Genomic DNA, 56,571 nt, shown 5'->3' on the forward strand with positions numbered 1-56,571 from the left:
CGAAGCGCAGCGCCAGGTCCGTGGTGAGCATCTTCGGACGGTGCTTCTTGGAGGAGTCGTGCGCGTCCGGCACGATCTCCGGCGCGTCCTTCGCGACCCACTGGTTGGCCCCGGCCGGGCTCTGCTCCAGCTCGTACTCGAACTCGAAGAGGTTCTTGAAGAAGCCGTTGCTCCACTGGGTGGGCGTGCTGGTCCAGGTGACCTCGAGGCCCGAGGTGATGGCGTCGCCGCCCTTGCCGGTGCCGTAGGTGCTGCGCCAGCCGAGGCCCTGCTCCTCCATGGAGGCGGCCTCGGGGTCGGCGCCGACGTTGTCGGCCGGGCCGGCGCCGTGGGTCTTGCCGAAGGTGTGGCCGCCGGCGATCAGGGCGACGGTCTCCTCGTCGTTCATCGCCATGCGGCGGAACGTCTCGCGGATGTCACGGGCCGCGGCGATCGGGTCCGGGTTGCCGTTGGGGCCCTCGGGGTTGACGTAGATGAGGCCCATCTGGACGGCGCCGAGGGGGTTCTCCAGCTCGCGGTCGCCCGAGTAGCGCTTGTCGTCGAGCCAGGTGGTCTCGGGGCCCCAGTAGACGTCCTCCTCGGGCTCCCAGACGTCCGCGCGGCCACCGGCGAAGCCGAAGGTCTCGAAGCCCATCTGCTCCAGGGCGACGTTGCCGGTGAGGATCATGAGGTCGGCCCAGGAGATGTTCTGGCCGTACTTCTTCTTCACGGGCCACAGCAGACGGCGGGCCTTGTCGAGGTTGCCGTTGTCCGGCCAGCTGTTGAGCGGGGCGAAGCGCTGCTGACCGGCGCCGGCGCCGCCGCGGCCGTCGCTGATGCGGTAGGTGCCCGCGCTGTGCCAGGCCATACGGACCATCAGGGGGCCGTAGTTGCCGAAGTCGGCGGGCCACCAGTCCTGCGAGGTGGTGAGCACCTCGGCGATGTCGCGTTTGACGGCCTCCAGGTCGAGGGCCTGGAACGCCGCCGCGTAGTCGAAGTCCTCACCGAGGGGGTTGGCCACCTCGGGGTTCTTGGCGAGGATCTTCAGGTTGAGCCGCTCGGGCCACCACTGGCGGTTGCCGCCGCCCTGGGTCGGGTGCAGGGCGCGGCCGTGCGCCACGGGGCAACCGCCTCCCGTCTCCTCCGACTTGGAGTCGGTGACGATCGCGTCGTGGTTCTCAGTCATGGAAATCCTTCCGGACGGGGTGGATCACGGTGCTCGGGGGATCACGTGCTCGGGAACGCTCGGGTGGATCACGTGCTCGGAACGCTCGGGTGGATCAGGTGTGCTCGGGAACGCTCGGGTGGGTCACGTGCTGGTGCTGCGGGCGGTGGAGCAGGCTGGGCACAGGCCCCAGTAGATGACCTCCGCCTCGTCGACGGCGAAGCCGCGGTCGTCGGAGGCGGTCAGGCAGGGGGCGTGTCCGACCGCGCAGTCGACGTCGGCGACGGCCCCGCACGACCGGCACACGAGGTGGTGGTGGTTGTCGCCGACCCGCCCCTCGTAGAGAGCCGGGCTGCCGGGTGGGTCGAGACGGCGTATGAGCCCCGCCGCCGTGAGTGCGTGCAGCCCCTCGTAGACGGCCTGGACGGAGATGTGGCCCACACGGCCGCGCACCTCGGAGGCGATCGCCTCGGCGCCGAGGTGGTCACCGACACGCACGACCTCGAGCAGCGCGACGCGGGCGGCCGTCACCCTCAGGCCGGCGCCGCGCAGCTCCTCGGCTGTGGTCGGGTTCCCGGTAGCGGTCATGCGCCCAACCTAGCCACACAAACACGAGCGGTTCAAGAAAACGAACGGTTCAATTTTGGTGTCGGGCGTGGAACCTTTGCGGGGCAGGCTCCTTGCACGCTGTGAGCTCGGTCACAGCCGTCATGATGGCGCCCCGGCGGGCTCCGGAGGACGCGCACCGGCCCGTGTCGGCCTGCCGCTCACGCGTCCGGCGTTGACGACGTCAGCCGTTCGAGCCGGGCGGCGGCCGTCGCGGCCTTGCGCCGGGCTTCGCGGGCCCGGCGCTCGGCCGTGCGCGAGCGCTCCCGGGCGGCCCGTTCGGCGAAGCGGGCCTGCTGGTGTTCGCCCCTGGCCTGTTCCAGTTCGCCGGTCAGTTCCCCGACGCGTCGCCCAAGGCCCTCCGCCCGCTGCTCCGCCTCCGCCGCCTCCTGGTTCGCGGCGGCCGCCTCGTCCTGGAGCTCCCGCAGCTCGCGCTCGGCGGCCTCGGCGGCCTCCCGCGCCTCGGCGAGCTTGCGGCGCTGCTGCTCGCTCGCCTTCTTGCCCGGGCGGGAGGGGGCGGCCGCGGGCGCGGGGTCGGGGCGCCGTGGCCGGGCACCCTCGCCGGTGGCGGGGAAGCCGACGGCCGCGCTGAGCGGCTTGGCCAGACGGCCGCTCGCCCAGGCCCGGGCGGCCTCGGGGTCGGCCAGGACGGCGTGCAGGGTGTTCTCGACCTCGCGCTGCACGCTCTCGCCGATCGGGTGGCCGGCCTCCTGGGCGAGCTGCCGGGCCTGGAGGGACAGAGCCCGGATCAGCGCGTGCTGCCGGCGGCTCAGCTCGCGCAGCTGCGCGCCGTCCAGGTCCTGGTGGGCCTGCCGCAGCCCCTCCCCCAGGCGCAGCAGCGGCTCGACCTCCCCGGGGCTGCCGCGGACCAGGAGATTGCTGACCCAGGCGGCGAGGCTGGGTTTGCGCAACGCGCGGATGCGCTCGGCGAGTTCGCGGTCTCCGGCGGTGCGGGCGGAGGCCATGGCGGAGGCCCGGGCGGCGGTGAACTCCTCCGGACGCAGGGCGTACAGCTCGTCGGCGACGGAGTCGTAGTCCATGGGCGCCCCTTTCGCATGGAAGATCCGTTTTCGATCGTCTCAAGCCCTGGCCCGCGGGGCGCGCGGAGGGACCGCGGACAGGGGACGGGAGGCACCCCAGGAGGCACCCCCTTCGAGGTCGAGGAATCGACGGTTTAACATATGAGCGCCGCCTAGCTCGAAAGATGGACTCGTGACTGTCAACGACGACTCGTTCACCAACTGGAAGATCCGCGAGGAGATCGCGGAGTCGATGATCCCGATCATCGGGAAGCTGCACCGTGAGCGGGACGTGACCGTCCTGCTGCACAGCCGCTCCCTGGTGAACAAGTCGGTGGTGAGCATCCTCAAGACCCACCGTTTCGCCCGGCAGATCGCCGGCGTGGAGCTGTCGGTCACCGACACCCTGCCGTTCCTGCAGACCCTCACCACGCTCGACCTCGGCCCCTCCCAGATCGACATCGGCCTGCTCGCCGAGGCCTACCAGGCCGACGACAGGGGCCTGTCGATCGCGGAGTTCACCGCCGAGGCCGTCGCCGGTGCGACGGGCGCCAACAAGATCGAGCGCCGTGAGGGCCGGGACGTCGTCCTCTACGGCTTCGGCCGCATCGGCCGGCTCGTGGCCCGCCTGCTCATCGAGAAGTCCGGCTCGGGCAACGGCCTGCGGCTGCGGGCCATCGTCGTGCGCGGGGGCGGTGAGCAGGACATCGTCAAGCGTGCCTCGCTGCTGCGCCGCGACTCGATCCACGGCCAGTTCCAGGGCACGATCACCGTCGACGAGGCGAACAGCACGATCGTCGCCAACGGCAACGCCATCAAGGTGATCTACGCCAACGACCCGTCCGAGGTCGACTACACGGCGTACGGCATCAAGGACGCCATCCTCATCGACAACACCGGTAAGTGGCGCGACCGGGAGGGCCTGTCGCAGCACCTGCGCCCCGGTATCGACAAGGTCGTGCTGACCGCTCCCGGCAAGGGTGACGTGCCCAACATCGTGCACGGCGTCAACCACGACACGATCAAGCCGGACGAGCAGATCCTGTCCTGCGCGTCCTGCACCACGAACGCGATCGTGCCGCCGCTGAAGGCGATGGACGACGAGTTCGGGGTCCAGCGCGGCCACGTCGAGACGGTTCACTCGTTCACCAACGACCAGAACCTGCTGGACAACTACCACAAGGCCGACCGCCGCGGCCGGTCCGCGCCGCTCAACATGGTGATCACCGAGACCGGTGCCGCCTCCGCCGTCGCCAAGGCGCTTCCCGAGCTCAAGGCGCCGATCACCGGCAGCTCGATCCGCGTCCCGGTCCCGGACGTCTCGATCGCGATCCTCAGCCTGCGGCTCGGCCGTGAGACCACCCGCGAGGAGGTCCTCGACCACCTCCGCGATGTCTCGCTGACCTCGCCGCTCAAGCGCCAGATCGACTTCACCACGGCTCCCGACGCCGTCTCCAGCGACTTCATCGGCTCGCGCCACGCCTCGATCGTCGACGCGGGCGCCACCAAGGTCGACGGCGACAACGCGATCCTCTACCTGTGGTACGACAACGAGTTCGGCTACTCGTGCCAGGTCATCCGCGTCGTGCAGCACGTCTCCGGCGTGGAGTACCCGACGTACCCGGCCCCGGCGGTCTGACCCCGGAAGACGAGAGCGCGGGGCGTGCGGGCCCCGCGCTCTCGTGTGTCACCGGCGGCTCAGCGCGATCCGGTACTCCCGTGTCCGTGAGCCGTCTTCGCTGCTCACGGTCACGATGTGCGCCCTCTCGCCACCGGCCGTGTCCCGCCGGACCGTCACCTTCGCGTAGGGGTCACGCGGGGTAGCGGTGATCTCGGCGCGGTCCGGGCGGTCGACCGCCACCCGGTAGTCCGTCCGGTCCGGTTCGAAGCCGCTCAGAGGCTTGCCGTCCACCGCGATCGACGCGGCCGCGGCGTCGGCGGAAGCGCCGGGCCCCTTGGCGAAGACCTCGATCTCCCCGAGGGTGATGTAGCCGCCTGGACGGGCCGTCATCACCACGCGCACCCCCGTGACCGGGCCGGTGGCACGCACGGGGACGTCGGCCACAGGCGTGCCCTCGGTGCCGACGGCGACCTGGTCGCTCGCGTCGGACCAGGTGCCGTCGGCGCCGCGCACCTGCACCTTGAGGGACTGCGCGAAGCTGACGTTGGTGCCGTCACGGTGGAAGTGCGTCACGACCCGGGTCAGATCGCGTGCCCGCGGCAGCGTGAAGGTGATGGTGTCGGACGGGTTCTTCGTGCCGGACCTCCAGTTCGACCAGGCCTTCTCGGAGGTGGTGCCGTTGCGCAACCCCTCGGCGGAGTAGCCGCCCTCGGTGTAGCTCGCGCCGGCCGTGACGCCCTCGTCGCGGGCCGCGTTGGTCTCCTTCGGCGCGGTGACCTGGACGCGTGCGGTCGCCGCCGCCGTTTCCCCGCCGGGTATCCGGGCCGTGCCGCGCAGGGTCACCACGCCGGGGTCGTCGAACGAGCCCTCGGGGGCGGTGTCCCAGGTGACCGGGAGGTCGGCCGTCCCGCCGTGCCGTCCTACGCCGGTGACCGTGGCGGGCAGGCCGGGCCGCCCTCCGGTGTAGGTCTTGGCGCGGGCCGGGAGGGTCGAGGCGATGGTGTCCACGGTGACGACCGCCTCGGCCGGCACGGTCCGGCCCAGGGCGTCGGTGGCCCGGCCCTTCACCCGTACGGTGCCGGGCTTGCGCCAGCGCGACTCGGAGGGCAGCGTCCACTCGACGGGGAGTGCGCCCCGGGCGCCGTCGCGGAAGACGGGCGTCACGGTGCCGGGCAGTTCGGGGGCGCGCCCGGGGACGGTGAACGCCGCCGCGGGCCGGGTGCGCAGGACGGTCTCGTCGATGACGCCCCAGCGCTGGTTGGCGTTGGACGTCGGCAGGTACGCCGAGACACGCGCGCCGTCCGCGGTCGACTGGTCGACGACGTCGAGGAGGCGGCCCGTCACGGCGTTGACGAAGGTCCAGGTGCCGTCGCCGGTGGTGGACATGATCCACTGTGCGGCCGGGGTGTCCTCGTCCTCCAGTACGGCCTCGTTGTCGCGTACGGCCAGGCGCTTGCCGTCGGCAGCGTTGACGAGGGCGTAGCGGTCGCGGTTGCCCTCGCCCCGGGTCAGCCGCTGCACGCGCCACAGCTGCGCCTCGGCGGCCGGGTCGGACGTACGGATGACGACGCCGTCGCCGTCGGTGGACGGGGTGAGGGACTTGCCGCTCTGGGCGCCCTGGAGGCGGTAGGTGTGGCCGGGCTGGACGAGCGCGGCGTCCTTCGCGGTGCCGGAGACGCCGTCGACCAGGAGGGTGGTGACCGACTTCGCCGGGACGGTCACGGTGGCCGAGCCGTCCTCGACCCTGACGGGCTTGCCGCGGACGAGTGCGCCGGTGGCGCTGGTCACGACGGGGGTCACGGTGGCGCCCGGGGCGACCCGGCGGAACTTCGACAGGTCCAGGGTCACCGCGCGCGGGGTCGTGCCGTTGTTGACGTGCACGACCGTCGCTCCGCGGCCGGACTTGCGTACGGCCGCGACGCTGGAGGGGTCGTCGGCCTTGACGAAGTGGTCGCCGGGGTGGATGTGGTGGGTGAAGTTGCGCAGGGTGTGGAACTTGGTGTTGGCCTTGACCGGGCAGGTCTCCAGGGTGTCCGTCGAGGTGCAGTTGAACGGGATGTGGATGCTGCCCCAGTTCTTGCCGGCCTGGGCCTGGGGGATGGAGTCCTCGATCGGCTGCCACAACACCCAGGCGGACGGCTCCAGTTCACGCATGTCCTCGACGATCCGGGTGGCGATACCGAGACCCGGTTCCATGCCGGTGAAGTCGGTGCCGGTCCCCCAGGTGCCCTCGACCTCGCTCATCCAGAACGGCTTGTCCGCCGCCTTGGCGCTGTCGCGGGCGCTGGTGCGCATGCCGGTGCCGTAGGTGTGCACGTTGAGCTGGTCGACGGCGTCCCGGGCGGATGGGTCGTAGGCGTTCCAGTTGCGCACGAAGGTGCTGGGGTTGGTCTCGTCCATCGCGGAGATCGTGGCGCGGGTCCGGGCCTTCTTCAGCGCGCGGTGCAGGGCCAGGACGACCTTCTGCTGGAGTTCGGGGCCGGCGTGCGCGCCCTCCTGGCGGCCGCCGGTGGGCTGTCCGTCGGGGCCGATCTGGGTGCCCCAGTAGTTGGTGTTGGGCTCGTTGAGCGGGGCGATGGTGTCGAACCTGATGCGGTGCTTCTTCTCCAGCTGATCGGTGACCTTGACCAGGTAGGTGGCGAAGTCGTCGACGCGGTCCGCCCGTATCTGGTCGGTGTTGGCGTCGAAGCCGCCGGAGACGTAGCCGCTGACGGTCTGGAACCAGGGGGGTGAGTTGCTGAAGGCCTCCCACTTGGTCACCTTGCTCTTGACGCGGTCGACCCACCAGCGCTGGCCGGCGTCGGCGGACCAGTCCCAGTGCCCGGGGTCGTCCGGGTTCCACCAGTCGGTGTCCTCCCTGGTGGTGCCCGCGGGGGCCTTCCAGAAGCCGTCCATCGTCGCGCCGGTCTTCATGTAGTCCTTGCGGACGTCGGGGGCGTTGCCGCCGCCGATGTTGTAGCGCGCGATGTTGAGGCGGAGCCCGTCCTTCCCGAACAGCATGTCGGCCAGCTTCTGCCGGATGGGTTCGGGGTAGCGGCCGGTGATGTTGGCGAACCAGACGAGGCTGGTCCCCCACCCTTCGAACTCCTGCTGCCGGTAGGACGGGTCGATCCGTACCGTCACCGCGCTCGCGGGCGGGTCGGCGGCAGCGGCGGGGGGCACGGTCACGAGGCCCGCACCGAGGACCAGGGGAGTGGTGATCGCCAGTGCCGTCCGGGCGAGGCGATGTCTGCTGGACATGGATTCCCTTCGGGAGCGAACAGAACCGCGCAGAATCAATCGAGCTTCCCGAATGTTTTAGGACGGCAATCAACACGTCAAGAGGTGGAGCGAGTTGAGAACCCCGGCGGGGACGCACAGCACGCGGGGCGGGCGGATCCGCCTGGATCCGCCCGCCCCGGTAGGGCGGTGTGCCGCGTCCCCCCACGGGACCCGGCACACCCATGTGACCTCAGTGCTTGAAGACGTCCTTGGTCTTCTCCTTGGCCTGTCGGGCGTCGCCCTTCGACTGCTCGGCCCGGCCCTCGGCCGTCAGGCGCTCGTTGCCCACCGCACGGCCGATCGTCTCCTTGGCCTTGCCCTTGGCCTGCTCGGCCTTGGCCTTGCCCTTCTGATCTCCAGCCACGGTTCGCTCACTCCACGTCGTGTCCGACTACGGGGTCACCGCACGAGTGACCGTGAAAGGGCAGCTCAAACGTGCCGCGGGGACATCCGGTGCGTGAGATCCTGTGCCCTGATCATGATCAGCGTGACGAGCCCGGAGGACGGCGCATGACCATCAATCGGCCGGGACTGCCCGGGGACCTTCCGTCGGCCGAGGTGCTGTGGGCGCGCTGGGCGCTGATCGCCGTACTGGAGGCCACCGAGAAGGGCGAGCAGCAGCGCCACCACCGCACGGGCGTCTGGGTGGACGACGAGGGGCTCCACCTCGACGACGCCGGCTGCACCTGGTGGGGCCTCGCGTCCCGGGGCGAGGGGCGGTACGTGCTCTTCGGCGAGGACGAGTCGAGCGGCGTCAAGTGGCACCGGCCGCCGGTCGACATGCTGGCCGGAGCACCGGACTGGCTCCCCCACGAGCAGCTGAAGGAACTGGTCAGCGGGTACGAACTCGGCTGCGTCTACTGGTACAAGGACGGGGCGTGGGCCCGCGCCCCCTACCCCGGCACCCTGAGGGACGACGGTCTCGACTGCGGGATGAGCCGCTTCACCGACCGGGCCGATCTGCTGCGCACCCTCGCCGACGAGGATCACGCCGCGACATCGGCCCAGGACGCGCAGGCCCTGCTGGCCCACGCGGAGAGCCGCCGCCTGACCCCGGAGCTGCTGCTGTCCCTGACCGCCGGTACCGGCGGGCGGCAGCAGGACCGGCCGGCGATGACCAGGGCGCTGGAGCGGGCGGGCCTGTACCGGCCGTGAGCCGCCGAGGTCAGGAGCAGCACCCGTCGGCAGGCTGCGGACCGGACGCGGTGTCCAGGCGGCAGTAGCAGGACGCGTGGATCGGTACGTCGGCCAGCGCGCTCGCGAGCTTGAGCCGGTGGGCCACGAGCGCCGCCTCGCCGGTCTTGCCCGTACGGAGCAGGCACTCGTGGAAGCCGTGCAGGGCCCAGACGTTGTCGGGGTGCTGGAGCGGGCGGGGCAGGGTGTCGTCGAGGCCCAGGTCGGCCCGGTAGACGGCTTCGGCCTCCGCCACGCGCCCCTGTTCCAGCAGCAGCGCGCCGTAGGCGTGACGGGTGGGCTGCATCCAGCCCCAGGGCTCGTCGTAGGGCAGGTTGTCGTCCAGCTCGATGGAGCGTTCCAGGGCGGCGAAGGCGAGGTCGTAGCGGCCCCGGCGGTACTCGAGTTCGCCGTCCAGCATGGCGGAGGCGATGGCGAGGATGTCCGCGCAGGTGTTGTTGAACAGCATCCGGGTCTCGGGCACCCGGCCCACCGCCGCGCGGAACAGCTCGCGTTCGGTCTCCGCCCGCTCGGTCTCGCCGGTCGCCGAGAGGGCGACGCCCCGGGCGTAGTGCCGCATGGCGACGGTCGTGGCGTAGAGCTCCGGGTCGGTGGGGGCGGGCAGTTGGAGGATCTCGGCCCAGCGGCCGAAGCGGATCAGGACGTGGACGCGCATGGCCAGGAACGCCTCCAGCCAGTCGGCCATCGGAGGGCTCTGGACGCGCAGCAGGTCCTCGGGGATGGTGGCTTCGAGCTGGGCGGCGGTGTCGAGGGCGACCTGGGCCTGCCCGAGGAACATGGCGCCGTAGATCTTGAAGTGGTGGTTGTGCGCCCGGTACAGGGTGTAGAAGTTCATCGCGCCGGACCGCCGGTGGTACTTCTCGTCGGCGGCGATCGCGTCGCTGTTGGCGGAGACCACCTGGCGGTAGTCGCCGCACAGGACGTCCAGATGTGACGGCATGTGCAGCAGGTGCCCGGCGTCGGGCACGAGCCGCCGCAGCCGGTCGGCGACGGGGAGGGCCTGCTCCGGCGTCGGGGACATCTCCATCAGATGGATGTACAGGTGCAGGATCCCCGGGTGACGCACACCGGCCTCGGTGGCGAGGGCGCCCTCCAGCACGGCCCTGGCCTCGGTGGTCCGGGCCCCCTCGGCCGGCTGCCCGGTCTTGAGGTCCCACAGCTGCCAGGGGGTGAGGTTCATCGCGGCGTCGGCGTGAAGGGTGGCGATGTCCGGGTCGTCGGGCGCCAGTTCGTAGACGGCGCGCATGGCGTCCGCGTAGGGCTCGTTCCACACCGAGCAGTCCTCGACGGCCCGCGACTGCGGGTAGCGGGCCCGCAGGGCGCCGATCAGGGCCCGCTCGACCGGGGTGGCGCGGGCGGCCTTCTCATGGGCCTGTTCGACGGCTGCGTGCGTGCGGGCGACGGTTTCCGCCAGTTCCTCGCCGTCGAAGAATTCCCAGGGCTTGTTGTAGTTCGGGCCGAGCGCGTAGGCGAGGCCCCAATAGGCCATCGCGCACTCGGGATCGACCTCGGCCGCCTTCTCGAAACAGGCGACCGCTTCCTCGTGGTGAAAGGCGTACGTCCACATCAGAGCGCGGTCGAACCAGAGTTGAGCCTCGGCGGAGGAGGTGGTGACGGGACGGCTGTAGGTGCCGAGATCGTAATAGTCGCCCATGATCTTCTCCCGGGACAAGCGGCCGGAGCCGCGAGAACAGCGGTTGCGGACATTCCCTCGCTTTCCGGCTGATTCTCGCATTTCCAGGTCGGCGGCTCACGCGGTGTCGAGGAGCGTGGTGGGCATGGTTGAGTGCATGACTGACTTTCCGAGTTTTCCGCCCGGCTTCGTGTTCGGGGCCGCGACCGCCTCGTACCAGATCGAGGGGGCGGTGCGTGAGGACGGGCGCGGGCCGTCCATCTGGGACACCTACAGCCATACCCCGGGGCGGGTGGCGAACGGGGACACCGGTGACGTCGCCTGCGACCACTACCACCGGTATCCGCAGGACGTGGCGCTGCTGCGCGAGCTGGGCGTGGACTCGTACCGGTTCTCGATCGCCTGGCCACGGATCGTGCCGGACGGTTCCGGCCCGGTGAACGTCAAAGGGCTGGACTTCTACTCGCGGTTGGTCGACGAGTTGCTCGCGGCCGGGATCGAGCCCGCCGCCACCCTCTACCACTGGGATCTTCCGCAGGCCCTGGAGGACGGCGGCGGCTGGCGGGTGCGGGAGACCGCGGAGCGGTTCGGCGCGTACGCGGCCGTCGTCGCGGAGCACCTGGGTGACCGGGTGCCGCGCTGGATCACCCTCAACGAGCCGTGGTGCAGTGCCTTCCTCGGCTACTCCGTCGGCCGGCACGCCCCCGGCGCCCGCGAGGGCCAGGGCGCGCTGGCGGCCGCCCATCACCTGCTGGTCGGGCACGGCCTGGCCGTACGGGCGCTGCGGGCGGCCGGGGTGCGCGAGGTGGGCATCACCCTCAACCTCGACCACCACCTCCCCGCCACCCGCTCCCCCGCCGACGAAGCGGCCGTGACCCGGGCCGACACCCTGCACAACCTCGTATGGACCGAGCCGATCCTCCGGGGGCGCTATCCGGCCACGGAGGAGGAGACCTGGGGTCCGTTGATCACCGGTCAGCGCTTCCGCCGGGACGGCGACCTGGAACTGGCCTCCCAGCCGCTCGACTTCCTCGGCATCAACTACTACCGGCCGATCGTGGTGGCCGACGCCCCGTATCGCGAGAGCGACCTGGCGCGGCGCGTCGCGACGGACAACCGGTACGAGGAGGTACCCCTGCCCGATGCGCGGCGCACCGCCATGGGCTGGGCCGTCGCCCCGCACACCCTCACCGACCTGCTCGTGGAACTGAGGGAGCAGTACGGCGACGCCCTGCCGCCCGTCCACATCACCGAGAACGGCTCGGCGGAGGACGACGAGGTGAGCCCCGACGGGGCCGTCCACGACGCCGACCGGGTGGCCTACCTGCGCGACCACCTCACCGCGCTGCGGGCGGCGATGGAGGCCGGTGTGGACGTGCGCGGCTACTACGTGTGGTCACTGCTGGACAACTTCGAGTGGGCGTTCGGCTACGGCAAGCGCTTCGGAATCGTCCGCGTCGACTACGCCACACAGCGGCGGACGCCCAAGGACAGCTACCACTGGTACCGGTCCCTGATCGCCGCGCGGCGACGGTGACGCACCCGATCAGACACCGGCCAGGAGCTGCGGGGCCAGGATCTTGATCATCGTGTTGGTCCAGCGGAGCTGGCGGAGCGTCTGTGGGTGACAGTCGCCGGCCAGCGCCAGTAGCCGCTCGTCCCGGGTGGCCTGTGCCACCTGGGCGAGCATCTCCCAGTGGAGCGAGTTGCGTGCGGCCTCCAGGTGCAGGTCGCGCAGGTCGTGCAGCAGGAGCAGCCCGGCCTCGGGGCGCCGGCCGAGGGCTTCCGAGGCCTTCTGCCGGGGCGCGGCGAGCGCTCCGGGCGAGGGGTGGTCGCGGGGGCCGGACAGGTCGAGGCCGTGGTCGCGCCCCGCGTCGGCGAGCCGGAGGGCGTGTTCGCGGGACCAGCGGGCGATGTCCAGGGCGACGTGGTGGAACTCGTGGTCGGCGCGGTGCCGTGCGGCTGCGGCCAGCAGGTCCTGTTCCAGGTCGCGTTCGCCGTCGTGGAGGAGGCGCAGGGTGATGCCGGTACCGGTCATGAGCCGCTCCTCGCCGTGTCGGGCCGTGCCGCGCCGCCGTCGGCGCGGCGGGCGACGAGGGTGACGCGGGCCGCGCCGGCCTTGAACAGGGGCTGCTTGGACACCGGGTCCCAGTCGGTCACGGTGATCTCGTTGGCCGCGCGGCCCGGGCCACCGTCGGGTGGGCGGTGACCGGCCGGGGTGTCCCAGTAGCCGTAGTGGAAGGGCAGGAACACCATGCCGTCACGGATGGCGGTGGTGCGCAGCCGGGCCCGGACCGTCCCGCGCGCGGTGGTGATCCGCACCAGGTCGCCGTCGGCGAGTCCCTGGGCCGCCGCCTCGGCGGGTGAGATCTCCGCCCAGACCTCCGGCGCCGCGGCGTTCAGCTCCGGGGCGCGGGCGGTCTTCGTCCGGGTGTGGAAGTGGTACACCGTGCGCCCGGTGATCAGCTGGAGGGGGAACTCGGCGGAGGTGTCCTCGTGGGGCGGCAGATACTCGGCTGCCTTGATGACCGCCCTGCCGTCCGGGTTGAGGGACCGGTACTCGACGGGCTCCACGCTCGCCCCGGTGATCATGTCCCGGCCGTAGCTCTCGCAGACGTCGGGATGGGCGAAGTCGATGCCCTCGGTGTAGAGGCGCGCGGTGCCGTCGGGGGTCTCGTCGGTGCAGGGCCACTGGATGCCACTGCCGCCGCGCAGCCGCTCGTAGCTCAGACCCGTGTAGTCGCAGGGGCGTCCGGCGCTGCACCGCTGCCAGGCGGCGAACGCCGACTCGGGGTCGGTCCAGGTGATCAGCGGTCCGTCGTCCTGGTCGCGGAAGTCCATGCGGGCGGCGAAGTCGAGGAGGATGTCAAGGTCGGGGCGGGCTTCGCCGGGCGGTTGTACGGCCTTCTCCGACAGGTGCACGGTGCGGTCGGCGTTGGTGAGCGTGCCGGTCTTCTCGCCCCAGGTCGCGGCGGGCAGCACCACGTCGGCGAGCTGCGCGGTCTCGGTGAGGAACAGGTCCTGGGCGATGACGAAGAGACGCTCCTGGGCGAGGATCGACCGGATGCGGGACAGCTCGGGCAGGGACACGGCCGGGTTGGTGCCGGTGATCCACAGCATCCCGATCGAGCCCTGCTCGGCGTACCGGAAAATCTGCATCGCGTGGGTGGGCGGGGCGTAGTGCGGGATGGACTGCGGGGTCACGTTCCACACGGCGGCCAGGTCGGCCACGTGCTCCTCGTTCTGCCAGTTCCGGAAGCCCGGCAGGTCGCCGTCCGCACCGCATTCACGGGTGTTCTCGGCGCTGGGCTGGCCGTTCATCTGGAGCAGTCCGCAGCCGGGGCGGCCCAGCATGCCGCGGATCAGATGCAGGTTGTTGACCTGGACGGCGGCCGCGGTGGCCTGGTGGGACTGGTAGACGCCCTGGAGGACGGTGGACAGCAGCCGCTCGGCGCTGCCGAGGATCTCGGCCGCCCGCTCGATCTGGGCGGCCGGCACGTCGCAGATCCCGGCCGCCCACCGGGGCGTGCACTTCTCGACCATGGCCGCGAGCTCGTCGAAGCCGACGGTGTGCGCGTCGACGTAGGACCGGTCGACGCGGCCGGTGCGGACGATCTCGTGCAGCAGCGCGTTGAGCAGCGCGACGTTGGTGCCCGCCCGGGGAGCGAGGTGGACGTCGGCCCGCCGGGCCACGTGAGTGTGGCGCGGGTCCACGCACACCAGGCGGGGCGGCTCGCCGCCCTCCAGGCGGTCCAGCAGGCGCATCCACAGGACCGTCTGCGTCTCCGCCATGTTGTGCCCGAACAAGGCGACGGTGTCGGCGTGGTCGATGTCCTCGTAGGAGCCGGGCTGCCCGTCGCAGCCGAAGGTCTCCTTCAGCGCCTCGGCGGCCGTCGCGGTGCAGAGCCGGGTGTTGCCGTCCAGGTGGTTGGTGCCGATGCCGGCGCGGGCGAGGACGGCCAGGGTGTAGTACTCCTCCAGGAAGAGCTGCCCGGTGGTGTGGAAGGCGATCGAGCCCGGGCCCTTGTCGTCCAGCAGCCGGCGGGTCCGGGAGGTGATCCGGTCCATGGCGGTGTCCCAGTCGCACTCCACCAGCCGGCCGGCCTCGCGGATCAGCGGCCGGGTGAGCCGGTCCGGGGACGCGTTGGCCTGCCAGCCGTAGAGGTCCTTGGGACCGAGGCGTCCGCGGTTCACCCGGTCCGCGGCCCGGCCGCGCACCCCGACGATGCGGCCCTCGCGCACCGCGATGTCCATCGCGTCGCCGTTGGAGTGCAGCAGCGAGGCGGCCTGCACCCATCGCTCCACGTCCTGCTCGCCGAGCCCCGCCGCCAGGTGGGTGTCGGTCCGGGACGGCCAGGACGTACCGGGCTCGTAGGGGGTGCGCGAGCCCCAGACGTCCGCGATCCGGTCAGCCGGGGTGTCCACGGCCCCACCTCCCACACAGGACGACACTGCCGTCTGCGGGTACCCGCCCGTACGCGGGTGACACAAAGGTTATGAATGGTTGTACACGGTATATAAGCGGCGGGGCGGGCTGTCATCTTGTCGTTCGATCGTGGGCAGCTTCGCCAGTGGGCTGGCACCCTCCAACTCCCGCTCCCTAGGATGTACTTCCTGTCCAGCCAGTCCGTTGACGCGGCACCTTGCAGGGGGAACGATGCACTCCGAGAAGCAGCTGTCCACCGAGATCGACGCGAACGTGCCGACGGCAGCACGCATGTACGACCACTACCTGGGCGGCAAGGACAACTACGCGGCCGACCGCGCCGCGTGTGAGGAACTCGACAAGGTCGCGCCCAGCACGCGCCGCCTCGCCCTGAACAACCGGCGCTTCCTCCAGCGCGTCGTGAAGACCCTCTCCGAGGACTACGGCATCCGGCAGTACCTGGACCACGGATCCGGCCTGCCCACGCAGGACAACGTGCACCAGGTCGCCCAGCGCATCGACCCCACGACCCACGTGGTCTACGTGGACAACGACCCCATGGTGCTGGTCCACGGCCGCGCGCTGCTGGAGCAGGACGAGCGCACCACCGTGATCCACGCCGACATGCGCGAGACCGACCTGATCTTCGGGCACGCCGACACCAAGCGGCTGATCGACTTCTCCGAGCCGGTGTGCGTGCTGTTCAACTCGGTCTTCCACTGCATCCCGGACAGCGACACGGACGGACCGCTCGCGGTGGCCCGCCGCGTGCGGGAACGACTGGCGCCCGGCAGCTTCATGGTGATGTGCCAGCTGGTCAGCGAGGACCCGGAGGTCCGGGCCTTCGTCACCGACTTCATGGACCAGGCGACCCAGGGCCACTGGGGCCGGGTGCGCGAACCGAAGGACGTGGAGACGTACTTCGAGGGGCTGGAGATCCTGGAGCCGGGGCTGGTGGAGGTGTCCACCTGGCGCCCGGACACCGAGGTGGCGCCCCGTCAGCTCACGCACGAATGGATCGAGTTCGGCGGCGTCGGGCGGATCCCCCTGGAGAAGTGACCGCTTCGATGCCTCGCGCGGGACGACTTCCGTGCCGCGCGAGGCATCCGTGCGTCACGGGTAGCGCTGCTCCATCGTCCGGCGCAGCAGCTCCATCGAGTCACGGGGCTTGAGCGCCTCGTCCGCGAGCCGGTCCAACGCGATCCGGTACTCCTCGGTCTCGTCGCGGTCCTCGAGGAAGTTCGCGCTCTTGATGTGCTCCAGGTAGACCACGTCGGGAAGGTCGAGGCCGCCGAAGCGCAGATACGTGATCGGAATGGCCGGTGCCGAGGCGTTGGTGACGTTCAACGGCACGATCTGCAGGGTCACGTTGGAGAGGCCGGCCATCTCGACGAGGTGCGCGAGCTGCTCCCGCATGACCTCGGTGCTGCCCAGGACGCGCAGCAGCACGGACTCGTCGATGATCGCCCACAGCTGCGGGGCGTCGGCCCGCGACAGCAAACGGGCCCGGTGCCTGCGCAGTTCGACCCGCCGCTCCACCTCACCGGCCGGCGCGTTGGGCAGGCCGCGCTCCACCACCGCCTTGGTGTAGGCGGGGGTCTGCAACAGGCCGGGTACGTACTGGATCTCGAAGGTACGGATGGTGGCGGCGGCTTCCTGCAGTCCGACCAGCCGGTCGAACCACTCGGGCATCAGCCGCTTGTCGTACCGCTGCCACCAGCCCGGCTCCCCGGCCCGCTGCAGCAGCTTGAGCAGCACGGAGGCCTCGTACTCGTCGGTGCCGTACAGCTCCAGCAGGGCGCGGACGTCGCTCTCCGTCGGCGGGCGGCGGCCCTTGCCCGACTCGATGCGGGACAACTTCGCGGCGCTGAATCCGACAGCGCGCGCCGCCTGGTCCTGGGCGAGCCGGGCGTCCCCGCGGAAGCCGGCGAGCTGCACACCGACCAGCATCTTCAGCAGAGTCGGCGCGGGCTCGGGCCTGTCCAGGTAGGGTTCCAGACGGGAGATGCGATGCGACGCGGCGGACATCCTGACTCCCAGCAGACCGGCACAAGGGCGACTAACACTATCGCACTTCACCGGGCCTTCACGCATCCGCCCGCAGCGCCCCCGCAGAAGTGGGGAGTTGGGCTCCGCTTCGCCCTCAGGGCGCGGACAGCACCCTCACAGCAGGTGGTCGAACTCGCCGTCCTTCGCCCCGGCCAGGAAGGCCGCGATCTCCGCCGATGTGTAGACCAGGGCGGGGCCGTCGGGGTCGCGGGAGTTGCGCATCGCGATCCCGCCGTCGACGAGGGAGGCGACTTCGACGCAGTTGCCCTCGGCGTTGCTGTGCCGACTCTTCATCCAGCAGGCTTCCAGCGAGCTTGCCTGCACTCCGTTCCGCACTGATGGCACCGCAGTCTCCTTGCTGTTCTCGTTCCCCGCCGCGCAGGTTGCGCCGGCCGGCTCTCCGGGCACGGCCGCGTCCCTTCGACCGAACTCGTCCCGGCTTGCGTACCCACAACGGCTGGATTCTCACGCAATTTCTCGTGCAATTGCACGCGAGCGCCTTCAGCGTGGATAATAGCCGTGGCGTCAACCCCCGGGCGGACGCCGCGTCCTGACGTCGCATCGGGGAGATGCCGTGTCATCACCTGCGCAGCACGTGCTCCGGCCGCCGAGTGGGGCTGCGGCACACACAGGCGCTCCCGCGGCGGACCGGCCCTCACCGGCCGACCCGTACCCGGCTCCGTCGTACGGCAGCCCACCCTCGGTGCCGGCGACACCGCCACAGTTCGCGGGAGCCCTGTCCGCCTCGACCGTCCTGCGCGTCGAGTGCAGCCGGGAGGGGTTCGCACGAGCCCGGACCTTCACCCGCGACACCCTGCACGGCTGGTCCCTCGACCACCGCTGCGACGACGCCACGCTCGTCATCACCGAACTCGCCGCCAACGCCGCGACGCACGCGGCGCGAAGATGCCCTGGTGTGCCGGAGATCCGGCTCGGCTTCCTCCTGGATCCGACGCACCTGCTGGTCACCGTCGCCGACGCCGACGACCACCCGCCCGTGCACACCCCGGCCGGCGTTTCGCTGGACGAGCACGGCCGGGGGCTCTGCATCGTCGACGCCCTGTCCGAGGAGTGGGGCTGGGCCCCTACTCCCCCTGCGGGCAAGACGGTCTGGGCCAGGTTGTCGACCCGGCCCGCCACACCCTGCCCACCCATCTGACCCGACTCCCGCGGAAAGGCCCCTCGCCATGCGCAGCGCTTCGACGGAACACCCGAGCAGCGAGCGCCCCGACGCCCTGCCCGGAGCGGCCCGCGAGACGCCCCTTCCGGCACTGGACCGCGTGCCGTGGGGCGAGATCCAGGACTCCACCGGCTCGGCGGCGGCCATCCCCCATCTGCTCGACGGCATCGCCCGGGGCGACGCCGACACCGCCCGCTCCGCCCTCGACGACCTGCGGAAACGGATCTGCCAGTTCGGTTTCGTCGTGGAACAGGCCACCGCGGCCACGGTTCCGTTCCTGTGGGAGCTGGCGCAGCAGCCCCAGGTGACCTGCCGGGCCCAGATCATCGGGCTGCTCAAGAGCATCGCCGACGCCCGGCAGTGGGAGAGCACCGCGGCCGTCTATCCGAAGCTGCTCAACCACCGGGAGAATCCCGTGGTGTGGGAGCGTGCGGCGCGCCAGGCGGTGCGGGCCCGGCGCGACGAGCTCGGCCGGCTGATGGCCGACGAGGACGGCGAGATCGCCCGGGCCACGACCGAACTGGCACGCTCACTGGGCGCCTGAGCCGGTCGCGCCCTTCTGTCGTCCGTGTGCGTCGCGCCCTTCTGTCGTCCGTATGCGGTGGGCGGGGAGCCCGGTGACGCCCGCAGACGTGACGAAACGGTGAGAACCCCCTGCCACCATGGGTGATGCCCCTCGCCTCGCGGGGCCGGGCAGTGTAGACATGGGCACATGGTCCGACTCTTGGGTCGATCCGGGACTCGATCGCCCCTGCGGCCCGGCGCTGCGCCGTCCACACGGCAGCGGCGGGAGGCGGGCTCGTCACGGTGGCAACCGGTGGCGGGGCTGCGGTCGGTGCTGGGCGGACGCAGCGTCGCCGGACAGGTGTTCCTGCTCGTCGTGGTGATCGTGCTGCTGCTGGTCGTGGCGGCCGTGGTGGCGCTGGTGCTCCAGGTACGGCACGACACGACGCAGGAGGCCCGCAACCGCTCGCTCGCCGTCGCGGAGACCTTCGCCAACGCGCCGGGCACCGTCGCGGCGCTGCGGAGTCCCGACCCCACCGCCGTACTCCAGCCGCGCGCCGAGGCCGCCCGTGAGGCGTCGCAGGTCGACTTCATCGTCGTCATGAACACCGACGGGATCCGTTACACCCACCCCAAGCCGGACCGGATCGGAAGGAAGTTCGTCGGGACGCTCGCCCCGGCGCTGGCCGGGGAGTCGTTCACCGAGGAGATCGAGGGCACGATCGGCCCGCTCGTCCAGGCCGTGGTACCGGTGGAGGGCCCGGACGGCCGGGTCGTGGGGCTGGTCTCGGCGGGGATCACGACCAAGAACGTCGGCGGCACCGCCGACCGTCAGCTGCCCCTGGTACTCGCGGCCGCGGCGATCGCGCTCGCCCTGGCGACAGCGGGTGCCGCGCTGGTGAGCCGGCGGCTGCTGCGCCAGACCCACGGTCTCGGGCCGCACGAGATGACCCGGATGTACGAACATCACGACGCCGTGCTGCACGCCGTCCGCGAGGGCGTGCTCATCGTCGACGACGGGGGCACGCTGCTGCTCGCCAACGACGAGGCGCACCGGCTGCTCGCGCTGCCCACCGACGCCGAGGGCCGGCAGGTGCGCGGCCTCGGTCTCGACCCTGGCATCGCCGATCTGCTGGCCTCGGGGCGCGTGGCCACGGACGAGGTGCACCTGGTCGGGGACCGGCTCCTCGCCGTGAACCAGCGGACCACGGACCGTGCGGGCGTGCCGCCCGGCAGCGTGGCCACCCTGCGCGACTCCACGGAGCTGCGGGCGCTGTCCGGGCGGGCCGAGACCGCGCGCGAGCGGCTCAACATGCTGTACGACGCCGGGGTCGGCATCGGGACCAGCCTGGACGTGACCCGCACGGCCGAGGAACTCACCGAGCTGGCCGTGCCCCGGTTCGCCGACTTCGTGACCGTGGACCTGTTCGACGCGGTGCTGGGCGGTGGGCAGCCGACCGCGGCGGCGGCGCTCAGCCGGACGGCGGTGAGCGGGATCCGCAAGGACGCGCCGCTCTACCCGGTGGGCGAGCGGATCCGGTTCGTCGAGTCCTCCCCTCAGGGCCGCAGTCTCGCCACGGGCGGCCCGGTGCTGGAGCCCCGGCTCGGCGAGGCCCCGGGCTGGCAGGCCCAGGACCTGGAGCGCTCCGCGCAGATCGTCGCGTACGGCATCCACGCGCTGATCACCGTGCCGCTGCGGGCGGGCGCCCTGGTGCTCGGCGTGGTCAGCTTCTGGCGCTACGAGAAACAGGAGCCCTTCGACACCGACGAGCTGGCCCTGGCCGAGGAGCTGGTCGCGCGGGCCGCCGTCTCCATCGACAACGCCCGCCGCTACACCCGTGAGCACAGCATGGCGGTGACCCTCCAGCGCAGCCTGCTCCCGCGCAGCCTGCCCGAGCAGGGGGCCCTGGAGATCGCCTACCGCTATCTGCCCGCGACGGCGGGGGTGGGCGGCGACTGGTTCGACGTGCTGCCGCTGTCGGGGGCCAGGGTGGCGCTCGTGGTGGGTGACGTCGTCGGTCACGGGCTGCACGCGGCGGCGACGATGGGCCGGCTGCGTACCGCGGTGCACAACTTCTCCGCCCTGGACCTGCCGCCCGAGGAACTGATCGCCCTGCTGGACGAGTTGGTGGGCCGCATCGACCAGGACGAGACAGAGGACGAGGGCAGCGCCCCGGTCACCGGCGCGACCTGTCTCTACGCGGTCTACGACCCGGTCTCCCGGCGCTGCACCGTCGCGCGGGCCGGGCATCCCCCGCCGGCGCTGATCCACCCCGACGGCACGGTGGAGTTCCCCGACGTGCCCGCCGGTCCCCCGCTGGGGCTCGGTGGCCTGCCGTTCGAGACGGCGGAGCTGGAGCTGGCGGAGGGCAGCCGGCTGGTGCTGTACACGGACGGGCTGATCGAGGACCGGGAGCGGGACATCGACGTCGGTCTGGAGATGCTGCGCGAGGCGCTGGGCCGGGCCGACGCGTCTCCGGAGGACACCTGCCGGGTCGTGCTCGACTCGCAGCTCACGGCCCGTTCCAGCGACGACATCGCGCTGATCGTCGCGCGGACCCGGGCGCTGGCCGCCGACCAGGTCGCCGAGTGGCCGGTGCCGGCCGATCCCGCGGCCGTGGGCGAGGTGCGAGCGGCGGTCAGCCGGCAGCTGGGCGAGTGGGGCCTGGAGGATCTGACGTTCAGCACCGAGCTGATCCTGAGCGAGCTGGTCACCAACGCGCTCCGCTACGGCGGCGGGCCGATACGGGTACGGGTGCTGCGCGACCGCAATCTGATCTGCGAGGTGTTCGACACCAGCAGCACCTCACCGCACCTGCGGTACGCGACCATGACGGACGAGGGCGGGCGGGGTCTGTTCCTGGTCGCGCAGCTCGCGGAACGCTGGGGGACGCGCTATCTGCCCGCGGGGAAGGTGATCTGGGCGGAGCAGCCCCTGCCATAAGCAGTACTGGGGGCTTGCCATAAAGTAGCCTTATGAGCTCATAGACCGGACCCTCGTACCGACTTAGGCTTGCCTTAGTTTAGGCTTCCCGTCGAGATCGCTTGTCGCCGCTCGAAGGGAACCTGACCATGCCCCGCCCCCTGCGGGTAGCCATCGTCGGATCCGGCCCCGCCGGGATCTACGCCGCCGACGCCCTGCTCAAGTCCGAGGTGGCCGCCGAACCCGGTGTGTCCATCGACATCTTCGAGCGCATGCCGGCGCCGTTCGGACTGATCCGCTACGGCGTCGCCCCCGACCACCCGCGGATCAAGGGCATCATCACCGCCCTGCACCAGGTGCTCGACAAACCGCAGATCCGGCTCTTCGGCAACGTCGACTACGGCACCGACATCGGTCTGGACGACCTGCGCGCGTTCTATGACGGTGTGATCTTCGCCACCGGCGCGACGGCCGACCGGGCGCTTTCCCTGCCGGGCATCGACCTCGACGGCTCGTACGGCGCCGCCGACTTCGTGTCCTGGTACGACGGCCACCCGGACGTGCCGCGCACCTGGCCGCTGGAGGCCGAGAAGGTCGCCGTGCTCGGCGTCGGCAACGTGGCGCTGGACGTGGCGCGCATCCTGGCCAAGACGGCGGACGAGCTGCTGCCGACCGAGATCCCGGCCAACGTCCACGAGGGTCTGAAGGCCAACCGGGCCAAGGAGATCCACGTGTTCGGCCGCCGCGGCCCGGCGCAGGCGAAGTTCAGCCCGATGGAGCTGCGGGAGCTGGACCACTCCCCCAACATCGAGGTCATCGTCGACCCCGAGGACATCGACTACGACGAGGGCTCGATCACCACGCGGCGCGGCAACAAGCAGGCCGACATGGTGGCGAAGACCCTGGAGAACTGGGCGATCCGCGACACCGGCGACCGGCCGCACAAGCTCTTCCTGCACTTCTTCGAGTCCCCGGTCGAACTCCTCGGCGAGGACGGCAAGGTCGTCGGCCTGCGCACCGAGCGCACCGAGCTGGACGGCACCGGCAACGTCAAGGGCACCGGCACGTTCCACACCTGGGACGTGGGCGCGGTGTACCGCGCGGTGGGCTACCTGTCCGACAAACTCCCCAAGCTGCCCTGGGACATCGACTCCGGCACCGTCCCGGACGAGGGTGGCCGGGTCATGCAGGAGTCGGGCGAGCACCTGCAGTCCACGTACGTCACCGGCTGGATCCGGCGCGGCCCCATCGGCCTCATCGGGCACACCAAGGGCGACGCCAACGAGACCGTGGCGAACCTGCTGGACGACTACCGCAACGAGCGGCTGCACACGCCCGCCGCCCCCGCCCTGGAGGCCGTGGACGCGTTCCTCGCCGAGCGCGACATCCGCTTCACCACCTGGGACGGCTGGTACCGGCTGGACGCGGCGGAGAAGGCCCTGGGTGAGCCCGAGGGCCGCGAGCGCGTGAAGATCGTCGAGCGCGAGGACATGCTGCGGGCCAGCGGCGCCTGACGCTTCACACCCGGCGTCCCACAACCCGCGGGGCGGGTTCGGTGGCAATGTCACCGGACCCGCCCTGCCGCGTATTTGAGCCGTGTACGATCCGGATGCTTCACCGAACCATCACATCGCCTTCACGTGAAGGCCATGCAGGGGGGACGAACGTCCAATGCGTATACGCCTTGTCGCCACCACCGCCGTCGCCGCCGGGGCCCTGACCGCCCTGTCGGCGGTTCCGGCCCAGGCCGCCGAGTACAACTCCGCGCTGAAGATCCGGGGCATCCAGTACGACGCTCCCGGGAGCGACTCCAACCGCTGCTCGGGCGGCAACACCGCCCAGGAGTACCTGACCATCAAGAACTATTCGCGCTCCACGACGGTGAACCTCAAGGGGTACGTCGTGAAGGACGCCGCCGGTAACAAGTTCACCTTCACCGCGAACCACACCCTTCAGCCGGGCGACTACGTGAAGCTGCGCGGCGGCAACGGCGCCGACTCCGACGCGAAGAACGTCGTCTACCGCGACAGCTGCAACTTCATGTGGAACAACGACAAGGACACGATCTACGTGTACAAGTCGTCCGGCAGCCGTGCCGACGTGCACTCCTACACCCGGAGCGGCTCCGACCCGGACCGCAACGGGTACATCACGTACCACGGCTGATCCCCCGCCACACCCGCGGCGTGCCGGGGCCCTCCGCGACGTGTTGCGTGGCGGAGGGCTCCCGTCCGGTGTGCGGTCTCAGACCTCCAGGTCGGTTTCGATACGGCGCAGTTGGTGGCGGGCCATCGCGAGGTTGGCGCGGCTCGCGTCGAGCACGAGGTAGAGGAAGAGTCCGCTGCCGCCGCGGCCCTTCAGCAGGCGGATCAGGTGGTACTGGGAGTTCAGGGTGATCAGGATGTCCTCGATCTCCTCCTTCAGCCCCAGGTGTTCCATGGTGCGCAGCTTGGACCGCACGACGTCGGTGTTGCCCGCGGCGGCGACTTCGAGGTTGAAGTCCTTGCCGCCGCCGAGGGTGCCGAGGGCCATGCCGCTGGTGTAGTCGACGAGTGCGACGGCCGTGGCTCCGTCGATGGAGCTCAGGCATTCCTTCAGCGCGGTCTCCGTGTTGGCCATGCGCTCGGTTCCTTTCCTTCGGTCTTCTACTTCGGTGGTGGGTCAGGAGGTTCGGGTGGCTCAGCTGCCGGTCTGCGGGCGCGGCTGGTGCGTGGGCCGCTGCGGGGTGCGTACCGGGAGGGTGCCGATGGGCCGGTCGAGGGCCGGGGCCGTCGTGGCGAGGTGTTCCTCGGGCGCCGGCCGCTCCGCGTGACGGCCGGTGCCCGGGCCCACGCGTGTGGCCAGCAGATCGGCGATCCGGGCTCCGCTGCGCCGGCCTTCGAGGTGGAGGCGGCCGACGTTGACACGGTCCTCGGCCAGCAGGGTGAGCACGGCGGTGGTTCCGGCGGCGTAGGTGGCGACGTAGCCTCCGGAGCCGCGCACCAGCAGTTCGCGGAAGTCTCCCCGGGAGGCGGCGTCGGTCATGCGGTAGGCGACGCCGAGGGCGGCGGCGGTGAGCGCCGCGAGTCCCTCGGGCTCGGTGTCGGGCACGTCGTGGGCGAGTACGAGTCCGTCGACGGTGGCCGCGAGGGAGCCCGTCAGCCGGGGTATGCGGGTACGGAGCCGACGCAGTTCGTCCAGGACGTCGGTCTCGACGGCCATGAGCAGTCTCCTTTCGGCACGCTGTCTTCGCGCGCGGATCACAGTGCCTCCAAGGCGTGCAGGAGCCGTCGCAGCAGTGCGGTGTCGGGCTCGTCCGGTGCCGGGGGACGAGGGGCGGGGCCCGGCTCGGCGGACACGGTGGCGGGGGCGGACGCTGGGGCTGGGGACGGTTCGGGGAGCGGCGGGGGCGAGGTGGCCGCGCCGACCGGAGCCACCAGGCCGGCCGCGGCCAGGCGGCGGAGTTCCACGAGGGTGTGGAAGGTGCGGCAGGCGAGGGCTGCCGCGATCTGGGCGGCGGTACGGACACCGTCGACCTGGGCGAGGGTCCGGCCGCGACGGGCCGGCAGATCGGTGGCGTCCGGCCCGGGCACCCGGGCGAGCGGCGCCCGGTCGACGGAGGGTTCGGGCCATATGCGGTGCAGCAGTTCGCGGCGGCGTCTGGACTCGCGCAGGACGGTGTCCACCGGCACGGACCGGACCGCGCCGAGCCAGTGCGCTGCTCCGGGGCGGAACCGGAGCGGCGGCCCGTCGTGGGCGAGGACGAAGTACGCCGCGTCGAACAGGGCGCCCAGATGGCACAGTTCCAGCGCGCCGGCGGCGAGATGACCGCTGTCCACCAGTTGCCGCCCGACCCGGCAGCGGCGGCCTGCCTGGTCGATCGCCTCCCACCAGCCGTCCGGGGCGAGCGCACCGCTGTGGGTGAGCAGGTCGCCGAGGTCGGGTGTGACGGCGGATTCGACATGGACGACGTGTCCCGCGGCGAGGTAGACCATGCCCGTCTCGGTGGACAGGGCACCGGTGGCGCCTTGTTCCGCGAGCGTGCCGAGCAGGGCCGAGGCGGACTGCTCGGTGCACGGTGTCGGGGTCGATGTCGTCATCCGAGCACCAGCCGGTCCGCCATCTCGGCCAGCCGTATGCGGGCCAGCGCCAGGTTCCCTTCCTCGCGGTCGAGCCATAAGTGCACGAACACGGTGCTGTCGAAGGTCGTGGTGACGAACCTGAGCAGGTGGTACGAGTCGGCGTTCGTGATGATCAGGTCCTGTACGGGCGGTTCCTTGCCGGAGGCCCCGCCGAGGCCGCCGGTGGAACCACCGCTGTCGTCGCCGCCGGCGAGGGCGAGGACGCCGCTCTCGGTGGCCAGCCGGGCGAGTTCGGCGGTCTCCGCCGCCGTGGCCTCCGCGTCACCACCGGGTGCGTCACCCACCGCGCCCAGTGCGAGACCACTGATCCAGTCGACCACCGACGCCCCTCGAGCACCTGGCAGCCGCATGGCCTCCAGCAGACTCTCGTCGATTCCGGGCACGCCCAACCCCCTCCCCCTGCACGGCCGTTCCCGCGAACGTGAGCACGAGACTACGGTGGGTGCTCGGCGCAGGTGAACGCTTTGGCATTTTCCAAAGGAATGTGCAGCGGAGTGCGCAGAGGGGCCTGCGAGATCGATCCGAAGCGGGCAGAAGCGAGTCGAAACCTGTGACCAGGGCAGGATCAGCGCGCCCCGAACGACGAGGCCGAGGGCGAGTGTCCCGCTGGTCGTGCCGACACCAGCCGGAGCGCCGTGGAGCGGGGGCCGCTCTACGCTGGAAGCAGCCGCTGGAGGACAGGCCTGACGGACACGGCAATCCGGACCGAGGCGTGGTGCGTGGAGATGGCCGACAAGCAGGACGCTCCCACGGCCGCTGCCGTGGTGGACCCGGACGGCATGGTGAGCGGCTGGAGCGAGGGGGGCCGGCTGCTGCTGGGCTGGACCGCGAGGGACACCGTCGGCCGCCCCGTGACCGACCTGCTCGTCGATCCCCCGCCGCCCGGCTTCCCCGAGCGCTACGACGCCGAGCCCACCGGGTGGATCGCCCTGCGTCACAGGGACGGCTCCACCGTGGACGCCGTGGTGACGTCTCAACCGCTGTTCGGGCCGGACGGGCGGGCGATGGGCCACGCGTTGACCATGCAGCGTTGGGGACGCCGCCCGGTGATCGCCGACCGGGCCTTCGAGCAGTGCCCCTTCGCTCTGGGCGTCTACGACCCTGAGCTGCGGTTCCAGTGGATCAACGCGTCCTCGGGCCGGGTGATCGCGCACTCCGAGGAGCAGGTGCTCGGCAGGAAGTACCGCGAGGTGCTTCCCGAATTGGACCGCTCGCTGTTTCCCGAAAGGGACGACAAGCCCTACACCGACGCGCTCGCCGAGGTCGCGAGGACGGGCGAGCCCACGCGTCTCATCACCGTCTTCCAACCTCGCGGCGGTGACTACGCCAATGCCTGGGCCACCAGCATCTGGCCCGTCCGGGATGCCGAGGGCAGGGTCCGCGCGATCGCCAACTGGGGATTCGATATGAGCGCCGAGTACTGGGCTCGGCAACGCCTGCTCATGCTCAACCGGGCGAGCGGTGGCATCGGCCGGACGCTCGACGTGATCGGCACCGCCCAGGAACTGGCCAGGACCCCGGTGCCCGGATTCGTCGACCTCGTCACCGTGGATCTCTTCGGCGAGGTGCTGCGCGGGGAGGAACCACCCTCAAGGTCCCCGTTCCACCCCGGCGAGCCGATCGGGCTCAGCCGTGCCGCCCGGCACAGCACGAAGGTGGCCGCCGACCAGGCGCCCGGGGTCACGACACCGGTCACGCACTCGCCCGGATCCGTCGCCGCCCGCTGCATGGCCACCGGCAGGTCCACGGTCGAGCTCGCCACTGAGCCCGGCCAGGGCGGCGAGTGGGCCTTCGGGCCCGGGCTGGCCGCCGACCCGGCCCACTGGCCACCGGGCAACCCGGTGATCGACGAGTCCATCGCGGCGGACGGGCTGACCGGCCGGATCACCGTGCCGCTCCGGGCGCGCGGCGCGCTGCTCGGCGTCGTCGCCTTCTCCCGCCTCGACCGGCCCGAGGCCTTCACCGCCGACGACCTGATCCTCGCCGAGGAGCTGACCGCCAAAGCAGCCGTCGCCATCGACAACGCCCGCCGCTATTCGCGCGAGCGCACGACCGCGCTGACCCTGCAACGCAGCCTCCTGCCGCAGGGACTGCCGAACCAGGAGGCGGTCGAGGTGGCGTCCCGCTACCTGCCCGGCGGGACCGGCACGGAAGTGGGCGGTGACTGGTTCGACGTCGTTCCGCTGTCCGGCGCCCGGGTCGCCCTGGTCGTCGGCGATGTCGTCGGTCACGGGCCTCCACGCCTCGGCCAGCATGGGCCGGCTGCGTACGGCGGTACGAACCCTCGCCGACGTCGACCTGCCACCGGACGAACTGCTGACCCACCTGGACGACCTGGTCCTGCACCTCGCCGGCGACCTCCAGCCCACCGGCCGGCCCCAGCCGGCCGGCGAGTCCGGGGCCACCTGCCTGTACACCGTCTACGACCCGGTCTCCCGGCACCTCACGCCGGCGAGCGCCGGCCATCCCCCGCCGCTGATCATCTCCCCGGACGGCACCATGACCCCCGTATCCGTCCATCCGGGACCGCCGCTCGGCATCGGTGGGCTGCCCTTCGAGGCCACCGACCTCGAAGTGCCGGAGGGCAGCCTGCTCGCCCTCTACACCGACGGACTGGTGGAAAGCCGCGAGCGCGACGCCGACCAGCGGATCGCCGAACTGCAGCGGGCCCTGAACCCTTCGGCCACCTCACTGGAGGCCCTGTGCGACACGGTGATGGACACCATGCTCCCCCAGCGCCGCACCGACGACGCTGCCCTGCTGCTCGTTCGCACGCGCGCGCTGGACCCCCACCACGTGGCCGACTGGGAGGTCGAACCCGACAGCGCGTACGTGCCGCGCGCCAGGAAGCTCGCCGTCGACCAGGTGGACGCCTGGGGCCTGGAGGAGGCCTCGTTCGTCACCGAACTGGTCGTCAGCGAGCTGGTCACCAACGCCATCAGATACGGCGAGCCGCCGATCAAGCTGCGGCTGATTCGCGACAGCTCCCTGATCTGCGAGGTCTCCGACGCCAGCAACACCGCTCCGCACCTGCGCCGGGCCCGCGCCTTCGACGAGGGCGGCCGGGGCCTGTTGCTCGTCGCCCAGCTCACCCAAGGGTGGGGCACCCGGCACACCAGCGACGGCAAGACGATCTGGTGTGCCCAGACCCTCTCCCGGTCTGAGCCGCCCTGAGGGCTGCGAGGCCCGCCCGCTCATGCGTCCCTCTCGCTCATGCGTCCCTGCTCGCTATGCGTCGGGGAGTGCCTGCTCCGCCCAGATGACCTTGCCGTTCGTCGTGTGTCTCGCGCCCCAGCCCTGGCACGTCTGGGCCACCAGGAGCAGCCCCCGGCCGCCCTCGTCGTAGGTGCGGGCCCGTCGCATGTGCGGGGCGGTGGTGCTGCCGTCCGACACTTCGCAGATCAGCGTCCGGTCGTAGATCAGCCGCAGTTCGATGGGCGGCTCGGCGTGCCGGATGGCGTTGGTGACCAGTTCGCTGACCACCAGCTCGGTGACGAACACGCAGTCGTCGAGGCCCCACTCGGACAGTTGCCGACACGCGTGCTTGCGGGCCACCGCGACGGCAGCGGTGTCGGCCGGTACGTCCCACGACGCCACGCGGAAGGTGTCGAGGGCGCGGGTGCGGGCCACGAGCAGGGCCACGTCGTCGGCCGGCCGTTCCGGCAGCATGGCCCGCAGGACCGCGTCGCAGGTGCCTTCCAGGGCGTCGTCGGAGGTCCGCAGCAGGCGCAGGAGCTTGTCCATGCCCCCGTCGATGTCGCGCGACCCGGCCTCGAGGAGGCCGTCGGTGTACAGCGCGAGGACGCTGCCCACGGGCAGTTCCCGCTCCAGGACCTCGAAGGGCAGACCGCCCAGTCCCAGGGGAAGCCCCGAGGGGACGTCGAGGAACTCCGCCTGCCCGTCCGGGGTCAGCAGCGCCGGGACGGGATGCCCGGCCCGTGCCAGGGAGCAGCGGCGGGAGACCGGGTCGTAGACGGCGTACAGGCAGGTGGCACCGATGTCGCCGGTGCCGTCGGGGCCCGCGGCCAGGTGGCTGACGAGGTCGTCCAGGTGGGTGAGCAGTTCGTCGGGCGGCAGGTCGACGTCGGCGAGGGTCCGCACGGCGGTGCGCAGCCGCCCCATGGTGGCGGAGGCCTGGATGCCGTGGCCGACGACATCGCCGACGACCAGCGCGACGCGGGCCCCGGACAGTGGGATGACGTCGAACCAGTCGCCGCCCACCCCGGCTCGTGTGGTGGCGGGCAGGTAGCGGGAGGCGACGTCGAGGGCCGACTGTTCGGGCAGTCGTTGCGGCAGCAGGCTGCTCTGCAGGGTGAGCGAGGTCGTGCGCTCCCGGGTGAAGCGGCGGGCGTTGTCGATGCAGAGTCCGGCCCGGTCGGTGATCTCCTGGCCGAGCAGCAGGTCGTCCTGTTCGAAGGGTTCCGGGTTGCGGTGGCGGGAGAAGGTGGCCACGCCCAAGGTGAGGCCGCGCGCCCGCATGGGTACGGCCAGGACCGAGTGGAACCCGAACCGCCGCATCCGTTCCCCTCGCTCGGGAGTCTGGCTGAGTACGTCCGCCATGGCCTCGCCGGTGATCTGCTGGATCAGCGGCCGGCCGGCGGCCAGGCACTCGGCCGCCGCCGACCGGTCCGGGTAGACGGCCACGGTCCCGTTCGGGACAACGGCCTCGGGAGAGCCTTCGAGTACCGACCGATGGGCGACGCGCCGCAGCCGCACGGGACCGTGCGGGGAGCCGGTGGGCGGGTCGTCGCCGTCGTCGATGGAGGGCAGCAGGTCGACGGTGACGAAGTCGGCGAGCCTCGGTACGGCGACGTCGGCGAGTTCCTGCGCGGTGCGGACGAGGTCGAGTGTGCTGCCGATGCGCAGGCTGGCGTCGTTCAGCAGGACCAGCCGCTGCCGGGCCACGTGCTGCTCGGTCATGTCGTGCGCCGAGAGCAGCACCCCCTGTGTCCGGCCGTCGTCGGCCCGTACCGGGGCGAGGGAGACGGTCCACACGCTGGGGCGTTCATGGCCCGCGAGCCGCAGTGAGACCTGGAGGTCCTGTCGCTCACCGGTGTCCAGGGCGCGCCGCATGCCTTCTTCGGCGCGGTCGGCCTGCGGGTGGTGGACGATCTCCGAGACCCGTAGGCCGCGCATCGCCTCCTCGGGCAGGCCGATCACCCGTTCCATGTCGGCGTTGGCCCTGACCAGCCGCAATGCGGTGTCGTAGAGCGCCGTCGTGCAGGTGGACTGGGTGAAGCTCCGTCTGAGGAACGCGTCGTCGTCGGCGCTCGCCGCGGGGTGGCCGACCGCCGTGAGCAGGAGCCACTCCGCGTGGCCGTCCGCGTCCTGCCGGAGGTGGGCCAGGAGGTTCACGGTGACGGCGTGGCCGTCGCGGTGCAGCAGCGTCGTCCGTCCGTTCCATCGGGGGAGCGTGCGCAGGGTCCGCAGGGTTTCCGGCGGGAGCCGGCCGGCGAGCAGTTCCGAAGCGGGCCGGCCGAGCACCTCCGTGGCCGGGTGACCGAGCAGGCGGCGTGCCCCGTCGCTCCACCTCGTGACGATGCCGTGTTCGTCCACGACCGCCTTCGCGGTGGCGGCCTCGCCGACGGGGCCCTCAGGCGGCGCCCCGCTGCCCTCGCCCGGGACGGACGCAGATCTCGCCATGGAGCCTCAACCCGCCTCACTCGGGGTTATTTCCTACTTGGATCAGATATGTCACAAGAATGACAGATAGCCCGGTCCCGGGTTGAATGACCGGAGACGCTGATGGGCCGCGCAAGAGCATCCGGCGGCCAGGGCGGAGGTCGTGACCATGCCTGTCGACGGTGAACGGAGCTGGCCGGATGCCACCGAGTGGACGGGGAAGATCTACAGCGAGGGGTGGCGGTCCGGCGGGGGCGGCACCAGCCAGGTGATCGAACCGGCCACCGGTGAGCCGCTGGCGCTGGTGGGCGTGGCCTCTCCCGCCGATGTCGAACGGGCCGGCGCCCGGGCCGCCCGGATCGCGCCACGATGGGCGGCGACCTCGGCGTCCGGACGGGTCGACGTTCTGATGCGAGCCTGTCACGCCCTGCGGGAGCACGGCGAGGTGGTCCGGGAGTGGATCGTCCGGGAGTCGGGGGGTGTGCCGGCCAAGGGCGACTACGAGATCATGGCCGGCCTCGACCAGCTGCGGCACGCGATCGGGCTCGCGTCGCAGCCGCCGGGCGAGGTCCTCACGCCCCAGGCGCCCGGTGGGACGAGTCTGGCCTGGCGGGTACCGCTGGGCGTCGTCGGGGTGATCACCCCGTGGAACGCGCCGCTGCTGTTCGCGATGCGGGCCCTGGCCCCGGCTCTGGCGCTCGGCAACGCGGTGCTGCTCAAGCCCGACCCGCTGACTCCGGTGTCCGGCGGTGTCCTGGTCGCGGAGCTGTTCCGTCAGGCGGGGCTGCCCGAGGGGGTGCTGCACGTCCTTCCCGGTGACGCGGCGGCCGGGCGTGCGGTCGCCGCCGACCGGCATGTCGCGATGGTCTCGTTCACCGGTTCCACCGCGGTGGGGCGGGAGGTGGCCCGGATCGCCGGTGAGGGTCTCAAGCGCGTGTCGCTGGAGCTCGGCGGCAAGAACGCCCTCGTCGTGCTGGAGGACGCGGATGTGGAGGCGGCCGCCGCGGCGGGGGCCATGAGTTCGTTCGGCTACCAGGGTCAGGCCTGCGTCGCGGCGGGACGTCACCTGGTCCACGCGGATGTGGTCGAGGCCTACACCGAGGCGCTCGTCCGGCATGCGCGGGCGCTGCCGGTCGGCGATCCCCGCGTCGAGGGCATGGCGCTCGGCCCGGTGATCAGCGAGCGGCAGGCGGCCCGGATCGAACGGATCGTGGACGAGAGCGTGGCCACGGGAGCACGCGCGCTGACCGGCGGCAGCCGGGAGGGGCTGTTCTACCCGCCGACCGTGCTGGACCGTGTCGACCGGTCGATGCCTGCCTTCCACGAGGAGATCTTCGGGCCGGTCGCTCCGGTCATCGCGTTCCGCGGGGAGGACGAGGCCGTGGAGATCGCCAACGACACGGCGTACGGTCTGACCGCGGCCGTCCACTCGCGGTCCGTGCCCCGGGCGACGGCCCTCGCGCGGCGGTTGCGTACGGGGATGGTGCACATCAACGACGTGTCCGCGAAGGACGCCGCGAACGCGCCCTTCGGCGGCATGGGCGTCTCGGGCAACGCCTCCCGCATCGGCGGTACCGCCAGCCTGGAGCAGTTCACTCAGTGGCGCTGGATGACGGCGCCAGGAGGGTTGTGAACCACTCGGCACACCGCTCGCCGCATCCGGCGACTGAGTCCCCCGGCGCCGTCCGAACCACACCATCGGCTCCGCCTGGTGGCCGAGCCGATGTCCGCGTCAGCGTCGGTCGCTACGCGAGCCACAGCGAGCCGCGCCGATGGCGAGCCGACGGTATGTCCACCGTGTCCGCGGCATCGAGGGCGAGTTCGCCGGTTCTGGCGTTCACCAGCCTGAGAAGCGTGCCCACTTGGGTTCGCAGCCGCTGCCGTGCGCGGCGTTCCTCGGCTGCGGACCACCGGGCCACGGAGGCGTCCCGCTGGTATCGGGCGAAGGAGCGGACGGCCACAACGCGGCGGACCTTGTGGGGCCGGGGCCTTCTGGACTCCCGCACTGCGTCGGTGAAGCCGCGTGCGCCCTCCGGGCGGGCTACCTGAAGCCCGTCGAACGTGCACTCCTCATACGCGTGGCCCTATCCCGCTGCACCCGTGCACGGGTCCGTCACAGCTCTCTCCTGGCTCCCGCGCCACAGGCCCGTCCGGGTCGTCTCGGGTGGAACAATCGGCCGTACGAGTCCGAGCCGAGGAAGTCGGTCATCACGCCGTGGAACGACCAGCTGTCCCCTTTCCTCCCTCTCCGTGGCGCGTCACCGGCGACATGGTCGTCTCAGTGTGGCGCGTCCGTGCAGAGGACCTGCCGTCCTGGTCCCTGCCGACCGGCGTCCGTCCCTGGGTCGTGCGGCGCCGGGCCACCCTGGTCACCTTCTGGGTCGACTACCGGCCCGGCGGCGTCCTCACCTACCGCGAGTTCCTCATCGCCCTGGCCGTGCGCCGCGGACACCGTCTCGTTGGCAGTACCGTCGCCGCCTGGGTCGACGACGACCGGGCCCTGACAGGGGGACGCACCCTGTGGGGCATCCCGAAGGAGCAGGGCGTGTTCACGCTCCGCGCGGACAGCCGGAGCACCCGGGCGGAACTGACCGCCGACGGCATGCCGTCCGTCCGCTTCGCGTACCACGACGTGTTGCGGCTGCCCTTCCGGCTGCGCGCGCGGGCCCATCTGATCCAGCAGTTGTCCGACGGGACGGAGTGCCGCGTGCCCATGCGGATCAGCGGACGGCCGGCGCTCGGCCGCGGCCGCGTCTCGACCGGGCCGAAAGCGCCGTTGTCCGTGCTCGCCCGGCATCGGCCGGTGCTGTCCCTCGCCGTCCGCGACTTCCGCAGCACCGTGGGCAGCTGAGCAGCTGGGCTCCCAGGTCGTAGACGCTGTCGATCAGCAGGCGGTGATGTGGTGACTCCCGCAACCAGGAGGTCACCGCCGCGCACTCGGCGTCGGACAGGTATCGGCCGAGCGGCTTGCTGGGGTTGGCGAGCAGCCGGTATTCGGGCCGGTGGCCCGCAGGCGACCTGGGCAAGGCCGGCGCCGGCAGCGTCGGGTAGGAGTCCGGCGCCAGACCCGCGGCGCGGGCCAGTTCGAAGTAGACCGGGTACACGTCGCCGGGCAGCCACAAACGCGCCCGCACCGCGCGCGGCCAGTGGAACACCACGCCGAGCCCGTGCCGGACGCCTCGGCAGACCATGGCGTGGCCGGACCACTCCTGCGGCAGCTCGAAGCGCCGGAGCCAGGCACGGGCGAGATCGCATCGGTGCACGGTGGTCACGTCGGTCGGCGGATGGGGCCGCAGCGGAGCAAGCGCCTGGTACACCTTGGTCTCCGCGGCGTCCAGGAGCGACGGGGAAGCACCGAGTCGCGCTGCCGGACTTCCTGGAACTCGCCGAACCTCATGCAGGTGCGCCTTCCCGCACGATCTCGCCGGCCCGGTCTTGCAGGGAGGCGTAGCAGCGTCCATGCAGGAACGAACCCGGCACGACAAGGGCTTGCGTGTGGCGCCCCTCCGGCCGTGGCGGAGGGGCGCGAGGTCGTTGCGCCGCCGCGTGCCGCCCTCGCCCGTCGCCGCTCAGCAGCAGCGGCTGTGGGTGCGGGTCTCCTGGTGCCGGGTGCGCAGCAGCTGGTACTCGCGGCGGGTGGGCAGGGGGGCGTCGGGGTCGTGGCGCTGCCGGTGGAGGCAGTAGCGGTCGTACTCCGACTCGCCCGTCAGCTCGCGCAGGTACCAGCGCACCGCCCTCGCCCAGTGGGCGCCCCTCCCCCACCGCACGGCCCGCCTCATCCGCGGGCCTCCTCCAGGATGCGGGACTCGGCGTACGGGGCCTCGGTGGTGGGCAGGGTGCCCGGCGAGCGGACGGCGCGGACGCAGACCACCGCCGCGTTGACCAGGACCACCGCCACCAGGAGCAGGAACAGGGCGATCAGGACGCCGTCGACCGTGGAGTTGGTGACGACGGTGTGCATGTCGTCGAGGGACTTGGCCGGCGGGAGGACCTGGCCCGCGTCGATCGCGTCGGCGTACGTGGCTCGCTGGGCGAAGAAGCCGATCTTGGGGTCGCCGGAGAAGATCTTCTGCCAGCCCGCGGTGAAGGTGATCGCGACGACCCAGGCCAGCGGGACGGCCGTGACCCAGGCCCAGCGCAGGCGGCCGGACTTGACCAGGATCGTGGTGCAGACGGCGAGGGCGATGGCGGCGAGGAGCTGGTTGGCGATGCCGAAGAGCGGAAAGAGCTGGTTGATTCCGCCCAGCGGGTCGGTGGCACCGGTGTAGAGGAAGTAGCCCCAGGCGGCGACGACCAGGCCGCTGCACAGCCAGATGCCGGGCTTCCAGTTGACCCGGCCTATGGGCTTCCAGACGTTGCCGAGCATGTCCTGGAGCATGAAGCGGCCGACCCGGGTGCCCGCGTCCACCGTGGTCAGGATGAACAGCGCCTCGAACATGATGGCGAAGTGGTACCAGAAGGCCTTCATCGCCGAGCCGCCGAAGACCCCGGAGAAGATCTCCGACATGCCCACCGCCAGGGTCGGAGCGCCGCCGGAGCGTGCGATCAGGGTCTGTTCCTCGACCGCCTTCGCGGCCTGGGTGAGCTGGTCGGGGGTGATGGTGAAGCCGAGGCCCGCCACCGCGTGGGAGGCGGACTCGGCGGTCGCGCCGAGCAGGCCGGCCGGTGCGTTCATCGCGTAGTACAGGCCCGGCTCCAGCGTCGCGGCGGCGATCAGCGCCATGATCGCGACGAACGACTCCATCAGCATGGCGCCGTAACCGATCAGCCGGACCTGCGACTCCTTCTGGATCAGCTTCGGGGTGGTGCCCGAGGAGACCAGGGCGTGGAAGCCGGACAGCGCGCCGCAGGCGATGGTGATGAACAAGAAGGGGAACAGGGAGCCGGCGAAGACCGGGCCCGCGCCCGAGGTCGCGAAGTCGGTCACCGCGTCGGCCCTGAGCACGGGCGCGGCCACGACCACACCGACCGCGAGCAGGGCGATCGTGCCGATCTTCATGAAGGTGGAGAGGTAGTCGCGCGGCGCGAGCAGCATCCACACCGGGAGGACCGAGGCGACGAAGCCGTAGCCGACCAGGCAGAAGACGAGGGTCGTGGGGCTGAAGGTGAAGGTGCCGGCCAGGGAGGAGTTCTGCACCCAGCCGCCCCCGACGATGGCGAGCAGGAGCAGAGCGACTCCGATGAGGCTGGTCTCGACGACCCGGCCGGGCCGGACGCGGTGCATCCAGAAGCCCATGAAGAGGGCGATCGGGATCGTCATCGCGACGGAGAACGTGCCCCACGGGGAGTGGGCCAGCGCGTTCACCACCACCAGGGCGAGCACCCCCAGCAGGATGATCATGATGGCGAACACCGCGATCAGGGCCGCGACCCCGCCCGCCCGGCCGATCTCGTCGCGGGCCATCTGCCCGAGCGACGTGCCGTCCCGCCGCATCGACAGGAACAGCACGACCATGTCCTGCACGGCCCCGGCGAAGATCACCCCGGCGACGATCCACAGGGTGCCGGGCAGATAGCCCATCTGGGCCGCGAGGACCGGGCCGACCAGGGGTCCGGCGCCGGCGATGGCGGCGAAGTGGTGGCCGAGCAGGACCCGGCGGTCGGTGGGGTGGAAGTCGACGCCGTCCTCAAGGCGTTCGGCGGGGGTCGCCCGGCTGTCGTCCGGCCGCAGCACCCGGCGGGCGATGAAGCGGGAGTAGAAGCGGTAGGCGATGGCGTACGAGCCGAGCGCCGCGATCACCAGCCAGACCGCGGAGATCTCCTCGCCCCGGGCCAGCGCGAGGACGCCCCAGGCGACGGCACCGAGGAGGGCGACGGCGGTCCACAGCAGGACGGATCGAGGTGATATACGCGACTTTTCGGACGTCGGTAGCCCGTTTTCGGGCAGGGTGGACGTAGGCATGGCGGCTCCTCACCAGGGCGGTGCGGGACACCTCGTGACGCGAGGGCCCGGGGGTCGGCGAAGCGGTGGCTCTCCCGCTCGCTGTCGGTCTGTGCAAGAGTTGCCCACCCCCCGGAACCGGTTGACAGCGAATGTCCAGAGGATTTCCCGCCGGTTCCGTGTCCTCCGATCGGGACCGTCGCGCAACTCCCCCGTGAGGGATCAGGCACACCAAGGACGGTGACCCATGGCCGACGGCACCATGACCGCGACGTTCCTCGCCGTGATCGGCGGGGCGTCGCTGCTCGCGGTCACCGCACGGCGCCTGCACCCCAGTGACCGGCTGCCGTCCCTGGAGGGCTGGGCACTGGCCGACCGCAGCCTCGGCCCGGTGTGGACCTGGTTCCTGCTCGGCGGCACGATCTTCACCGCGTACACCTTCACCGCCGTACCGGGTCTGGCGTACGGCAACGGCTCGGCGGCCTTCTTCGCCGTGCCGTACACGGTGATCGTCTGCCCGCTGGCCTTCGTGCTGCTCGGCCGTCTGTGGACCGTGGCCCGCGCGCACGGCTACGTCACCGTGGCCGACTTCGTGCGCGGACGGTACGGGTCGGCGCCCCTCGCGCTGGTCGTCGCGCTGACCGGGATCCTCGCGACCATGCCCTACCTGGCGCTGCAGTTGCTCGGCATACGGGCCGTGCTGACGGCCGGCGGGGTGTATCCGCGCGGCGCGGCCGGGGATCTGGTGATGGTGGCGCTGTTCGCGGGGCTCGCCGTGGCCACGTACCGGCACGGGTTGCGGGCGCCCACGGTCATCTCGGCGCTCAAGGGCGTGGCCGTCTTCGTGTCGCTCACCGCGGTGACGTGGCTGGTCCTGGTGCGGCTCGGCGGGCCGGGTGCCGTCTTCGAGGGGGCCGCCGCCCGGCTCGGCGACCGGGCGCTGGTCCTGACCCCGGCCCAGCAGCCCGCCTACGCCACCCTCGCGCTCGGCTCCGCGCTCGCGCTGCTGATGTATCCGCACGTGCTGACCGCGGGGTTCGCCGCCGACGGGCCGCGCACCCTGCGCAAGGTCGCGGTGGCGCTGCCCGCCTGGACGGCACTGCTCGCGCTCTTCGGAGTCCTCGGCTTCGCCGCGCTCGCGGCCGGGGTGCGTGCGCCGGAGGGCGGGGCGGAGGCGGCCGTGCCGATGCTGGTCGACCGGCTGATGCCGGGACCGCTGGCCGGGCTGGTGTTCGGCGCGATCACCGTGGGAGCGCTGGTCCCGGCGGCGGTGATGTCGATCGCGGCCGCCACCAGCTTCGTACGCAATGTGTACGTCGAGTACGTGCATCCGACGGCCACGCCCAAGCGGCAGGTCCGCATCGCCAAGGCCGTCTCACTGATCGCGAAGGCGGGGGCGGTCGCGTTCGTCTTCGGGCTGCGGGACCAGGACGCGATCAACCTCCAACTGCTCGGCGGGGTCTGGATCCTGCAGATCTTCCCGGCGGTGGCGGTCGGGCTGTTCACCGGGCGGCTGCATCCGCGGGCGCTGCTCGCCGGGTGGGGCGCGGGAATGGCGGCCGGGACGTATCTGGTCGTGCGCGAAGGGTTCTCGTCCATCGTGGGCCTGGGTTCCGGGCCGCTGGAGATCTACGCCGGTCTCGCCGCGCTCGTGCTGAACCTGCTCGTCGCGGTGGCCGGCACCGCCGTACTCGAACGTCTCGGTGTCCCGCGCGGCGCCGATCTGACCGACCTGCCGTCCCGCCTGACCGTCAGGCGGCGTCCGGAGACGGGAGCGAACCAGCAGTGAGACCCAGACACCCGATACCCGTGCCGGAGCCCGGCGTCGAGGCGCTGACGCCCGCGCCGGCCGACCTGGCGGAGCTGGAGCGTGAGGCCGGACTCGCGGGGCTCTTCGAGCTGCACTACTCCTCGATGCTGCGCCTGGCCGTGCTGCTGGGCGCGGACGACCCGGAGAACGTGGTGGCCGAGGCGTACTACCAGATCTACCGGAAGTGGCGGCGGCTGCGGGACACCGAGGCGGCCGAGGCGTATCTGCGCTCCACGGTGTGCAATCTGACCCGGATGCGGATCCGCCATCTTCAGGTCGCCCGCAAGCATGTGGAGAATCCTCCCGAGGAGACCGTCGTGTCCGCCGAGAGCGCGGCGCTGCTCCGCGACGACCAGCGCGTCCTGATCGACGCGCTCCAGCAACTGCCGGCCCGGCAGCGCGAGGCCCTGGTCCTGCGGCACTGGCTCGGGCTGAAGGAGGGCGAGATCGCCGCCGCGATGGGCATCTCCTGCGGTTCGGTGAAGACACACACCGCGCGCGGCCTCGCCGCGCTGACCCAGGCGATGGAGGCCCGGCGATGAACCACACCGACCCGGACCGCACGGAGCGGGAGCTGGCCGAGGCGCTTGCCGCGCTCGCCGGCGGGGTGCAGGCCGCGCCGGACGCCTACCGCACGGCACGCGGCGCGTGGCTGCGCCGCGAACGCCGCCGGCGGCTGATCCTCGCCGTGCTCGTCACCGTCGTGTTCGCCCTGGCCACACTGATCGGACTGTGGGTGCTGAACGAGGCGCCGTCCGATCCCGGGGTGATCTTCTCCGGCCTCCCGCACGCTCCGGTCGACACGCGGTAGGCACCAGGATGCGAAGGTGTGTTCGTCCGTACGACTCGTGGGAAGGGACCCCTCGGTATGGCCGTCATCCACCGCACCACCCTGAAGCCGACCAAGCTGGAGCTGCTCACGTCCTGGCTGCCTTCCCGTCCCTGGTACCGGGGTGGTGACGGCGAACCGGCCTTGGTGAAGGCGGGCGGCTTCCGGCTCGACGATCCGCGGGGCGAGGTGGGGATGGAGTTCATGGTGGTCACCGACGCCCGCGGCCCCCAGCCGGTGGCGTACCTGGTGCCCCTCACCTATCGCGGCGCGCCGCTCAAAGGGGCGGAGCACGCTCTCGTCGGCAGGATGGAGCACGGAGTGCTGGGGCGGCGCTGGGCCTACGACGGCTGCCACGACCCTGTGCTGGCCGACCGGTTGGCGGCCCTGATCGAGGGACGGACGCAGGCCCAGGACCAGAACGTCAGCGACACCCCCGCCCCGGATGTCGTCGCCTCTTACACCGGTGAGGGGCCCCTGCCCAGGGACTTCACCGTGGCCGACGACGGGGAGGGCACCGCGCTGTCCACGCCGCAGGGCGCGACCCTGCGTCTGCACCGTGCTCTGCGACCGGCTGCGGACGGCCGATCGCTCCCGCCGCGGGGGGCCGTCGGTCACGTCGGCGGTTCCTGGCAGACGCCGGAGGGCGCCCGCGTCGCGGGGGTGTTCGCCGCCGTGTACGGCGCCGGCGGGCAGTAGGTCCTGCGGCGTCAGCGGGTCCGTGCGCGGAAGGTCCTGCGGTAGGCGTCCGGGGGGACGCCGACCGTGCGGTTGAAGTGGCGGCGCAGCGTCGTGGCGGTCCCCATGCCGGTGGCCGCCGCGATGGTGTCGACGCCGTCGTCGGTCTTCTCCAGCAGTTCCTGGGCGTGCCGGATCCGCTGGGTCAGCAGCCACTGAAGGGGGGTCGTGCCGGTCACCGCCCTGAAGTGGCGGCCCAGGTGACGGGAGCTCATCCCCGCCCGGCGGGCCAGGTCCTCCACGGTGAGCGGCTGGTCGAGCCGTTCGATGATCCAGGGGAACAGGGCGGTGAGCGGATGGTCGTCCCGCTCGGGCACCGGGGCGGTGACGAACTGGGCCTGGCCGCCCGCCCGGTGCGGTGGCACGACCAGCCGGCGGGCTACGGCGTTGGCGACCGACGAGCCGAGGTCGAGACGGACGAGGTGCAGGCACAGGTCCAGGGCGGCGGCCTTGCCCGCGGAGGTGAGCACGCTGCCGTTGTCCACGTAGAGCACGTCCGGGTCGACCGCCACCCGCGGGTGGCGGGCGGCGAGGACGTCGGTGTGCGCCCAGTGCGTGGTGGCGCGCCGCCCGTCGAGGAGCCCCGCCGCGGCCAGGACGAACGCACCCGTGCACAGGGAGACGACACGCGCACCCGCCTCATGGGCCTCGCGCACCGCGTCGACCAGGTGCGTGGGCGGTTGCTCGTCGACGTCGGCCCAGCCGGGGACGATCACGGTGTCGGCCCGCCGAAGGTGGTCCAGCCCGGCATCGGGCTCCAGCCTGAACCGGCCGACCTGTACGGCGGTGGGCCCGCAGACGGTGAGCTCGTACCAGGGGGCCGTCACTCCGGCCGGTGCGGCGGCGAACACCTCGTGGGCCAGGGCCAGTTCGAAGTGCAGCATCCCGTCGGTGGCGGCGAGCGCGACAGTGGTCATGTCCGTAATTGTATGGGGCGTGTCGTTCCGGACACTCACGAGCGGGCGCGCGACTCCGTCAGGATGAGGGCAGTTGATCGTTCGGGCACAGGGGAGAGCTCATGGGAGCGGGTCGTGCAGTGACGGTGTTCGGTGCGTACGGGCACACCGGGCGGTTCGTGGTGGCGGAGCTGCGAAGGCGGGGGTTCGTCCCGGTTCTCTCCGGCCGCGACGAGGTCAAGCTGAAGGCGCTGGCGGCGGCGCACTCGGGACTTCAGGTGCGGCCGGCGTCGGTGGACGACCCGGAGTCGCTCGACCGTGCCCTGGCCGGGGTGGAGGCGGTGGTCAACTGCGCGGGACCGTTCGCCACGACGGCGGCCCCCGTGATCGAGGCGGCGCTGCGCGCCGGCGTCCCGTACGTCGACGTGGCGGCCGAGATCGAGGCGAACGCGGACACGTTCGCGCACTTCGCGGACCGCGCCCGCGCCGCGGGAGCGGTGGTGGTCCCGGCGATGGCGTTCTTCGGGGGCCTCGGCGATCTGCTGGCCACCGCGGCGATGGGCGACTGGACCGCGGCCGACGAGGCGCACGTCGCCTACGCGCTGAGCGACTGGCGGCCCACGGACGGGACTCGGGCCGCGGGCGCCGTCTCCCGGCAGCGGCGGGCCGGTGCGCGGGTCGTGTACCGCAACGGACGGCTGGACCACCGCCACGACGAGGCGACGACCTTCCAGTGGCCCTTCCCCGAACCGGTGGGCTCACGGGCCGTCGTCGGGGAGTTCACCATGGCCGACGTCGTCACCATCCCCAGCCATCTGCCCATCCCCGACGTACGCACCCACATGACGGCCGAGGCCGCCCGGGACGTGACCGCCCCGGACACACCGACACCGGCCGCGGTCGACGAGCACGGCCGCTCCGCCCAGACCTTCCTCGTCGACGTCGTCGTACGCTCCGGCGGCTCACAGCGGCGCGCCGTCGCGAGGGGCCAGGACATCTACGCCATCACCGCGCCGCTCGCCGTGGAGGCGGTCCACCGCATCCTCACCGGGCGGACCAGGACGGTCGGCGTCGCCTCGGCCGGCGAGATCTTCGACGCGGAGTCCTTCCTCCACGCACTGTCCGCGCATCTCTCCCTGGAGCTCTTCCGGTAGGGCCCGGCGCCGCAGGGGACCGGGCCCGTCAGTCCCTCACGGTGTGCGAAAGCCGCGGAACGTCACCTGCTTGCGGGTTTCGAAGCCCAGCCGTTCGTAGAGCGCGAGCGCGCCGGTGTTGGTCTCGGCCACGTGCAGGAAGGGGCGGTCGCCGCCGGCGACGACGCGGGCGATGAGCGCGCGCAGCAGGCGGACCGCATGGCCCTGCCCGCGCGCCTCGGGAGCGGTGCAGACGGCGCTGATCTCGGTCCACCCGGGTGGCTTCAGCCGCTCCCCCACCATCGCGACCAGTGCGCCGCCGTCGCGGATGCCGAGGTAGGTGCCGAGCTCGTGCGTCCGGGGCCAGAAGGGTCCCGGACGGGTCCGCTCCACGAGGTCGAGCATCTCGGGCACGTCCGCCGCTCCGAGTTCGGCCACGCCGGAGCCGGGCGCGGCGTGGGGCTGGTCCGGGGCGCTGTCACCGGCCCAGACGAGCTGGCGGCCCTCCAGCACGAAGACCGGCTCCCAGCCGGACGGCGGCGTCGCCGGGCAGCTGAACATGTCGGCGAACTCGCCCGGGCCCAGGAGCTTCGCCAGGTCGGCCCAGGCTCCCGCGTCCGGTTCGGGCGGCACCGCGGAGAAGGTCGCGACCCCGGGTACGTAGGTGAGGGCGCCGCCGAGCCGCCGGGCGAGATGTGCGTGGTGCCCGCGGAGCGACTCGCCCACCGGGTCGTCGAGTGCGGCGGCGTCGCTGAGCCCCGTCATCGTGCTGCGCCTTCCTGCCCACGGCCGGTGCCGGCCGGCCAGGAGCCGGCACAGCCTCTCCGGATGCCGACAGCCATGCTAGTCAGCCCCTCGCGACCGGATCGCGGCGCTACCCGAGATGGCCGGCGAGCGGCAGGTTCTGCCTGCGCACCTCCCCGGCGACCAGCCCGGCGATCCGCTGTGCGCCGTACGTCTCGAAGTGGGTGTGGTCGTCGCAGAAGAAGGCGCCGACGGGTCCCGAGCCGTAGTCACCGTTGTGCGGGCAGAAGCGCAGGCTGTTGTAGAGCGAGACGCTCAGCGCGTGCAGGTCGATCACCGGCGTCCCGGTGGCGGATCCGACGGCGAAGGTCTCGTTCACGAAGCCGCGGTTCTTCGTCGCGGTGCCGCCGGAGCAGGTGATGGCCGCGACGGGGGTGAGCAGCACCGGGTGCGCTCCCCGGGCCTGGGCGGCCCGCACCATCGTGGTCATCAACTGGCGGTAGCGGGCGGGGCCGACATGCCGGGGGCAGGTCGAGGAGGAGTCGTTGATGCCGAACTGGATGAAGAGGTGGTCGCCCGCCTTCATCCCGGTGCTCGCGTTCAGCATCGCCTGCCAGCGTGCGGAGTAGGCGGTGGAGGTGAGGCGGCATTCGCCGTCCGGGCCCTTGGTGCCGCTGACGTTCCCCTCGTACAGCCAGGTCTGGAGGGAGCGGCCGCCCACGGCCTGGTTCCTGACGGTGACGTCGGAGGTGAACAGGGCGTCGAACTGGCTGCCCCAGCCGACGGGGCAGCGGGCGGAGCCGGGGTTGGCCATGGTCGAATCGCCTGCCAGCCATACGGTGACCGGCTGTGCGGCGTCCCGTACGGCGGGTGCCGCGGCGCCGGAGGTACCGGACGTACCGGAGGCACCGGATGTGCCGGTGCAGTGCTGAGCGGTGCGGTCGGCGGCGGAGGCGGAGTCGGCGGCGCCGAACCCTGGGCTCGACAGGGCGATCACCAGCGCGGCGGTGACGACGGTCCGTAACTTCTTCATGCGTTCGCTCCCTGGGGGCTGGGATCGTTCACAACATGAGCGGCACGGCGCTGCACCCCGCAATGGTCAAGGCCCTCCACCCCCCTGTCAATCCATGAACACAGACAAACTCACGGATCCGAACAGAGCCCAACAGTGGATCGGACAGAATCCTTGACGGGGCATCAGCTCGTTCTTACGCTCCCTCCTCATGGGAGCGTTCCCAGCGGTCCCGTACCCCCCACGCCCCCGGAGGCCCCCGTGACCGACCCGCACCGGCGTCCCCGTACCGCGCCACGACCGTGGCGATCCCCCCACCGCACCGGCGGCCGGCTCACCGGCGCCGTCTGCGCCGCCGCCCTGGCCCTCTCCGCGCTCGTCGCACTGCCGCAGAGCGCGCACGCGGCGACCGCGCGGCAGGTCGAGAAGCTCGACCGGGGACTGACCAGCGTGCACACCAGCAGCGGAAACCTGGTCTCCTGGCGATGGCTGGCGACCGACCCGAACGACGTGTCGTTCAACGTCTACCGCGGCGGCACCCGACTCAACTCCTCGCCCGTCACCGCCTCGACGAACTACTTCGATCCGGGCGGCGCCGACTCGGCCGACTACACCGTGCGCGCGGTGGTGGGCGGCAGCGAGCAGCCCGCGTCCGCGCCCGCGGTCCAGTTCCGCACGGGCTACAAGGACGTCCCGATCTCGCCGCCCGCGGGCGGCACCGCTCCGGGCAACTCGGCCTACACCTACGACGCCAACGACGCCTCGGTCGGCGACCTGGACGGCGACGGCACCCTGGACCTCGTCCTGAAGTGGCAGCCCACCAACGCCAAGGACAACTCCCAGTCCGGCTACACCGGCAACACCGTCATCGACGGCATCAAGCTCGACGGCACCCGCCTGTGGCGCATCGACCTGGGCCGCAACATCCGCTCCGGCGCCCACTACACACAGTTCCAGGTCTACGACTACGACGGCGACGGCCAGGCCGAGGTCGCCATGAAGACCGCCGACGGCACCCGCGACGGCACCGGCGCGGTCATCGGCAGCTCCTCCGCCGACCACCGCAACTCCAGCGGCTACGTCCTGTCCGGGCCCGAGTACCTGACGATGTTCAACGGCCGTACGGGCAAGGCGATGCAGAGCGTCGACTACGTCCCGGCCCGCGGCACCGTCTCCTCCTGGGGCGACTCCTACGGCAACCGCGTCGACCGCTTCCTCGCGGGCACGGCCTACCTGGACGGCTCGCGCCCGTCCCTGATCATGGCGCGCGGCTACTACACCCGCACGGTGATCGCCGCCTGGGACTGGCGGAACGGATCCTTCACCCGCCGCTGGACCTTCGACACCAACTCCTCCACCAACAGCGGCAAGGGCTACGACGGCCAGGGCAACCACAGTCTGTCCGTCGCCGACGTCGATGCCGACGGCAAGGACGAGATCGTCTACGGCGCGATGACCGTCGACGACAACGGCAGCGGCCTGTGGACCACCAGACTCGGCCACGGCGACGCCGGCCACGTCGGTGACCTCGACCCGTCGCGTCCGGGCCTGGAGTACTTCAAGGTCTCGGAGGACAGCGGCAAGCCCGGCTCCTGGATGGCCGACGCCCGCACGGGTGCGCGGCTGTGGCAGACGGCGTCGGGGTCCGACAACGGGCGGGGCGTCGCCGCCGACATCTACGCAGGCAGCGCGGGCGCCGAAGCCTGGTCGGCCTCCGACACCACCCTGCGCTCCGTGACCGGCGCCTCCCTGGGCAGGAAGCCCTCCAGCATCAACTTCCTGTCCTGGTGGGACGGCGACCCCGTCCGCGAGCTCCTCGACGGGACCCGTATCGACAAGTACGGCACCTCCGGTGACACCCGGCTGCTCACCGGCTCCGGCGTCGCCTCGAACAACGGCACCAAGTCCACCCCGGTCCTGTCCGGTGACATCCTCGGCGACTGGCGCGAGGAGGTCGTCTGGCGAACCGGTGACAACCGGGCGCTGCGGATCTACTCGACCCCGCACCAGACCAGCACCAAGATCACCACCCTGCTCCACGACACCCAGTACCGCACGGCCCTGGCCTGGCAGAACACCGCCTACAACCAGCCCCCGCACCCGAGCTTCTTCCTCGGCAACGCGATGCCGACGGCGCCCCGGCCGTCGGTCTACACCCCCTGAGCCACCCATGGACACCGATCAGCTGTCGCCCAGCGCCTTCTCGATGTCGCCCAGTGAGCGGGTCAGCCGCTCGTAGTCGGCGGAGGCCAGCGGCGCCACGAAGTACCGCTCCACGACCTGCGCGTGAACGGCCGCGGCCCGGAGAAATCCGGCGCGGCCGTGATCGGTCGGCTCGACCAGGACGCTTCTGCGGTCCCCGGGGGCCGGTACGCGCCGCACCAGGCCGGCGCCTTCCATCCGGTCGATCAGACGGGTGATGCCGCTGCTGGTGAGCGTGAGGTCGTCGGCGAGCCGGCGCTGCGAGATCTCGTCGTCCGGGTGCCGGCAGAGCCGGATGAGCACCTCGAACATCGTGTGGCTGATCCCGCACTCCTTGCGCAGGGCCGTGTCGATCCGCCCTTCCAGACGGGTGGCGGCCTTGATCAGCAGCCCAAAATCGTGCACGAGCGGGCTGTTGGCGACGCGGGCGGCCTCGTCGCTCTCTCGGTTCACGGGGTTCACGGGGTTCACGGGGCCGACTTTACTGCTTCTTCACCTACTGCCGTCTCAATTGCTGAGCAATCAATTGCTGAGCAGTCAATGAACTCCTATCGTGGGCGTCCAGCACCCCGGCACCCGGCGCAGGGGCGAAGAGGGAGAACCATGGACCTGCAGCACTGGCTCGTCCGGGCCGACGAGGCGATACAGCAGTGGGCCGACACGTTCGGGCCCTATCAGCAGCACCCGTCCCTCCTCGTCGACGACGACCGCTTCGCCGCCGCCTTCGAGGAGCTCACCGGGCGGCTGAAGGACAACTATCCGTTCTTCCACCCGCGCTACGCGGGGCAGATGCTCAAGCCCCCGCATCCGGCGGCGGTCGTCGGCCACCTCGCCGCCATGCTGATCAACCCCAACAACCACGCCCTGGACGGCGGCCCCGCCACCGCCCGCATGGAACGCGAGGCCGTCGCGCAACTGGCCACGATGTTCGGCTACGACACCCACCTCGGCCACCTCACCACCAGCGGCACGATCGCCAACCTGGAGGCCCTCTTCGTCGCCCGCGAGCTGCACCCCGGCCGCGGCATCGCCTACAGCGAGGACGCCCACTACACCCACGGCCGCATGTGCCACGTCCTGGGCGTGAAGGGGTATCCGATCCCGGCCGACGACCGCGGCCGCATCAGCCTCGACGCGCTCGACGACGTCCTGCGGACCGGCGAGGTGGGCACGGTCGTCCTCACCGCCGGCACCACCGGTCTCGGGGCCGTCGATCCGATCCACGACGCCCTCGCCCTGCGGGAGCGCCACGGCGTACGGCTCCACGTCGACGCGGCCTACGGCGGCTTCTTCACCCTGCTCGCCGGTGCGAAGGGCCCGGAAGGGCTCCCCGCGCAGCCCTGGCGGGCGATCGCCCGGTGCGACTCGATCGTCGTCGACCCGCACAAGCACGGACTCCAGCCCTACGGCTGCGGCGCCGTCCTCTTCCGCGACCCCGAGGTGGGCCGCTTCTATCTGCACGACTCGCCGTACACCTATTTCACCTCCAGCGAGCTGCACCTCGGTGAGATCAGCCTGGAATGCTCACGCGCCGGAGCCGCCGCCGCCGCGCTGTGGCTCACCTTCCAGGTCCTGCCGCCCACCCCCGACGGGCTCGGCCGGGTCCTCGGGGCCGGCCGCCGGGCCGCCCTGGAGTGGGCCGGCCTGATCACCGCCTCGGACGAGCTGGAGCTGTACCAGCAGCCCGAACTGGACATCGTGGGCTACTACCCCGCGGTGGAGCCCGCCGCCCTCGGCGCCATCGACGCGGCGTCCGCACGCGTCCTGGCCGAGGGCATGACCGGCCCCGATCCGGTGTTCCTGAGCACCCTCAGGGCCGGCCGTGACGCCTTCACCGCACGCCACCCGGAGGTCACCGCCGACGCCGACGGCGCACGCATCCTGCGCAGCGTCCTGATGAAGCCGGAGTCCGAGGACCATGTCCACCGCCTGCACGAGCGGGTCACGCGACTGGCCCGGCCCTGACCGCTACCGGGTCGCACCCGTCAGGGCGAGGAACTCGCCGCGGGAGCGGGCGTCGGAGCGCAGCAGACCGAGCAGGGTGGAGGTCAGGGTGTCGGAGCCGGTGGCCTGGACACCGCGCAGCGTCATGCAGGAGTGCTCGGCCTCGATGACCACACCGACGCCCTTGGGTTCCAGCTGGGTCTGCAGCCATTCGGCGACCTGCTTGGTCAGGCGCTCCTGGACCTGGGGGCGGCAGGCGAAGTGCTCCACGACGCGCGCCAGTTTGGACAGGCCCAGGATGCGGGCGCCGGGCAGGTAGCCGACGTGCGCGACGCCGACCACCGGCAGCAGATGGTGCTCGCAGACGGTCCGTACGGGGATGCGCCGGGCGAGGACGAGTTCGTCGTAGCCCTCGTCGTTGGGGAACGTGGTCAGGTCGAACGGGCGCGGGCTGAAGAGCTCGGCGTACGCGCGGGCCATCCGGCCGGGTGTGCCGCGCAGGCTCTCCGAGGCCGTGGAGACGCCGAGCGCCTCGAGGAAGCGGCCGGCCGCGACCTCCGCGGCGGCCAGGTCGATCCCGTCGGGTTCGTGGACCACCCGCAGGGCGGGCCGCGCGGGCGCCGTCGCTTCTCCGTCGTACAGGTCCGGCCGGACGGAGGTCGGCGCGGGGTGCTCGGTCATGTCAGTGGCCTCCGAAGACGAGTTTCACCAACAAGTGTTTGCCTTATTCACAGCATACGTCAAGACGCCCAGTCCAGAGCTGGTGAAGAACCCTCACGCCCACGCATGTGGGAGTTATCGTGGTTCCGTGGCTTCCGACCCGCCCGCGCAGGCCGACCCGGCCGGCAGCGCCATCGACTCCGTCAGCGTCCTGAGCGAGGACTCGCGCCGGCGCATGTTCGCCTACATCCGGCGTGCCCGGCGCGCCGTCACCCGTGACGAGGCCGCCGCCAGCGTCGGCATCTCGCGGAAACTCGCCGCCTTCCACCTCGACAAGCTGGTCGACGCCGGCCTGCTGCGCGCCCACTACGAGACACCGGGCGGCACCCGCAAGGTCGGCAGGCAGCCGAAGGTGTACGAGCCCACCGACGCCCAGATCACCGTGACCATCCCCGACCGGCGCCATGAGCTGCTGGCCGACCTGCTCCTGGACGCCGTCCTGACCGAGCAGGCCGGCGAGAGCGCCGCACAGGCGGCGCTGCGCGCCGCGCAGCGGCGCGGCCGGGAGATGGGCGAGGCCGCCCGGAGCGAGACGCGACCCGGGCGGCTGGGCCCCGAGCGAGGGCTCACCGCCTGCGAACGCCTGCTGGACCGATACGGCTACGAGCCCGTCCGGGAGACCCCGACCCGGCTGCGGCTGCGCAACTGCCCCTTCCACCCGCTGGCCGCGAAGGCTCCGGACCTGGTGTGCGCCATGAACCAGGCGTTCCTCAGCGGCTGCCTCGACGGTCTTGAGGTCAACGGCGTCCGCGCGACGCCGGCCCCGCGGCCCGGGGAATGCTGCGTCCGGCTGGGCTCCGGCGACGGCGAGTCCTCCTCCGACGGCGCAAGCGAGTCCACCGAGGGCCGCTGACGCCTTCGACGAGCCACGCACTCCGCCTCCGGCCCCTCCGGCGGGCACCGGGAACGGGCCGCCAGAGGGTCTCCTGCGGTTGCCGCGCCCGACGCGCCGGGTTACCACGTGATTACGGCGCGTCAGACTGGACCGCAGCGAACCCCAGGGAGAAATCACATGGCAGTGGAGATCAAGCCTCTGGTGAAACCCTCGCGGCTCAGACGTCGCGCAGGTCTGGCGGGCGAGTGCCTGGCGGAGTTCCTCGGGACCTTCGTCCTCATCGCCTTCGGATGCGGCGTGGTCGCGATGACCGTCGCCGCGCTGCCCGGCTCGGGCCGCACCGAAGGGCCCACCATCTTCTTCCTCGGCGCCGGGGACTGGCTCCTGATCACCTGGGGCTGGTGCATGGCCGTGGTCCTCGGGATCTACGTGGCCGGCGGCGTCAGCGGAGCGCACATCAACCCGGCGGTGACCCTGGCCTTCGCCGTCCGCCGCAAGTTCCCGTGGGTCAAGGTCGTGCCCTACTGGGTCGCCCAGGTGCTCGGCGCCCTCGCGGGGGCAGCGCTGGTCTACGCCGTCTACCACGACGCCATCAACGCCTTCGACGCCGCGTTCAAGGGGCCGAAGACCGACGGCAAGACCCTCGCCTCGTTCTCGATCTTCGCCACCTTCCCGGCGCCGTACTTCAACGGCGGGGTCTGGGGGCCGCTGCTCGACCAGATCGTCGGCACCGCCTTCCTGGTCATGCTGGTCGTGGCGATCATCGACCTGCGCAACACGGCCGTGAAGGCCAATCTCGGCCCGCTGGTGATCGGTTTCACCGTGGCCGCGATCGGCATGTCCTACGGCGCGAACGCGGGCTACGCCATCAACCCGGCCCGCGACTTCGGCCCGCGTCTGTTCACCTGGATGGCGGGATGGGACGGACTGGCGTTTCCGGGCAACCTGGCCGGGGCGTTCAGCGACTACTGGTGGATCCCGATCGTGGGGCCGCTCGTCGGCGGTGTGATCGGCGTGCTGATCTACGACCTGTTCATCGGTGACGTGCTGCACGCCCGTGCGCAGCAGGGCGAGGCTCCGGAGCCCGGCCGGACGCGTCCCACCACGTCCGACGAGGAGTGAGCGGTCTCGGCCGCGGGCGGGACGAGGGCCGGTGCTAGATTCCTCTGGGCGTCCGCCCGTGAGCGGTGCGGATCGCCCACCGGACAGCTGAACCGGCCCAGGGCGGGCCCGTAGCGGATGGTGGCGCGTTCCATGACTGACCCGGAGGAGATCCCCGGCGCGGCCGACGCGCCCCTGCCGCGGATCCTGGGCGACACCGGCTCCCTCGTGGCGGCCGGCGCGGAATCGACCGGCGCCCTGTGGCGACTGGCCGAGCCCGGCCGCCAGCTGGACGCCAACCTGGTCCGCGTCCCGCCTCGGGGAACCATCGACACCCACGCCGAGCCCGACCTCGACGTCCTCCTGCTCGTCGTCGACGGTGACGGCGTACTGGGCTCGGCCGCCGGACCCGCCCCGGTGCGGTCGGGCAGCCTCGTCTGGCTGCCGCACGGCAGTGTCCGCAGTGTGCGGGCGGGCGAGAACGGCCTGTCGTACCTGACGGTGCACCGCCGCCGCCCCGGCATGCGCATCCAGAACCGGCCCGGGGCGTGAACGCCCCTGCCGGGCAGGGGGGCACAGTGTGACCAGCCGGTGTCCCCCTCACCTCACCGGTGATGCCCCCGTCGTAGCGGCAGGCGCATCGCGGCGACGGGGTCTGGATGCCGGAAGGGCCGGGAACCCGCGCCGGTCCTGAGGCACGCCCCGTTCACCTGCCCGCCCCGGTCCGGGACCGGTTCGAGTCCTCCAGGCGCTGCGCCAGGGTGGCCGCGAACTCCTCCGCCCGGGACAGCCGGGTGCGCAGCTCCTCGACCCGCTGCCGGGCGGCCCGCTCGAAGTCGCGCACCCGGTCCAGCAGTTCCTCGCGGTCGCCGGGCGTCAGTTCCTCGCCCGAGTCGAGGCGGTCGGAGGCCTCCAGGAGGGCGCGCATCTCGTCGAGGGTGAAGCCGAGCGGCTTCATACGGCGGATGACCATGAGGCGGGCGACGTCGGCTTCCGTGTAGAGGCGGAAGCCGCCCCGGGAGCGGGCCGAGGGGACGACGAGGCCGGTCTCCTCGTAGTGCCGGATCGTGCGCAGCGACAGCTCGGTCCGGGTGGCGACCTCGCCGATCTGCAGGTGCTCGGTGCTCACGCCGCTGCCTTCCTCGTCACTCGCCGCCACCCGCGGGCGGCGGCACCGATCTCTACCCTAACGTTAGGGTAGAGTCACCGGGTACCGGCCCGGCCGATCGCCGCGCCCGCTTCCGTGGCGCGGGACACGCGTCCCCGGTCCGCCCGCCGTGCCGGGGCCGACGAAGCCCCCGGAGAAGACCGATCCCGCAGGAGTGCGCGTGCGCGTGTGTGTGACGCCCGGCGCCGCCGCCTGCCCGCCGTGACCCTTCACCCCCGGGCCGCGGTCTCCTCCCGGGCGGGTCGTCGCGGCGCTGTCCGCTGACCCGGCGCCGGCCCACCCGGTCTTCCCACGTCTCCCCCGCCTTCCCGCGCGCCCGCCCCAGGCGAGCGTGCCCGAGCCCGACAGGTTCCCCTCGTCTTGTCTTCCTCCGTACCGTCCCCGGCCACCCGGCCGCGTGGCTTTCGACGTCCGGCCTGGCTGTCCGACCCGAAGGTGCTGCGCACCGAGGTGCTGGCCGGGCTCGTGGTCGCCCTGGCGCTGATCCCGGAGGCGATCTCGTTCTCGATCATCGCCGGGGTCGATCCGGCGATCGGTCTGTTCGCCTCGTTCACCATGGCCGTGACCATCGCGATCGTCGGGGGCCGTCCGGCGATGATCTCCGCGGCCACCGGGGCCGTGGCCCTGGTCATCGCCCCGCTCAACCGTGAGCACGGCTTCGGGTACCTCGTCGCGGCGGTGATCCTCGCCGGTGTGTTCCAGATCGTCCTCGGCGCGCTCGGCGTCGCGAAGCTGATGCGGTTCGTGCCGCGCAGCGTGATGGTCGGGTTCGTCAACTCCCTCGCCATCCTGATCTTCATGGCGCAGGTGCCGGAGCTGACGGGTGTGCCCTGGCCCGTCTATCCGCTGCTGGCGGCCGGTCTCGCGCTGATGGTGTTCTTCCCGAGGGTGACGTCGGTGGTCCCGGCGCCGCTGGTGTCCATCGTCGTGCTCACGGTCCTCACGGTCGCCGCGGGGATCGCCGTGCCGACCGTGGGCGACAAGGGCGAGCTGCCGTCGTCCCTGCCGGTGCCGGGGCTGCCGGACGTGCCGTTCACCCTGGACACCCTGACGACGGTCGCACCGTACGCGCTGGCCATGGCCCTGGTCGGGCTGATGGAGTCGCTGATGACGGCCAAGCTGGTGGACGACATCACCGACACGCGTTCCTCCAAGACCCGCGAGTCGGTCGGGCAGGGCGTCGCCAACATCGTCACCGGGTTCTTCGGCGGCATGGGCGGCTGCGCGATGATCGGCCAGACGATGATCAACGTACGGGTGTCGGGTGCGCGCACCCGGTTGTCGACGTTCCTGGCCGGTGCCTTCCTGATGGTGCTGTGCGTCGTGTTCGGGCCGGTCGTCTCCGACATCCCCATGGCGGCCCTGGTCGCGGTGATGGTGATGGTGTCGGTGGGGACCTTCGACTGGCACTCCATCGCGCCGAGGACGCTGAAGCGGATGCCGGCCGGGGAGATCACCGTCATGGTGGTCACCGTGGCCTGTGTGGTCGCCACACACAATCTCGCCATCGGGGTCGTGGTCGGCTCCCTCACCGCGGTGGTCATCTTCGCCAAGCGGGTCGCCCACCGCGCCGAGGTCACCGCGGTCACTGACCCCGACGACACCTCGGTCGTCTACCGCGTCACCGGTGAGCTGTTCTTCGCCTCGTCCAACGACCTCGTCGGCCGGTTCCGGTACGCCACCGACCCGGCCGAGGTCGTCATCGACCTGTCCGGCGCGCACATCTGGGACGCCTCCTCGGTCGCCGCGCTGGACGCCGTCGAGGCCAAGTACGCGCAGCGCGGCAAGAGCGTCGAGATCATCGGCCTGAACGAGCCGAGTGCCCGGATGCACCAAACGCTCAGCGGTGAGCTCACCGGCGGTCACTGACCCCGGCGCCCACCGGGTTCGCGGCGTCCGGACGAGGCGGCCCCCCGCCCAGCATGACGCCTGATCCGTGGCCGCGGTCCTGACAGATGTCAGGCACCGCGACGCCCCGCGCCCGCCTAGGGTGCGGGGCGATGAGACGGCCACCGTCGCGTGCGCCGACCGCCACGGCAGACAAGGAACGCCATGCGCAAGACGACCGCCGCACTCGCCGTCGCCGGAGCACTCGCCCTCGTGATCACCACCTCCCAGAGCGCCGCCGCCGACGGGCACGGCAAGGGCTGGTACGGCGTGTGGGCCAACGGCGTCAACGTCCGCGACATCAACGAGGGCGACTGCATCCACGCACCGAGCACCTCGAACTGCCCCACGGTGCTCGGGCAGATCAACTCCTGGGACGAGGTGCTGGTGTACTGCCAGGTCCCGGGCCAGTCGGTCGGCGGCAATCCCTACTGGCTGATGGTCCAGCCCCGGGGCTGGACGAAGTACGGGATCATTTCCAGCTACTACGTCGAGAACAACACCAACTGGATCGACGGGGTACCCGGGCTGAACGGCTGTGTGATCTAGCGCGTGTCCCCTGTGCGGGACGCGGGTCCCGCTGAAGGAGGCGGTTTCATGGGAGGTGCGGTGAGCCGGATCCTGGTGACCGGGTCCGCCGAGGGGCTCGGGCGGGCCGCCGCTCAGGCACTGCTGGCGGCGGGGCACGACGTGGTGGTGCACGCCCGGAACCAGGAGCGGGCGGCGGTGCTCGGTGAGCTGGCCGACCGCGGGGCCCAGCTCGTGGTGGGCGACTTCGCCGAGCGTGACGCCGTGCGGCGGGTCGCCGACGAGCTGAACGCGGCGCGGCCGCTCGACGCCGTCATCCACAACGCCGGGGTGTGGAGCGGACCCGCGGTCATGCCGGTCAACGTCGTCGCGCCCTATCTGCTGACCGCGCTGCTGCGCGGGCCGCGCCGGCTGGTGTACCTGAGCAGCAACTCCCATACCGGCGGGCGGCCGTCGGCGCTGGACGGGGCCGACTGGCAGGGCCGCGGCTCGGGGTCGTACGCCGACAGCAAGCTCTTCGTGACGACGCTGGCGGCCGCGGTGGCCCGGCTGCGCCCGGGGGTGCTGAGCAACGCGGTGGATCCCGGCTGGGTGCCGACCCGGATGGGCGGGCCGAGCGCGCCGGACGATCTGGAACTCGGCCACCAGACGCAGGAGTGGCTGGCGGTGAGCGACGACCCGGAGGCCCTGACCTCGGGCGGCTACTGGTACCACGGCCGGCGGCTCCAGCCGCATCGCGCGGTCCACGACGAGGCGTTCCAGGACCGTCTGGTGCGGGCTCTGGCCGAGGAGACGGGCGCCGCGCTCTGAGCGACCGTCCAGGACGTCCGCGCCGGTCGGAGCGCTCCGACCTCACATGACCGGGTCCCGTCGGGGCACCCGTGTGTCCGTTCACCGGGTGAGGGACACAGGAGTCGAGTGATGAGCGCCGAAGACGCCGACAAGCTGCTGGACGGGCTGACCGTGGACAGCAGCAGACGCGAGCAGCCGATCGTGCTGGACGGGGACGGGCGCCCGATCCGGACCTGGCGGGAGAACCATCCCTACGACCGCAAGGTGGGCCGCAAGGAGTACGAGCGTTCCAAGCGCATTCTGCAGATCGAGCTGCTCAAGCTCCAGCGGTGGGTCAAGGACACCGGCGCACGCCTGGTCGTCGTCTGCGAGGGGCGGGACGCGGCGGGCAAGGGCGGCACCATCCAGCGGCTGACCGAGCGGCTCAACCCGCGCGGCGCACGCGTGGTCGCCCTGGACAAGCCCACCGAGCGCGAGGTCGGCCAGTGGTACTTCCAGCGCTATATCGCGCACCTGCCGACGGCCGGGGAGATCGTGTTCTTCGACCGCTCCTGGTACAACCGGGCCGGTGTGGAACGCGTGATGGGCTACTGCACCAAGGACGAGTACGAACTGTTCCTCGACCAGTGCCCGGCCTTCGAGCGGATGCTGGTGGACGACGGGATCCTGCTGGTGAAGTTCTGGTTCTCGGTGTCCCGCTCCGAGCAGCGCACCCGCTTCGCGATCCGGCAGGTCGACCCGGTGCGCCAGTGGAAGCTCTCCCCCACCGACCTTGCCTCGCTGGACCTGTGGGACGACTACACCGAGGCGAAGGTGGACATGTTCCGTGCCACCGACACCGCCCACGCCCCCTGGACGGTCGTCAAGAGCAACGACAAGCGGCGCGCCCGGCTGGAGACCATGCGCGGTCTGCTGTCGCGCGTCGACTACGCCAGCAAGGACCGGGAGGCGGTCGGCACCCCCGATCCCCTCATCGTGGGCGCCGCCGACACCCTCCTGGAGCCGGGTGAGGAGGATTCCACGCTGTCCCCCACTCCGTTGTCCCCTA

48 protein-coding genes and 1 pseudogene (2 of these 49 running past the window's edge) are annotated in these 56,571 nt (G+C 71.7%); 26 read left to right on the forward strand and 23 right to left on the reverse strand.

What is annotated here, in order from left to right; all coding sequences use genetic code 11:
• The 3 genes from katG to ACFZDE_RS31120 form a co-directional block, all read right to left on the reverse strand.
• Nucleotides 1-1,165 carry the 5' portion of a catalase/peroxidase HPI gene (gene katG, locus ACFZDE_RS31110; RefSeq protein WP_391001477.1) on the reverse strand. The gene continues 1,061 nt to the left of window position 1, outside the view, so 1,165 of the gene's 2,226 nt are visible here — the first part of the coding sequence; it begins with the start codon at nt 1,163-1,165; its stop codon lies beyond the left edge, outside the window.
• A 123-nt stretch (nt 1,166-1,288) separates the two neighbouring features.
• The gene (locus ACFZDE_RS31115; RefSeq protein ID WP_391205523.1) at nt 1,289-1,732 is read right to left on the reverse strand and encodes a transcriptional repressor; all 444 of its coding nucleotides are present in this window, start codon (nt 1,730-1,732) and stop codon (nt 1,289-1,291) included.
• A 179-nt stretch (nt 1,733-1,911) separates the two neighbouring features.
• The gene (locus ACFZDE_RS31120) at nt 1,912-2,790 is read right to left on the reverse strand and encodes a hypothetical protein (RefSeq protein ID WP_391205526.1); all 879 of its coding nucleotides are present in this window, start codon (nt 2,788-2,790) and stop codon (nt 1,912-1,914) included.
• A gap of 172 nt (nt 2,791-2,962) precedes the next feature.
• Between ACFZDE_RS31120 and ACFZDE_RS31125 the strand changes: the two genes are divergently transcribed.
• The gene (locus ACFZDE_RS31125; protein WP_391205529.1) at nt 2,963-4,408 is read left to right on the forward strand and encodes a glyceraldehyde-3-phosphate dehydrogenase; all 1,446 of its coding nucleotides are present in this window, start codon (nt 2,963-2,965) and stop codon (nt 4,406-4,408) included.
• 48 nt (nt 4,409-4,456) lie between these two features.
• Here the strand turns inward: ACFZDE_RS31125 and ACFZDE_RS31130 are convergent, their stop codons facing one another.
• Entirely contained in the window at nt 4,457-7,630 is a 3,174-nt protein-coding gene (locus ACFZDE_RS31130) for an RICIN domain-containing protein (RefSeq protein WP_391205532.1), read from the reverse strand.
• Between the two features lie 211 nt (nt 7,631-7,841).
• On the reverse strand, nt 7,842-8,015 hold the full coding sequence (locus ACFZDE_RS31135; protein ID WP_078615249.1) for a CsbD family protein: 174 nt from the start codon (nt 8,013-8,015) through the stop codon (nt 7,842-7,844).
• A 146-nt stretch (nt 8,016-8,161) separates the two neighbouring features.
• Here ACFZDE_RS31135 and ACFZDE_RS31140 point away from each other — a divergent pair, with 146 nt between their 5' ends.
• Complete coding sequence (locus ACFZDE_RS31140) at nt 8,162-8,806, forward strand: hypothetical protein (RefSeq protein WP_391205536.1); 645 nt, start codon at nt 8,162-8,164, stop codon at nt 8,804-8,806.
• 10 nt (nt 8,807-8,816) lie between these two features.
• Here the strand turns inward: ACFZDE_RS31140 and ACFZDE_RS31145 are convergent, their stop codons facing one another.
• Nucleotides 8,817-10,499, reverse strand: a complete 1,683-nt coding sequence (locus tag ACFZDE_RS31145; RefSeq protein WP_391205539.1) for a hypothetical protein — start codon at nt 10,497-10,499, stop codon at nt 8,817-8,819.
• Between the two features lie 136 nt (nt 10,500-10,635).
• On the opposite strand from ACFZDE_RS31145, the gene ACFZDE_RS31150 reads away from it, so the two are divergent.
• Nucleotides 10,636-12,015, forward strand: a complete 1,380-nt coding sequence (locus tag ACFZDE_RS31150; protein ID WP_391205542.1) for a GH1 family beta-glucosidase — start codon at nt 10,636-10,638, stop codon at nt 12,013-12,015.
• A 9-nt stretch (nt 12,016-12,024) separates the two neighbouring features.
• Here the strand turns inward: ACFZDE_RS31150 and ACFZDE_RS31155 are convergent, their stop codons facing one another.
• The gene (locus ACFZDE_RS31155) at nt 12,025-12,516 is read right to left on the reverse strand and encodes a hypothetical protein (RefSeq protein WP_391205545.1); all 492 of its coding nucleotides are present in this window, start codon (nt 12,514-12,516) and stop codon (nt 12,025-12,027) included.
• Nucleotides 12,513-14,903 (reverse strand): molybdopterin-dependent oxidoreductase, encoded by a 2,391-nt coding sequence (locus ACFZDE_RS31160; protein WP_391205547.1) that lies wholly within the window; start codon nt 14,901-14,903, stop codon nt 12,513-12,515. The genes ACFZDE_RS31155 and ACFZDE_RS31160 overlap by 4 nt, the downstream gene beginning before the upstream one ends.
• A 232-nt stretch (nt 14,904-15,135) precedes the next feature.
• Here ACFZDE_RS31160 and ACFZDE_RS31165 point away from each other — a divergent pair, with 232 nt between their 5' ends.
• Nucleotides 15,136-15,963 carry an SAM-dependent methyltransferase gene (locus ACFZDE_RS31165; RefSeq protein WP_391205550.1) on the forward strand — a complete coding sequence of 276 codons (828 nt, stop codon included), beginning with the start codon at nt 15,136-15,138 and terminating at the stop codon, nt 15,961-15,963.
• 54 nt (nt 15,964-16,017) lie between these two features.
• On the opposite strand, the gene ACFZDE_RS31170 is transcribed toward ACFZDE_RS31165, so the two are convergent.
• Nucleotides 16,018-16,932: a Scr1 family TA system antitoxin-like transcriptional regulator gene (locus ACFZDE_RS31170; protein ID WP_391205553.1), complete on the reverse strand. Its 915-nt coding sequence runs from the start codon at nt 16,930-16,932 to the stop codon at nt 16,018-16,020.
• A gap of 135 nt (nt 16,933-17,067) precedes the next feature.
• On the reverse strand, nt 17,068-17,298 hold the full coding sequence (locus ACFZDE_RS31175; protein ID WP_391001442.1) for a DUF397 domain-containing protein: 231 nt from the start codon (nt 17,296-17,298) through the stop codon (nt 17,068-17,070).
• Between the two features lie 205 nt (nt 17,299-17,503).
• Between ACFZDE_RS31175 and ACFZDE_RS31180 the strand changes: the two genes are divergently transcribed.
• From ACFZDE_RS31180 to ACFZDE_RS31200, 5 genes are all read left to right on the forward strand, one after another.
• Complete coding sequence (locus ACFZDE_RS31180) at nt 17,504-18,112, forward strand: ATP-binding protein (RefSeq protein ID WP_391001909.1); 609 nt, start codon at nt 17,504-17,506, stop codon at nt 18,110-18,112.
• Nucleotides 18,113-18,140: 28 nt separating this feature from the next.
• The gene (locus ACFZDE_RS31185) at nt 18,141-18,677 is read left to right on the forward strand and encodes a hypothetical protein (RefSeq protein WP_391001439.1); all 537 of its coding nucleotides are present in this window, start codon (nt 18,141-18,143) and stop codon (nt 18,675-18,677) included.
• A gap of 168 nt (nt 18,678-18,845) precedes the next feature.
• Nucleotides 18,846-21,581, forward strand: coding sequence for a SpoIIE family protein phosphatase (locus ACFZDE_RS31190; RefSeq protein ID WP_391205556.1), 2,736 nt, complete (start codon nt 18,846-18,848; stop codon nt 21,579-21,581).
• A 128-nt stretch (nt 21,582-21,709) separates the two neighbouring features.
• Nucleotides 21,710-23,074: an FAD-dependent oxidoreductase gene (locus ACFZDE_RS31195; RefSeq protein WP_391001434.1), complete on the forward strand. Its 1,365-nt coding sequence runs from the start codon at nt 21,710-21,712 to the stop codon at nt 23,072-23,074.
• Between the two features lie 157 nt (nt 23,075-23,231).
• Nucleotides 23,232-23,726 carry a lamin tail domain-containing protein gene (locus ACFZDE_RS31200; protein ID WP_391205559.1) on the forward strand — a complete coding sequence of 165 codons (495 nt, stop codon included), beginning with the start codon at nt 23,232-23,234 and terminating at the stop codon, nt 23,724-23,726.
• Between the two features lie 78 nt (nt 23,727-23,804).
• Here the strand turns inward: ACFZDE_RS31200 and ACFZDE_RS31205 are convergent, their stop codons facing one another.
• Genes ACFZDE_RS31205 through ACFZDE_RS31220 form a run of 4 tightly spaced genes read right to left on the reverse strand, consistent with a single transcriptional unit; the run spans nt 23,805 to nt 26,064 of the window.
• Nucleotides 23,805-24,179, reverse strand: a complete 375-nt coding sequence (locus ACFZDE_RS31205; RefSeq protein WP_391001428.1) for a hypothetical protein — start codon at nt 24,177-24,179, stop codon at nt 23,805-23,807.
• 60 nt (nt 24,180-24,239) lie between these two features.
• Nucleotides 24,240-24,761, reverse strand: coding sequence for a roadblock/LC7 domain-containing protein (locus tag ACFZDE_RS31210; RefSeq protein WP_391001425.1), 522 nt, complete (start codon nt 24,759-24,761; stop codon nt 24,240-24,242).
• Between the two features lie 38 nt (nt 24,762-24,799).
• A complete protein-coding gene (locus ACFZDE_RS31215) occupies nt 24,800-25,639 on the reverse strand; it encodes a hypothetical protein (RefSeq protein WP_391205562.1) in 840 nt (279 codons plus the stop codon).
• Nucleotides 25,636-26,064: a hypothetical protein gene (locus ACFZDE_RS31220; RefSeq protein WP_391205565.1), complete on the reverse strand. Its 429-nt coding sequence runs from the start codon at nt 26,062-26,064 to the stop codon at nt 25,636-25,638. Before ACFZDE_RS31220 ends, ACFZDE_RS31215 begins: the two co-directional genes overlap by 4 nt.
• 342 nt (nt 26,065-26,406) lie before the next feature.
• Between ACFZDE_RS31220 and ACFZDE_RS31225 the strand changes: the two are divergent.
• Nucleotides 26,407-28,855, forward strand: a pseudogene (locus ACFZDE_RS31225) (SpoIIE family protein phosphatase).
• A gap of 54 nt (nt 28,856-28,909) precedes the next feature.
• Here ACFZDE_RS31225 and ACFZDE_RS31230 read toward each other — a convergent pair.
• Complete coding sequence (locus ACFZDE_RS31230) at nt 28,910-31,324, reverse strand: SpoIIE family protein phosphatase (protein ID WP_391205568.1); 2,415 nt, start codon at nt 31,322-31,324, stop codon at nt 28,910-28,912.
• A gap of 148 nt (nt 31,325-31,472) precedes the next feature.
• On the opposite strand from ACFZDE_RS31230, the gene ACFZDE_RS31235 reads away from it, so the two are divergent.
• Both ACFZDE_RS31235 and ACFZDE_RS31240 read left to right on the forward strand, forming a co-directional pair.
• Complete coding sequence (locus ACFZDE_RS31235) at nt 31,473-32,936, forward strand: aldehyde dehydrogenase family protein (RefSeq protein ID WP_391205571.1); 1,464 nt, start codon at nt 31,473-31,475, stop codon at nt 32,934-32,936.
• A 582-nt stretch (nt 32,937-33,518) separates the two neighbouring features.
• Nucleotides 33,519-34,154, forward strand: coding sequence for an acetoacetate decarboxylase family protein (locus ACFZDE_RS31240; RefSeq protein WP_391205574.1), 636 nt, complete (start codon nt 33,519-33,521; stop codon nt 34,152-34,154).
• Between the two features lie 718 nt (nt 34,155-34,872).
• Here ACFZDE_RS31240 and ACFZDE_RS31245 read toward each other — a convergent pair.
• Together ACFZDE_RS31245 and ACFZDE_RS31250 are read right to left on the reverse strand one after the other, a co-directional pair.
• Nucleotides 34,873-35,082, reverse strand: a complete 210-nt coding sequence (locus tag ACFZDE_RS31245) for a CstA-like transporter-associated (seleno)protein (protein WP_391205577.1) — start codon at nt 35,080-35,082, stop codon at nt 34,873-34,875.
• Nucleotides 35,079-37,205 (reverse strand): carbon starvation CstA family protein, encoded by a 2,127-nt coding sequence (locus ACFZDE_RS31250; protein ID WP_391205580.1) that lies wholly within the window; start codon nt 37,203-37,205, stop codon nt 35,079-35,081. Before ACFZDE_RS31250 ends, ACFZDE_RS31245 begins: the two co-directional genes overlap by 4 nt.
• 226 nt (nt 37,206-37,431) lie before the next feature.
• On the opposite strand from ACFZDE_RS31250, the gene ACFZDE_RS31255 reads away from it, so the two are divergent.
• From ACFZDE_RS31255 to ACFZDE_RS31270, 4 genes are read left to right on the forward strand one after another with little or no spacing between them, the layout of a single operon-like run.
• Nucleotides 37,432-38,973, forward strand: coding sequence for a sodium:solute symporter (locus tag ACFZDE_RS31255; RefSeq protein ID WP_391001398.1), 1,542 nt, complete (start codon nt 37,432-37,434; stop codon nt 38,971-38,973).
• Complete coding sequence (locus ACFZDE_RS31260; protein ID WP_391205583.1) at nt 38,970-39,536, forward strand: sigma-70 family RNA polymerase sigma factor; 567 nt, start codon at nt 38,970-38,972, stop codon at nt 39,534-39,536. The genes ACFZDE_RS31255 and ACFZDE_RS31260 overlap by 4 nt, the downstream gene beginning before the upstream one ends.
• Nucleotides 39,533-39,805 (forward strand): hypothetical protein, encoded by a 273-nt coding sequence (locus ACFZDE_RS31265; RefSeq protein ID WP_391001395.1) that lies wholly within the window; start codon nt 39,533-39,535, stop codon nt 39,803-39,805. The genes ACFZDE_RS31260 and ACFZDE_RS31265 overlap by 4 nt, the downstream gene beginning before the upstream one ends.
• Before the next feature lie 57 nt (nt 39,806-39,862).
• On the forward strand, nt 39,863-40,522 hold the full coding sequence (locus tag ACFZDE_RS31270) for a 1,4-alpha-glucan branching protein (protein ID WP_391205586.1): 660 nt from the start codon (nt 39,863-39,865) through the stop codon (nt 40,520-40,522).
• An 11-nt stretch (nt 40,523-40,533) separates the two neighbouring features.
• On the opposite strand, the gene ACFZDE_RS31275 is transcribed toward ACFZDE_RS31270, so the two are convergent.
• The gene (locus ACFZDE_RS31275; RefSeq protein ID WP_391001389.1) at nt 40,534-41,478 is read right to left on the reverse strand and encodes a helix-turn-helix domain-containing protein; all 945 of its coding nucleotides are present in this window, start codon (nt 41,476-41,478) and stop codon (nt 40,534-40,536) included.
• A gap of 101 nt (nt 41,479-41,579) precedes the next feature.
• Here ACFZDE_RS31275 and ACFZDE_RS31280 point away from each other — a divergent pair, with 101 nt between their 5' ends.
• Nucleotides 41,580-42,611: a saccharopine dehydrogenase NADP-binding domain-containing protein gene (locus tag ACFZDE_RS31280; protein ID WP_391205589.1), complete on the forward strand. Its 1,032-nt coding sequence runs from the start codon at nt 41,580-41,582 to the stop codon at nt 42,609-42,611.
• Nucleotides 42,612-42,647: 36 nt separating this feature from the next.
• On the opposite strand, the gene ACFZDE_RS31285 is transcribed toward ACFZDE_RS31280, so the two are convergent.
• Together ACFZDE_RS31285 and ACFZDE_RS31290 are read right to left on the reverse strand one after the other, a co-directional pair.
• A complete protein-coding gene (locus ACFZDE_RS31285; protein WP_391205592.1) occupies nt 42,648-43,355 on the reverse strand; it encodes a GNAT family N-acetyltransferase in 708 nt (235 codons plus the stop codon).
• Nucleotides 43,356-43,464: 109 nt separating this feature from the next.
• A complete protein-coding gene (locus ACFZDE_RS31290; RefSeq protein ID WP_391205595.1) occupies nt 43,465-44,367 on the reverse strand; it encodes a GDSL-type esterase/lipase family protein in 903 nt (300 codons plus the stop codon).
• Nucleotides 44,368-44,607: 240 nt separating this feature from the next.
• Between ACFZDE_RS31290 and ACFZDE_RS31295 the strand changes: the two genes are divergently transcribed.
• A complete protein-coding gene (locus ACFZDE_RS31295; RefSeq protein ID WP_391001378.1) occupies nt 44,608-46,509 on the forward strand; it encodes a rhamnogalacturonan lyase in 1,902 nt (633 codons plus the stop codon).
• An 18-nt stretch (nt 46,510-46,527) separates the two neighbouring features.
• On the opposite strand, the gene ACFZDE_RS31300 is transcribed toward ACFZDE_RS31295, so the two are convergent.
• Entirely contained in the window at nt 46,528-47,019 is a 492-nt protein-coding gene (locus ACFZDE_RS31300) for a MarR family transcriptional regulator (RefSeq protein WP_391205598.1), read from the reverse strand.
• Between the two features lie 132 nt (nt 47,020-47,151).
• Here ACFZDE_RS31300 and ACFZDE_RS31305 point away from each other — a divergent pair, with 132 nt between their 5' ends.
• Nucleotides 47,152-48,513 carry an aminotransferase class I/II-fold pyridoxal phosphate-dependent enzyme gene (locus tag ACFZDE_RS31305; RefSeq protein WP_391205601.1) on the forward strand — a complete coding sequence of 454 codons (1,362 nt, stop codon included), beginning with the start codon at nt 47,152-47,154 and terminating at the stop codon, nt 48,511-48,513.
• Between the two features lie 3 nt (nt 48,514-48,516).
• Here the strand turns inward: ACFZDE_RS31305 and folE are convergent, their stop codons facing one another.
• Nucleotides 48,517-49,173: a GTP cyclohydrolase I FolE gene (gene folE, locus ACFZDE_RS31310; protein WP_391205604.1), complete on the reverse strand. Its 657-nt coding sequence runs from the start codon at nt 49,171-49,173 to the stop codon at nt 48,517-48,519.
• A gap of 127 nt (nt 49,174-49,300) precedes the next feature.
• Here folE and ACFZDE_RS31315 point away from each other — a divergent pair, with 127 nt between their 5' ends.
• From ACFZDE_RS31315 to ACFZDE_RS31325, 3 genes are all read left to right on the forward strand, one after another.
• A complete protein-coding gene (locus tag ACFZDE_RS31315) occupies nt 49,301-50,065 on the forward strand; it encodes a helix-turn-helix domain-containing protein (protein WP_391205606.1) in 765 nt (254 codons plus the stop codon).
• 159 nt (nt 50,066-50,224) lie between these two features.
• A complete protein-coding gene (locus ACFZDE_RS31320; protein ID WP_391205609.1) occupies nt 50,225-51,169 on the forward strand; it encodes an MIP family channel protein in 945 nt (314 codons plus the stop codon).
• A 132-nt stretch (nt 51,170-51,301) separates the two neighbouring features.
• Entirely contained in the window at nt 51,302-51,700 is a 399-nt protein-coding gene (locus ACFZDE_RS31325) for a hypothetical protein (protein WP_391205612.1), read from the forward strand.
• Nucleotides 51,701-51,854: 154 nt separating this feature from the next.
• On the opposite strand, the gene ACFZDE_RS31330 is transcribed toward ACFZDE_RS31325, so the two are convergent.
• Entirely contained in the window at nt 51,855-52,277 is a 423-nt protein-coding gene (locus ACFZDE_RS31330; RefSeq protein WP_391001361.1) for a MerR family transcriptional regulator, read from the reverse strand.
• 399 nt (nt 52,278-52,676) lie between these two features.
• On the opposite strand from ACFZDE_RS31330, the gene ACFZDE_RS31335 reads away from it, so the two are divergent.
• The 4 genes from ACFZDE_RS31335 to ppk2 form a co-directional block, all read left to right on the forward strand.
• Entirely contained in the window at nt 52,677-54,185 is a 1,509-nt protein-coding gene (locus ACFZDE_RS31335; protein ID WP_391205615.1) for a SulP family inorganic anion transporter, read from the forward strand.
• Nucleotides 54,186-54,368: 183 nt separating this feature from the next.
• Complete coding sequence (locus ACFZDE_RS31340; RefSeq protein ID WP_391001356.1) at nt 54,369-54,752, forward strand: hypothetical protein; 384 nt, start codon at nt 54,369-54,371, stop codon at nt 54,750-54,752.
• Between the two features lie 60 nt (nt 54,753-54,812).
• Nucleotides 54,813-55,541, forward strand: a complete 729-nt coding sequence (locus ACFZDE_RS31345; protein WP_391205702.1) for an SDR family NAD(P)-dependent oxidoreductase — start codon at nt 54,813-54,815, stop codon at nt 55,539-55,541.
• A gap of 111 nt (nt 55,542-55,652) precedes the next feature.
• On the forward strand, nt 55,653-56,571 hold the 5' portion of the coding sequence (ppk2, locus tag ACFZDE_RS31350; RefSeq protein ID WP_391001354.1) for a polyphosphate kinase 2. 53 nt of this gene lie beyond the right edge of the window; only the first 919 of its 972 coding nucleotides appear in the window; it begins with the start codon at nt 55,653-55,655; the stop codon falls past the right edge of the window.

The organism is Streptomyces sp. NPDC007929 (assembly GCF_042959065.1).
Lineage (GTDB): Bacteria > Actinomycetota > Actinomycetes > Streptomycetales > Streptomycetaceae > Streptomyces.

What these genes read in the sequence shown, in the direction of transcription:
- ACFZDE_RS31115 (WP_391205523.1), bottom strand. Translation starts at nt 1,732, where the DNA reads ATGACCGCTACCGGGAACCCGACCACAGCCGAGGAGCTGCGCGGCGCC.
- ACFZDE_RS31120 (WP_391205526.1), bottom strand. Translation starts at nt 2,790, where the DNA reads ATGGACTACGACTCCGTCGCCGACGAGCTGTACGCCCTGCGTCCGGAG.
- ACFZDE_RS31130 (WP_391205532.1), bottom strand. Translation starts at nt 7,630, where the DNA reads ATGTCCAGCAGACATCGCCTCGCCCGGACGGCACTGGCGATCACCACT.
- ACFZDE_RS31140 (WP_391205536.1), top strand. Translation starts at nt 8,162, where the DNA reads ATGACCATCAATCGGCCGGGACTGCCCGGGGACCTTCCGTCGGCCGAG.
- ACFZDE_RS31145 (WP_391205539.1), bottom strand. Translation starts at nt 10,499, where the DNA reads ATGGGCGACTATTACGATCTCGGCACCTACAGCCGTCCCGTCACCACC.
- ACFZDE_RS31150 (WP_391205542.1), top strand. Translation starts at nt 10,636, where the DNA reads ATGACTGACTTTCCGAGTTTTCCGCCCGGCTTCGTGTTCGGGGCCGCG.
- ACFZDE_RS31155 (WP_391205545.1), bottom strand. Translation starts at nt 12,516, where the DNA reads ATGACCGGTACCGGCATCACCCTGCGCCTCCTCCACGACGGCGAACGC.
- ACFZDE_RS31165 (WP_391205550.1), top strand. Translation starts at nt 15,136, where the DNA reads ATGCACTCCGAGAAGCAGCTGTCCACCGAGATCGACGCGAACGTGCCG.
- ACFZDE_RS31170 (WP_391205553.1), bottom strand. Translation starts at nt 16,932, where the DNA reads ATGTCCGCCGCGTCGCATCGCATCTCCCGTCTGGAACCCTACCTGGAC.
- ACFZDE_RS31185 (WP_391001439.1), top strand. Translation starts at nt 18,141, where the DNA reads ATGCGCAGCGCTTCGACGGAACACCCGAGCAGCGAGCGCCCCGACGCC.
- ACFZDE_RS31190 (WP_391205556.1), top strand. Translation starts at nt 18,846, where the DNA reads ATGGTCCGACTCTTGGGTCGATCCGGGACTCGATCGCCCCTGCGGCCC.
- ACFZDE_RS31195 (WP_391001434.1), top strand. Translation starts at nt 21,710, where the DNA reads ATGCCCCGCCCCCTGCGGGTAGCCATCGTCGGATCCGGCCCCGCCGGG.
- ACFZDE_RS31200 (WP_391205559.1), top strand. Translation starts at nt 23,232, where the DNA reads ATGCGTATACGCCTTGTCGCCACCACCGCCGTCGCCGCCGGGGCCCTG.
- ACFZDE_RS31205 (WP_391001428.1), bottom strand. Translation starts at nt 24,179, where the DNA reads ATGGCCAACACGGAGACCGCGCTGAAGGAATGCCTGAGCTCCATCGAC.
- ACFZDE_RS31210 (WP_391001425.1), bottom strand. Translation starts at nt 24,761, where the DNA reads ATGGCCGTCGAGACCGACGTCCTGGACGAACTGCGTCGGCTCCGTACC.
- ACFZDE_RS31215 (WP_391205562.1), bottom strand. Translation starts at nt 25,639, where the DNA reads ATGACGACATCGACCCCGACACCGTGCACCGAGCAGTCCGCCTCGGCC.
- ACFZDE_RS31230 (WP_391205568.1), bottom strand. Translation starts at nt 31,324, where the DNA reads ATGGCGAGATCTGCGTCCGTCCCGGGCGAGGGCAGCGGGGCGCCGCCT.
- ACFZDE_RS31235 (WP_391205571.1), top strand. Translation starts at nt 31,473, where the DNA reads ATGCCTGTCGACGGTGAACGGAGCTGGCCGGATGCCACCGAGTGGACG.
- ACFZDE_RS31245 (WP_391205577.1), bottom strand. Translation starts at nt 35,082, where the DNA reads ATGAGGCGGGCCGTGCGGTGGGGGAGGGGCGCCCACTGGGCGAGGGCG.
- ACFZDE_RS31250 (WP_391205580.1), bottom strand. Translation starts at nt 37,205, where the DNA reads ATGCCTACGTCCACCCTGCCCGAAAACGGGCTACCGACGTCCGAAAAG.
- ACFZDE_RS31255 (WP_391001398.1), top strand. Translation starts at nt 37,432, where the DNA reads ATGGCCGACGGCACCATGACCGCGACGTTCCTCGCCGTGATCGGCGGG.
- ACFZDE_RS31265 (WP_391001395.1), top strand. Translation starts at nt 39,533, where the DNA reads ATGAACCACACCGACCCGGACCGCACGGAGCGGGAGCTGGCCGAGGCG.
- ACFZDE_RS31270 (WP_391205586.1), top strand. Translation starts at nt 39,863, where the DNA reads ATGGCCGTCATCCACCGCACCACCCTGAAGCCGACCAAGCTGGAGCTG.
- ACFZDE_RS31275 (WP_391001389.1), bottom strand. Translation starts at nt 41,478, where the DNA reads ATGACCACTGTCGCGCTCGCCGCCACCGACGGGATGCTGCACTTCGAA.
- ACFZDE_RS31280 (WP_391205589.1), top strand. Translation starts at nt 41,580, where the DNA reads ATGGGAGCGGGTCGTGCAGTGACGGTGTTCGGTGCGTACGGGCACACC.
- ACFZDE_RS31285 (WP_391205592.1), bottom strand. Translation starts at nt 43,355, where the DNA reads ATGACGGGGCTCAGCGACGCCGCCGCACTCGACGACCCGGTGGGCGAG.
- ACFZDE_RS31290 (WP_391205595.1), bottom strand. Translation starts at nt 44,367, where the DNA reads ATGAAGAAGTTACGGACCGTCGTCACCGCCGCGCTGGTGATCGCCCTG.
- ACFZDE_RS31305 (WP_391205601.1), top strand. Translation starts at nt 47,152, where the DNA reads ATGGACCTGCAGCACTGGCTCGTCCGGGCCGACGAGGCGATACAGCAG.
- folE (WP_391205604.1), bottom strand. Translation starts at nt 49,173, where the DNA reads ATGACCGAGCACCCCGCGCCGACCTCCGTCCGGCCGGACCTGTACGAC.
- ACFZDE_RS31320 (WP_391205609.1), top strand. Translation starts at nt 50,225, where the DNA reads ATGGCAGTGGAGATCAAGCCTCTGGTGAAACCCTCGCGGCTCAGACGT.
- ACFZDE_RS31325 (WP_391205612.1), top strand. Translation starts at nt 51,302, where the DNA reads ATGACTGACCCGGAGGAGATCCCCGGCGCGGCCGACGCGCCCCTGCCG.
- ACFZDE_RS31340 (WP_391001356.1), top strand. Translation starts at nt 54,369, where the DNA reads ATGCGCAAGACGACCGCCGCACTCGCCGTCGCCGGAGCACTCGCCCTC.